The organism is Pseudoalteromonas sp. NEC-BIFX-2020_002, from assembly GCF_013002825.1.
Classification (GTDB): domain Bacteria; phylum Pseudomonadota; class Gammaproteobacteria; order Enterobacterales; family Alteromonadaceae; genus Pseudoalteromonas; species Pseudoalteromonas neustonica.
Genome location: NZ_JABEPJ010000019.1, coordinates 1 through 57,671, shown reverse-complemented (window position 1 = coordinate 57,671; position 57,671 = coordinate 1). Strand labels below are relative to the sequence as shown.

The following is a 57,671-nucleotide window of genomic DNA, read 5'->3' as shown; positions in this document are numbered from 1 at the left end:
ATGCAAACACTAAGGCAATATAATCAGCAATCACCGAAGCCCATGCAGCACCAGCAACTTCCCAATCTAAAAACACGACAAAATATATATCTAATACGATGTTGGTAATATTAGTGACAAGCAGCAAATAGAACGGCCCTTTACCATAATGAATACCCAGCATCCACGCTAATAGCACTAAGTTACACAACGCTGCTGGTGCGCTAAAAATACGAATATAAAAGTAACTATAAGCTTGTACTAACACCTCCTCACTGGAACCAGACAGGTAAGCTATTACATTTTTCATTAATGGGGATAAGGCAATTAAAATAAAGGCAACAATAAGCGCCAGTACTAAACTACGTTTTAGTAACCCAGCTAATTGAGCATAGTCCTTTTTACCATAAGCTTGTGCCACAAGGCCTGTGGTACTCATTCTTAAAAAGCCTGCTAGCCAAAAAAGCAACGAAATAATCGTGGCTCCTAGTGCTATACCAGCAAGATAATGCGCACTACCTAGATGGCCAATTACTGCTGTATCAACAATTCCTAACAATGGCACGGTTATATTTGATAATATCATCGGACCTGCTAACAACAGCAAGCTTTTATGGTGTGCCTTATGACGTTTAAGAAATTTTTTCACAGTGTACTATCGGTCCTATTTTGTCTGTCTTTGCCTGCGCAAAGTGCAGTTATTTTGCAGTATCACCATGTCAGTGAAACTCTGCCAGCGGTTACAAGTGTCAGTGCTGATACTTTTACCGAACATCTTACTTACCTGCAAGAGCATGATTTTAAAGTGCTCCCACTCAATGAACTATTAACTCGCTTGCAACAAGGCGAAAGTTTACCAGATAAAACCGTCGCAATTACGTTTGATGATGGATACAAGAATAACTATGAACAAGCAGCGCCCATATTAGAGAGGTTTAATTACCCTTATACTATTTTTGTAAACCCTAAACTTATTGATGAAGGTAAAGGCTATGTGATGGGTTGGCCCCAATTGAGAGAGCTCGCAAAAAAAGGAGCCCTTATTGCTAATCACAGTGCTCAACATGACTACTTACATCGTAAATTAGCTGAAGAAACAACAGAGCAATGGCAAGCCCGGATCAAGCAAGATATTTTGTCGTCACAACAGCGCATTAAAGAAGAAATAGGACATGACTATAAATACTTAGCCTATCCTTACGGTGAGTTTAATAATCAGCTGCAAGACTTAGTAACTGAGTTGGGCTTTATTGGTATTGGCCAACACTCAGGAGCTATACACACAGACTCTGACTTTAGCCGCTTACCTCGCTTTCCTGCATCAGGGTTTTATAGCACGCTCGATACTTTAATTACTAAAATGAATGCGCGTGCATTCCCTATTAAAAAGCTAATTTATACTGATAGTGTAACAACTGAGGATCTTCCCCAGATCAGTATCCAATTTAATATGGGGGATTTCCATAAAAGCCAACTAGCATGTTATGTATCTAGTGTTGGACAAGCAAAGCTAACATGGACATCTAAAGATACAGTGCAAGTACAAACACCAAAAGCATTAGGTAAAGGTCGCTCTCGCTTTAATTGTACTGCGCCATCTATTAAGCATGCAGGTAGTTATTACTGGTTTTCACAACCTTGGGTAATCGTTAAATAACCTATTTTTTGCAAATTATTTTTTAACAGCATGACGCAATAAATTACTCGCGATTTTATCCAAGGAAACCACATCTATAGCGGCATTTAGCTCAATTGCCGCTTTTGGCATTCCCCATACTACTGATGACAGCTCATCTTGCGCCATAGTGTAAGCCCCCAACTCCCTTAGAGACAATAAACCTTTAGCGCCATCACTTCCCATTCCCGTTAATAGTGCTGCTACTGTATGCGTTGGACATACCTTTGCCATCGAATTAAATAACACATCAACAGAGGGGCGATGACGATTTATCGGGTCACTTGCATCAAGCTGGCAATACAAACTGCCATTTTGTAACTTAATACTTAAATGCTGATCCCCTGGTGCGATATAAGCCCAGCCTGGCGCTAGTTTGTCACCATGACATGCTTCTTTTACATTTATTGCGCAGGTTTTGTCCATTCGTAGTGCAAATGACTTACTAAAAACTGGCGGTATATGCTGAGTGATCATAAGCGGCGGACAATTCACTGGCATATTTATTAATACTTCTTTAATTGCCTCAGTTCCCCCTGTTGATGCTCCGATCGCTAACACTTTGGTATTGATAAAATGTTGTTTAGCAGAAGTATCAATTGCAACATTAGCTGGGAGCTTAAAGCTGCGTATCCTAGCACTTGCAGCAGTGCGCACTTTTTGCTGTACTAGCTGCGCATACTGAGCAAATTGTTCAGATACATTAATTTTTGGCTTAGCAACAAAATCAACAGCCCCTAACTCTAATGCTTCAAGCGTAATGGGCGAGCCTTTTTGAGTTAAAGTAGAAATCATTACAACCGGCATTGGTCTTAGTCGCATTAGATTTTTTAAAAAACTAATGCCGTCCATTCTTGGCATCTCAATATCTAATGTAAGTACATCAGGATTGAGCTGTTTGATCATGTCCCGGGCTTGATAAGGGTCTTCAGCACAGCCAACCACTTTAATATCATCAGCTTGATTTAAAACTTGGGTTAAGATTTGCCTTATCAGCGGGGAGTCATCTATCACGAGTACATTAATCATTTAATCCCCTTAGAATAATTCAATATCAGTTTTTAATTCTTGTTTTTCAATATTATGAAGATAGTTCACTTCACGTTTTTCGATATTCTCATTTTGCACACTACGCAGCTTTTTCACATGAGCTTTACCCGTCTGCGGGTGAAACACCACTTTACGAGGCCATGGGCCCCCTACATCCTGAGAAACTAACCTCAATCCCTCTTCTTGAACGTATGCCTGTGCAAAACTTATATTACCAAGACCGATATCCGTCATTGTCCGAATAATCTGCCCGCCACCAAAGAGCTTTATTTTTAAATTCGCGCGCGATGCACCATTTTTAAGCACTTCATTAATTAAAAATTCCATTGCCCAATTTCCATAACGGCAATTTAGGCTGTGAGCATTTGTAAGCTCCTGTCCTTTTTCAATAGGCAGCATAAAGTGATTCATGCCCCCAACACCTACTTGCTCATCATAAACACACGCAGCAATACATGATCCGAGCACAGTCGTAATTAACTCATCATTTTTTGATACATAAAACTCACCGGGCAAAACCTTTGCAACAACATTTTTATGCCCACTATCCCAAAACCGTCTTACATGATCGAAGCCTTTTAGTACTGGTGAAAAATGCTTATCCATAATTAAACCTTCTGATACATTGTCTTCCCTAAATTCTTAAACTCTTGATGTGCCTTACTCATTGTTTCAGAGTGACCCAACATTAGATGTCCATCCATAGCTAAAACTTGGTGATAACGCTCAAAAAGCTGCTCTTTAGTTTCTTTATCAAAATAGATCACCACATTACGACAAAAAATCACATCAAATGGGCCTTTAAGCGGCCACTCTTGCAGTAAATTCAAACGTTTAAAAGAAATCATCTGTTGCAGTTCAGGTTTTACTTTAAATTGCTCACCATCTTTACTTCTTAAAAACCAGCGCTTTAACTGACTAGGCTCAAGCCCATTAACATTTGCTGCGGTATAAGTACCAGACTGCGCTTTCGCCAAAACGTTGGAGTCTAAATCGGTTGCTAGAATTTTTACATCCCAATCACGTGGGAATACACCACTCAATACCATAGCTAAAGAATAAGGTTCTTCACCCGTAGAGCAGCCCGCAGACCAAATACGTACTCGCCGCGTATCTTTATTGGCTATTAATAGCTTTGGAAAAATCTGTGTTTGTAGATAGTCAAAATGGTGCTGCTCGCGAAAAAATGCCGTCAAATTTGTGGTTATCGCATTAATGAAATCACTAAACTCTTGATTATGGTGAGCTTCTAAATACTCTAAGTACTGTTTGAAATTGGAGAGCTGCAATGATCTTACTCGCCGCGCTAAACGTGAATAAACCATTTCCCGCTTATGCTCACCCAATACAATGCCGCAAGAGTTATATACTTTTTCTGATACTTTCTTAAAATCATCGTCGGTAAACAAAAACTCTTTCATCACAATCACTCGCAATTATAACAGTCGGAAATAACGGCTATTAAGGGTTTAGTAATTAGCTGCTCAGGATTCTAAGCATTGGCGTGCGCTAATCGCGCTGTACAATAAATCAAATACTTATGTGATATAAAATGTACAGCGCACCTTTTCTAAATCCATATAGAAAATATTCTTTGTTGTTTATTAATAAACTTTAAAATTCTTCCCACTCATCAGAAGGCTCAGAGAAATCATTCCCTCTTGGTTCGCTGCGAATATAACGACTATGTGTGACGGGTGTTTCAGTACTTCTTACGTGTGGGGTCGTCGCTTTAGGCTTTTCTATGTTGGGAACTACAGCCTCTTCTTGGCCTAATGAGAAGAACCGTAATAGCTTACGCATATCATTCGCTTGCTCTGCCATCGACTCACCAGCAGCAGACGCTTGTTCAACCAAGGCCGCATTTTGCTGTGTCATTTCATCCATTTCAGAAATTGCTTTATTAACTTGCTCAATGCCTGAGCTTTGCTCTTCAGATGCTTCTGCAATATCCGAAATCATGCCTGTGACACGTTGCACACAGGTAACTATTTCTTGCAACGTTGCACCTGACTCATTGACCAATTGCGTGCCATCTTCGACCTTATCAACACTATCTCTAATTAACTCTTTAATCTCTTTTGCAGCCCCTGCAGAGCGCTGAGCTAAGTTTCGTACCTCTCCTGCGACAACTGCAAAGCCTCTACCTTGCTCTCCTGCTCTTGCGGCCTCAACAGCGGCGTTAAGCGCTAATAGGTTAGTTTGAAAAGCAATTTCGTCAATCACACTTATAATATCAGCAATTTTTTTACTGGATTCATTGATCGCTGACATGCTGGTTACAGCTCGATTAACGACCTCTCCTCCAAGTTGTGCTTTGTCTCGTGTTTCTGACGCCAGTTCATTGGCTACTTTAGCGTTATCTGCATTTTGACGAACTGTACTTGTCATTTCTTCCATACTTGATGCTGTTTCTTCTAATGCTGATGCTTGCTCCTCCGTACGCTGGCTTAAATCTGCATTGCCTTGCGATATCTCTTCCGCACCACTGGCAACCATAGTCGCGGATGAATTTATTCGGTGGATAACTTCTGTTAATTTATCTGCGGTTGCATTAGCATCACGTTTAAGCTTATCAAATGAACCTTGATAATCTTGTTCAATACGTTTTGATAAATCGCCATTAGCCATCGCTGATAGCATTTCCCCTGTACCGGACACTGCATCATCTACAATCCCAACCAAACTGTTTAATCCTTTGGCTAAGCGTAGGAAAAATCCATTTTTATCTGCTTCTTTTATCCTAATATCTAAATCACCACTTCCAGCGACACTAATTAAATCATTAATTTCTTTTTCTATGGCAACTTCTTCTGTACGGTCAACCCACTCAACGACAGTGCCTATACGCTCACTATCAGGTGTAATAATAGGGTTAGCAACTAGACCAAAAGTTCGCCCGCCAACCAGTATTTCAGCACTATACGTTTTATTTAATTTGCTTAATATATTACGCTGGTGGACTGGGTTCTTATGAAATACATCAATGTTTTGCCCTAATAACTTACTACTATCAAAAGTAGGTAGGTCTTTGCGTAAATCTTTCTCTGCCGTACGCATCATACTAACAACCGCATCATTCATATAAATGATGTTATTATCTGCATCCGCAATCATAGTATTAGTAGCAACGCGATCTAACGCTCGGCGCACACGTAAATTTTCTTGTGATTCACGTTTTTCTTGCTCAGCTTTATTTTCACTATCTGTTATATCTTGCCACTCAACAATCGTTCCTAACCTCTGCCCATCACTACCAAGCCAAGGCGTAGCGATGAGACTAAAAATAAGTTCCGCTAAACGTAAAGTGGCTTTATGTGGCTCGTTAAGTTCTGACAATACTTTGCGCTGATGCGATGGCTGCTTATGAAAATCATCTACACAGGTACCTATAAGATCCGCCACTGAAAATGATGGCAAAACGGTTTTTAGCTTAGCCTCACGCGCCTGCAGCATTTGTTTTACTTTCTCATTTACAAAAACAATCTTTAAATCGTTATCTGCAATCATCACATTTGCTTGGCATACTTTTAAGGCATTAGCTAAATCTGCAGTCGAGCGCGCTTTTTCAGATACTGCTTTTTGGGCACTAATATCACTAGCATATTTAATGACTTTATATGGTTTTCCGTTAGGGTCAAAAATAGGATTGTAAGACGCTTGTATCCAGATCTTTCTACCATCTTTTGCTATACGCAAGTACTCACCAGAGTCAAATTCTCCATCTCCTAATTTTCGCCAAAACTGGTTATATTCAGTACTTTTAGCATACTCCTGTTCAACAAATAAACGGTGATGCTTGCCTCTAATTTCATCCAGACTATAACCAAGTGTGTTTAAAAAATTATCATTGGCCGTAATAATGGTGCCATCAAGGTTAAATTCGATCACTGCTTGGGATTTATTAATTGCTTCTATTTGACTGGCCACATCAGCTGCAAGGCGTTTTTGCTGTGTGATGTCTGTGGCAAACTTAACAACTTTTAATACTTTTCCTTGCGCATCTATGACAGGGTTGTACGTCGCTTGTATCCAAATTTCTTTACCATGATTACCTGTGCGCTTGAATTCATCGCGGATAAACTCACCACTTTTAAGTCGCTGCCAAAACTCTTGATATTGCGCGCTGTCGACCTCTGTAGGATCAACAAACATGGCATGATGTTGACACTGAATTTCCTCAAGCTGGTAACCCATTACATTTAGAAAATTGTCATTGGCAGTAATAATTTGCCCCTCGGGCTCAAATTCAATGACCGCTAAAGACTTATTTAATGCAGCAACGACTAGGTCATTACTTGATTCTGACTGTTTTGAATTACTAAACCACCACATGCCAATCACCTTTTTATTTATCTGTTATGGTTTTTAATGCGTACATTTAATCTTCATTGTTTTTTTCAAATCAAGTAACGCAACCATTTTTTCACCTACATTTACCAGCCCTGCAACAAACTCTGAGTTATCAGAATCCGTAAAATTAGGCACTGTTTTCGCGTCTTCTTCTGCGATGCTATAAACATCAGATACAGCGTCCACGACTACGCCCATAATCTTGCTGCCTTGTTCAAAATTCACTTTTACGACTATCACAACAGTTAAAGGACCATACTCAATACTCGGTAATCCAAACCGCAACCTCAAATCTAAAATAGGGACTATGGTCCCACGTAGATTAATAACCCCTTTGACGTAATCTGGTGCATTAGGTAGCACTGTAATTTCTTCCCAACTACGAATTTCTTGCACAGTTAAAATATCTACACCGTACTCCTCATCCGCCATAATAAAAGTGAGAAATTGCTTCACCCCTTTTGCTTGTTCTAGCATTATCTTGTTATCTAATTCGCTTTGCCCAGAGATCATGACGCCTCCAAATTAGCTTGCGATTCAATAATCAACTCTTGGCTTCCTGGTTTTCGTAAGCCAGATAATTTGATTAAACCACTAATATCTATAATTAGAGAAACACGGCCATCACCTAAAATTGTCGCCCCAGATACACCGTCTACCTTTTGATAATTAGCTTCTAAGCTCTTAATCACAACTTGTTGCTGAGAAAGTAAATCATCTACTAGTAAACCTATTTTTTGATTATCGCTTTCAACAACGACTAACAAGGTTTTATCTAAGGTCTCAATAGCACCTTGATGATTAAAAATATTGTACAAACGTAAAATAGGGATGTATTCATCACGCAGCCTTAAAACATCAAGATCTTTACCCACTCGACTTACTTTGGTGATATCGATTTGCAATGACTCAACAATTGAAATTAAAGGAATAATGTATGTGTGTTTTGCAACTTTAACTAACTGACCATCTAAAATAGCCAGCGTCAGTGGTAAACGAATCGTAAAAGTCGAGCCAATACCCGTCGCGGACGACACTTCTACAGAACCATTAAGCGATTGAATATTACGCCTAACTACGTCCATTCCAACGCCGCGTCCTGAAATATCACTTACCGCATCTGCGGTTGAGAATCCCGGCATAAAAATTAATTCGTTGATTTCGTCATCGCTAAGCTCGTCGCCTAATGCTATCAGTCCATTTGCAATAGCTTTTTCTTTGATTTTAGTGGTATTAAGGCCTTGCCCATCATCCATAATTTCAATAACGATATTACCGCCTTGATGAAATGCATTGAGCGTGACAATACCTACGGGGTCTTTGCCTACTGCAAGACGCTGATCGACAGTTTCAAGGCCATGATCAAGCGAATTACGAACTAGATGCACCATTGGGTCGGAGATTTTTTCCATTACCGTTTTATCAAGCTCTGTCTGCTCTCCGAGTAATTTCAACTCAACTTGTTTATTTAACTTTTGTGAAATATCTCTTACTAAACGAGGGAAACGACTGAACACAAAACTTATGGGGAGCATCCGTATTCGCATTACATTTTCTTGTAAATCACGAGTGTTATGCGCTAACTGCGCTAATCCTTCTTGCAAAGAAGCAATCGTCGCTTCAGTAATTTCCTGCTCCCCAAGTTGCGTTAGCATCGCTTGGGTTATTACTAACTCACCAACCATGTTGATCAGTGAATCCACTTTATCAATACCAACGCGTATAGAAGTTGATTCAGTTGCTGGAGGTGGTGCCTTGCTTACCACCGTTTTTTTAACCTCTTGCGTATTTATAGGTGCTGATGAAGCAGGTTCTATTTTACTATCTGGGTTATTTTCTTCGGCTCCTTGCGCCGTATCATCTTCTGAGAAAAGCCCGCCACACAGCGTAATTGTTAAATCACAATCATCTTCCACCCATTCAAATATCTCTCTAATAACACGCTCTTCTTTTTCGGTATTTAAAAAGAAGCGCCAGGAAAGAAAGCAATCATCGGCCGTTAAATCTGTAATATCAGGGATTTCATTATGAGATACATGGGTTTCGAGCTCACCTAACTCAGCTAGCTCGCTGATCATGTATAAAGGCTCATTACCTGTTTTAAATAAATGATGGTAGGGCTTAAAATCTATTTGGTATGTGTTTACTTCTGCCTGCTGTTCATCTGCACATTCTGAGTTAGGATTATCGTGTTCGGATTGCCCTAGCCCTAAAATAGCCTCAAATTTAAGCCTTAAGGCATTAGCTTCTTCAAGATCTGGTTCTTGCTCTGATTGCAAAGCACTGAGCAAAGCGCGTAAACAATCCACCGATTTTAGTAACAGGTCAACGTGCTCTGTTGTTAACTCTCTTTTGCCTTCTCGTATTTGATCTAATAAAGTTTCGAGTACATGAGTGAAGTCAGATACCGAGTTAAAACCAAATGTGCCACTGCCGCCTTTAATTGAATGCGCAGCACGAAAAATTGTATTGATCGTTTCTAAGTCTTCCTCTCCGGGAACCAAGTTTAGCAACTCAGCCTCCATTGCATCCAAGCCTTCGAAACTTTCCTCAAAAAAGACTTCAAAAAATTGACTTAAATCTATACTCATGCCCGCTCCCTAAATTAGCGAATCACTTTCTTGATGACAGCCAATAATTGCTCAGGGTTAAAAGGCTTTACAATCCAACCTGTGGCTCCTGCCGCCTTCCCTTCAACTTTTTTATCCATACCGGATTCAGTTGTTAACATTAATAACGGCGTGAATTTATAGTTTGGCAGAGTCCGTAACTCACGGATCAAAGTAATACCATCCATTATTGGCATATTGACATCTGATATAACAGCATCAAAACCTTGCTGCTTAGCGATGCTTAATGCTTCACTACCATCTTTTGCTTCAGTAACATCAAACCCTGCCTTTTTTAAGGTGAATCCCACCATTTGGCGCATTGATGCGGAATCATCCACCGCTAAAATTCTTTTCATATTGACCTCTTAATCTGTACTTTCGAGTATTAGATATTCACTCAGACCCAAACTATTAATGGTACTTTTTAATGGATCACTCTGCCCTACCCAAATAATTTTATGATGTACAGAAAGTAAATGTTTTTGCAAAGCACATAACAACTGAATAGTTGCAGTATCCGCACTAGAGACATCACTAATATCCAAACATACATCATCATTGCTATTTAATTCGCGTAATATATCTTGATGTAAAACCTCAACTTGGGTGATAGTCAATTCTGCAGGAAGCTTTAACATAATTTTATTACTTTCCTTGTTTTACCAATTCATAACAAAAGCTTAGACCGAGTTAGTAAAAAAGCCACAAAAGCACTGAAAAAAGAATAAATATATTTCATGATGAAAAATTCAGATAAAAAAAGGAGCACATCGTGCTCCTTCATGAATACATGTAGTTTTTAATTAGCAATTAATTATTGATATTGATCTGCAATTACTGAAAATTCTATTATTAGTTTTTTTGCATTAATCAAAGGCGTGCTGCCTGCTTTAAATTCAGGTTTAAAAATAGCCCTAACAGCTCCAGTTGAATCAACCATTGCAACTGATGCACTGTGATCGACAGCATACTCCTGCTCATCACTATCGCTGATTGCGTATATTAGCCCCAGTTCTCGCACTAATGGGAATAAGTCTTTATGTGGGCCTGAAACAGCTAAGAAATCTGGATTAAAATAGTCAATATACGCTTTGCGCTTGTCGGGTGTATCTCGTTGTGGATCAACGGATAAAAACCAAACTTGCAGCGGATACTTGTCTTTTAATGCCTTATGAACATTATTAAGTTTAGCTAAGGTAAGCGGACAAATATCTGGACAGCTCGTATAGCCTAAAAAAACCAAGTTCCACTGATTTAAAAACGCTTGCTTAGTCACCGGTTCACTATTTTGATCTTGCAAGATAAAATCATTAAGCGGCTTACTTTGCTCGTAAACAAGTGCGTCAACCGTAGCCACTTTATTTTCACTACAAGCAACCAAAAAAAACAAACTTAAAACTAATAATACATTCGCATTAAACTTCATATAACAAGCCATTTGTCTACAAATAAGACCACAAAGAGTACCATTAAATGAACGATTGAAAAACGGAATAAATCCATCGCAGTGTCGTCATTTCCTGCCATTTTAAGTTTTACTGCTTTATAAATAAAAATCCCATTAAGTACCGTTGAGGCTATTAAATAAATAGCACCTGACATGCCTATTAAGTAAGGCAGTACACATACCAGTGCTAATAAAATTGAATAAGCGACTACACATGTTTTACAAAAATCAATACCGTGAGTAACAGGTAACATGGGTATTTTTGCTCGTTCATAATCACTTTTTCGGGCAATTGCCAAAGCCCAAAAATGTGGAGGCGTCCAGGTGAAAATAATCATTACCAGCAACCAAGGAGCAGCTGCCATTTGCCCAGTTTCAGAGACCCAGCCTAGTAATGGTGGCATTGCACCAGCGAGTCCACCAATAACTATATTTTGTGGGGTTGCTCGTTTTAAAAATGAAGTATAAATAAATGCATAACCAACCAATGCAAATAAGGTCAATATTGCAGTTAACGGATTAGCCCATAGCATCAACATAATAAAACCACTAACGCCAATCACTGTTGCAAAACTCAATGCATGAAACTTAGATAACCGCCCCTTAGCAACTGGACGATGACGTGTGCGCGCCATTTTACTATCTATTTCGCTATCAACCACGTGATTAATAACAGCTGCCGCTGCTGATAATAACCCGATCCCTAACAAGCTGATTAGCTGTACACCCATCCCTCGACCAACATCTGGTGCAAGCGCTAACCCCACCCATGCTGTTAGTACCAACATGGCGACTACTTTGAATTTACAAATTGCGAGATAATCATTAATTAACGCGCTAATTTGACTAGGTGCTAACTTTGTTATTGCTATTAGTTGTGTCATAACTGCCCCTAAGTACGTACTTTTAAGTAAAAACATAAACGAACTACCGTTAATAAGAGTATGGCAGCCATTAGGTTATGTGCCAGTGCGATACCTAAAGGAAAATGCCAATGCACAACCGCTAATCCTAAACAAATCTGACATAGCAGTGCAATTAAGACCGCCACAGTGCAATGTTTTATCTTTTTAGATAGTGCATGGCTATAAATGCGCCACATGATCAGTGCTAACACTACACACGTAACCAAAGCCCATATTCTATGCAGTAAATGAATCGACATTCTTGCTTGCTGTGAAAGCACGCCATATTCATAAGTACTTTGCTCTAACGGTAATTGAAATACACTACTAAGCGAAAATGGTTGGCCATAACTACACAGCGGTAAACCGTTACAATGTGGGGCAGCATAATTAGCAGCTAACCAGCCGCCTAGCGCAATTTGAATTACCAGTACCACTAACGCAACCAAGCTCAGCTTAAAATGACGCCTTGCAGGGGCATCGCCTCCACTAATAGGCTGTGCAGTAAGTCGTAAATACAACAGTGTAACTAAAGACAAAATACTAAAGCCGCCCAAAAGGTGGCCCATTACAATGACAGGCTGCAAGTTCATGGTAACAGTCCACATGCCTAGCGCGGCCTGAAAAACCACTAACGCAAGTAGTAACAATGGTAACTTAACAGGCGTGGTCGGATGTTGGCGCTTTGAAAAAGCCAATATAAATAGCGCTAAAATTAATAAGCTAAGGGTACCTGCAAAATAGCGGTGGATCATTTCCTTCCACGCTTTCGCGGTTTCAAACATCATATCAGGGTAACTTTGCTCTACATGAGCAAGGTCAGCTGCATGCTTGGGCACGGTTAAAAATCCATAACACCCTGGCCAATCAGGGCAACCTAAACCCGCATCACTTAAACGAGTATAAGCGCCAAGCCCAATAACTAAAATCGACAACATAAACGTAGCTAATACCAAGTTTTTATAATTTTTATACATAGTTAGCACTCCTTAAATTAGCTTGAACGCGAGTAGTTAAGTAATTTTTTTAAATCTTTTAACAATCCTTTTTGAGTTAAACGGTTTTGCTGAGGTTCTACATGATACGGGTACTGCAAAACGACCAACCCCATATGATCAATTAAATATAAACTTGCTGGCTGGAGCACATCGACTGCAGGGAGTTCACGCCAGCGCAATGTTTGCTGTTGCGCCTGCCCAAGTATTGCCATATCGACTTTGCCTTGGTTTTTACCAAGGGCAACATAAAGATTGTTTAGTGCGTGTAATTGCTCAGCGCACGCTTGCTCACATTGTGCAGGGTGATTAAGCGCTATAGTCCACTGTTTATGCTCAGATTGTTGCCAATCTTGCAGTTTAATTTCTTGAGTTAAAAACTCGCCTTTATTACTCGATGCGCTTGGGATCCAGTCAAATTTTAAGGCTAAATACGCCATTATTAAAGGCACTAAACAACAACCAATAAATATCATTAATGGATTATTTTTCATTATAATTCCTTCTTTTTACTAGCGAATATTGCAATAACTAGGCAAGCAACAGCGATTAAAAACCACTGCACAGCATATGCTTGATGTTTTTCGGGGCTCATCACCACAGCTTTATAATGAGGCACAGCGATGTTATCGCCATCACCTTGACGATACCCCATAAATTCAACTATGTTACGACCCGTCTGCTGTGTAAATAATGCTAAGTCAATAATTTGTATGCGCTTAGGCCAGTTTGAATCTATGTGTTGCGCTGCTTTTTGCAACGTAAAGCCACTGAGCGTGCCTTGCTTTAATTGCACTGTCATGGTGAAAGGGCTTGCTGGTAAATGAACCAGAGGTAACTGTTCGCGGCTAATGGGGGCCTTAACCCACCCTAAATTTACTAATAAGTTATCATCACTGTTGGTCAATTTTAATAAAGTAACAACATCGTAGCCAACTTGCCCTTGATAGACTTGATTGTCTAACAGCCAGTATTGCTCTGTATCAAGCATGCCCGTCACAGTTACATGCAACCCGGTTTTATTCCACTTAGTTGGAAGCTGATGCATTTGCTTCCAACTCAAAACTCCCTGCTCTTGTAGCTCGGCTATTTGTGTTAGCTGTAGTGCTTTGTTTTCAGCTCTTTGTAACTGCCAATACCCCAAACGTAAGCACACTAAAATCACAATCACCACCACGCAAAGTATGATAATTGAGCTAAGCTTTTGTTTACGCCATAAAATTAACTGCATAAAGGTGACCCAGTGATTATTAAAATTATTATCGTACTGTTGCTACTATTTATACTTTTTAACTTGTTCCGAGCTTTATTTATTATGGTCTCAGGTAAAGCGGATGGACGGCCTATGTCTCACTATTTAGGCCGTCGTGTATTATTTTCTGTTGTTGTATTAGTGATTGTAATTGCAGCGTTAAAGATCGGTTTTATCCACAGTAACGCATCGCCTATTCACAAAATTACAGCACGTATACAAATACAAATAAACACAGCCATACCACATCAACAAAATGCCAATACCAAGCAGCCGCTTGAAAAGCAAAATGTTTATCCGGGCTAAAATGGCCTTTAATAATTCGAATTAGAATGACCAATAATAAAACCGTACCTAAGGTCACATGCAGGCCATGAAAACCGGTCAGTAAAAAGAATGTATTGCCGTATACACCAGCATCTAAGGTCAACCCAAGATCTTGGTAGGCATGAATATACTCTTCAACTTGTAGGCCTAAAAAGCAAACTCCTAGCGCAACCGTTAATGCCAAAAATACCTTTAATGGTCCGCGCTTATTATTCTCCATTGCGACATGTGCAAAATGCAAAGTGACCGATGAGGTGAGTAATATTAATGTGTTGATCAGTGGCAACCCCTGCCAACCCATGGCTTGTGTTGTACCTCCTGCTGGTGTTGTGACTAATGGCCACATAGCCTCGAAGGTTGGCCATAGCACCTCATTGGTCATTGCATTATTACCCGCTCCACCCAACCAAGGCACAGATAGGATACGGGCATAAAACAATGCACCAAAAAACGCCATAAAAAACATCACCTCAGAGAAAATAAACCAACTCATACCTTGACGAAAAGAGCGATCCATTTGCGCTGAATATAAACCCTTATCAGACTCTTCAATGACATTTTTAAACCAACTAAATAACATAAACAACAACACGCCAATGCCTACATAGAGAATATAATGACCATTGCCACCTTCATTCTTAGCCTGCATCACAGTAAGCGCGGCACCCACTGCAATAAAAAACATTGCAAATGCACCGACTATTGGCCACGGACTTTGCGCGGGCACATAGTATTTTTCGTGATTTTTATCCATTTTACTTGCTCCTAAATAGCGATTAGTTTGGCAGCCTAATTACTGGCGACTAACTGCTTGCTAATATCAAACACGGTATAAGATAAAGTTATTTCTTCCACATCATCAGGGAGTTCCGTATCAACATAAAAAAGTAATTTAAACTCAACCTCCTCCCCTGCTTTTAAGGGCTGTTGATCAAAACAAAAACAGGCCATTTTATGTAGATACTTAGCTGCTTTACCTGGCGATACCGACGGCACAGCTTGCATTACTTTATCTTCATTACTGATATTTTTTGCTTTGAATAACACCTCACGCATAGCACCAGGTTTAACAACCACACTATATTCATGTGATTTCACCTTAAACGGCGCGCCACTTTGTGCATGCGTAGTAAAGCTCACATCTATTTCACGCTTTTCATTTATATGCGTGCTTTGCTTTGCTTGCTCTAGCGAGGGCTTACCATTAAGCCCTGTAACATCACAAAAAACGTCGTACAACGGCACCATTGCAAACGCAAAAGCAAACATGCCTAGGCATATTAAAACTAAGCGTTTAAGTAACGGTGCATGACTCATTACTTAATCTCCGGTGGGGTTTCAAATGTGTGATAAGGCGCTGGAGAAGCAACCTCCCACTCAAGACCTTCAGCACCATCCCATACTTTTGCCGGAACTTTGTCGCCACCGCGTGCGCATTTATACACCACAACAACAAACAGCAATTGTGAAAGGCCAAAAGCAAAGCCGCCAATACTAATAATCGCGTTAAAATCGGCAAATTGCAGCGCATAATCAGGGATCCGACGTGGCATACCTGCAAGACCAACAAAGTGCATTGGAAAGAACAGCACATTCACACTCACTAACGACAACCAAAAGTGCCATTTAGCCAAAGTGATATTAAACATATTACCCGTCCATTTTGGCAGCCAATAATAAGCCCCCGCCATGATTGAGAAGACCGCACCTGTCACTAATACATAGTGAAAATGTGCCACCACAAAGTAAGTGTCGTGATATTGAAAATCTGCAGGGGTGATTGCCAACATTAACCCTGAGAAACCACCAATCGTAAACAACACAATAAAGGCGATGCTAAATAACATGGGTACTTCAAAGCTAATCGAACCCCGCCACATAGTGGCTACCCAGTTAAATACCTTAACGCCCGTTGGCACCGAAATCAGCATGGTCGCATACATAAAAAATAGCTCCCCAGCGACCGGCATACCCGTCGTAAACATATGATGCGCCCAAACAATAAAGCTCAACAACGCAATTGAGGACGTCGCGTAAACCATGGAGGCATAGCCAAATAGCCGCTTACGCGAAAAGGTAGGTACTATTGTTGAGATAATACCGAAGGCCGGTAATATCATGATGTACACCTCAGGGTGCCCGAAGAACCAGAATATGTGTTGGAACATCACCGGATCACCGCCCCCAGCCGCGTCAAAAAAGCTGGTCGCAAAGTATTTATCCGTCAGGACCATAGTCACGGCACCTGCCAATACAGGCATTACAGCAATAAGTAAAAATGCCGTTATTAGCCAAGTCCATACAAATAACGGTAGCTTCATCCAAGTCATACCTGGAGCTCGCATATTAACAATGGTCACAATGACATTGATTGCTCCCATGATTGAGCTAATTCCCATGATATGCACAGCAAACACAAAAAACGCGGTGTTATCGTTACTGTATGTAGTAGAAAGTGGTGCATAAAATGTCCAACCAAATGCAGGGCCACCACCAGGCATAAATAATGAGGCTAATAGAATTAAAAACGCGAATGGTAAAATCCAAAAACTCCAATTATTCATTCGAGGTAACGCCATATCTGGCGCACCGATCATCAAGGGCACCATCCAGTTTGCCAGCCCTGTGAAAGCAGGCATAACAGCACCAAATACCATGATCAAGCCATGTACTGTAGTCATTTGATTAAAGAAGTGAGGATCAACTAATTGTAGCCCCGGCTGAAACAACTCAGCGCGTATAACCATCGCCATCGCGCCACCAATTAAAAACATGGTCAACGAGAAAATTAAATATAAGCTGCCAATGTCTTTATGGTTAGTTGTGTACAACCAACGCTTAAACCCTTTTGCAGGGTGATGATGTCCGCCGTCATGATGCCCAGCTTCATTATGTTGTTGCTCTGTTACGCTACTCATTATTTAGCCTCCGAAGTTGCATCAATCGCGGCTTGTATTTGACTCGGTTGAATCACATCCCCAGTATCATTACCCCATGCATTACGTTTATAGGTAACGACAGCTGCCAATTGCTTAATTGATAACTGCTTAACAAATGCTTGCATCGCAGTACCTGGGCGACCATTAATCACCACATCAATATGATCATTAATATCCCCCAACACCACAGGATTACCTTTGAGCGCAGGAAATACACCTGGTAAACCCATTCCTGTTGGTTGATGGCATGCGGCGCAACTAGCCATATACACTTGCTCTCCCAACACCATTAACTCCTCTTTAGGGAGGGTTTGGTCAAGCAGGGCTGCATCTGCTGCTGCTGCCGTTTTTTTGGCTTGCTTCGCTTGTTGCAACCAATCGGTAAACGCTTGCTCAGACTTAGCCTCAACAACAACAGGCATAAAACCATGATCTTTACCACATAGCTCAGCACACTGACCTCGATAAATTCCCTCTTCATTAATTTTGGTCCACGTTTCATTGATAAAGCCAGGGTTTGCATCTTTTTTTACAGCAAAATCAGGTACCCACCAAGAGTGGATAACATCGTCTGAAGTCATCAAAAAACGTACTTTTTTATTAATAGGTAATACCAATGGTTTATCAACTTCAAGTAGATAGGTGTTTGTTTTATCTGCTTGGTTGGAAATTTGATCTTGAGGGGTTGATAGAATAGAGTAAAAAGCAACGTCTTCACCCATGTATTCATAATGCCACTTCCACTGCGACCCCGTAATTTTAATGGTCAAATCTGCTTTGCTGGCATCTTCCATCGAAATTAGAGTTTTAGTAGCGGGTACCGCCATAGCGATTAAGATTACAAATGGTATTGCCGTCCAGAGGATTTCTACTTTTGTACTTTCATGGAATTGGGCAGGTTTTGCCCCTTTTGATTTTCGGTGATGGATTAGTGCCCAAAACATAACCGCGAACACAATTACACCAATCACACAACATATAATAAATATTGTCATGTGCAGTTGATAAACATCATTACTTATATCTGTTACGCCCTTTCGCATATTAAATTGGCTATTTGCCAATACTTGCTGCGGTAGAACAAACAATATAAGCCACAAGGTAGAGCTCAGTTTACCCATGTGACGACTCCTTTGAATGCTATTGCAAAAATGCAAAGCGAAAAGGCGGCACTGCTATTAAATCGCGCCAATTCGTTTATTGTTATTTTAACTGAAAGTTAACAATTTATTTATACCACAGGCATAAACACACTCATTAAAGAGCAATTGTTAATACAGTGTATTAACCAATTAGTTAAAAAATGAACAATTAGCAAGTTTTAATGGCAATTAAATTTTATTTTACTGCAAAAATAACAACTAAAAATCAGCGCGTTATTTTCCAAAGGAAGGTAATATTAAATAGCTAAAAGCAGTGGATAAGTAGGGGTAATAAGGCTTTGAATGGTACTTACAAGTGTGGGTTCTAATATATTAGGGGTTAAAAAATGTAAAGCATCAAACTTCAGCTATTTGATGCCACTCTATGAAAAAGTTATTACATCCAATCGGCGTTACGAATAACACCAACAGCCAAACCTTCTATATTGAAAGATTCATGCTCTAGATCAACTTCAATTGCGCAGAAGTCATCATTTTCAGCATGTAAGAAAACTTTTTTCCCAGCTTTTTCAATACGCTTAACGGTTACATCATCATCAACACGTGCCACCACTACTTGGCCATTTTCAGCCACTTGAGTACGATGTACAGCTAATAAGTCACCATCCATAATGCCAATATCTTTCATGCTCATGCCCTGTACACGCAGTAAAAAGTCAGCAGCTGGCTTAAATAACAGCGGATCAACTTGGCAATGGCTTTCAACATGTTGCTCAGCCAATATAGGTTCACCCGCGGCCACCCTACCAATAAGCGGTAAACCTAGTTGCTCTGGCTCATCTTCTTCAACCAGTTGAATACCTCGGCTTGCACCAGGTTTCATTTTAATCACACCTTTTTTAGCAAGTGCTTTTAAATGCTCTTCTGCCGCATTTGCACTTTTAAAACCTAGCGTCTGCGCAATTTCTGCACGCGTTGGTGGCATGCCTGTATCTTTGATAAAAGCTTTAATAAGTTCGAGAATTTGAGCTTGGCGATTCGTTAATGGGCGCATACAACTGGGTTTCCATACAGTACATTTAACTGTGAGTATATACAGTTATATGAAAATCGCAAATTTAAATTGGCTTAAATAAAACCATAAATATTGATTGAATTTATTAGTATGAAGTTACCGATATGAATGTTAAAAAGTATAAAGTAAATTTAAACCCATTGGAGAATATGGACATATGAGTATTTGGTATCAACCTATCACCCTTGAACAATGCAAAAGTCTTGATAACGGTATAAATGGACAAGGCACATTAATGAAAACCATGGGCATTGAGATTAGTGAAATTGGTGACGATTACCTCGTTGCAACTATGCCAGCCATCCCTGAGCATCATAACCCAATGGGAATAGTGCACGGTGGTGCTAATGTTGTTTTAGCTGAAACCGTCGCCAGTTATGCCGCTAATTTTGTGGTCGATTTCACAAACTTTTACTGCGTTGGACAAGAGATCAATGCGAACCATTTAAAAGCATCACGTAATGGCACGTTAACAGCAATAGCTAAGCCACTGCATTTGGGTAAGCGAACATCTGTATGGGAAGTAAAAATAACCAACAGCCGAGGTGAATTATGCTGCGTATCGAGGATGACCGCAGCAGTTGTTGAGCGTAAAATTAGCTCTGAACAGGATAAATAGTAATTTCAACACCGGCACCTATTGCAGATATGCGTAACAAGGTATCAACCTGTAATGCTTGATTAAAGCACTTTGGCGAGGTACCTGATTCAAAGCCAAGATCAAAAGTACGCTTTGAGCACGATAACCATTGTTTTAATGCTGCACGCGAACACGACTCTATTAACTCGCATAAGTGATTAATCGCCTTATCAGGAGAGGTTACTTCTCCTTTAGATTCAATGCGTGCAAGCTGTCGGTACTCATCTTTATCATAATGTAAAACCACAGCACTCTTTTTTAAGTCTGCAACTAACAGGCTAATATCTTGTTTGGATTCAAGCTCAAGATCTACATTTAAAAATTGAATTTCCGACATTATTTCTCTTTTATCTCACATTAAAAACAATGCAAACTTTAACCTATTTTTGCTTTTATACCAAATAATCTATCCCCAAGTCACCTCAAGATACATAATTCAACGTTTTATCTAAGCTAAAATCTACATGCGACAATTTGCCACATTGGCAAACCGAGTATAGCTTATAAAATACCGCGCTGAAAAATAATAACAAACAGGTAGTAATATGAATAAACGCATTTTTAAACACGCTCGTAAATTTCACAAATGGCTCGGGTATTTACTAGCAATTCAAATTTTTGCCTGGTTGTTAGGTGGTTTAGTAATGAGCGCAATCCCTCTTGAAAAAGTGCACGGTAAGCATCTTGCAGCACGCTCAATTAATAACCCATTTAATCAAGCCGATTACCCTACCTCACTTGATAATATTGTCTTGCAAGTTCCACAGCCAACTCAAATAACTTATAGTCATTTTTTAACCACCCCAATAATTACAGTGAATAACAGCGAAGGTGAGCATAGCTTTAATGGCCTTACTGGGCGCCCGCTTTTAGCACCGAGTAAAACCCAAATTATTGCAAATGCCTACGCTCATTTATTAATAGAAGCAAAAGTTAATAATGCTGTAATACTAACAACAGGCCCTCGTGAAGTGGGTTATAAACAAAATATTTGGCAAGTAACTTTTGACGACACCTTTAGCACAACGTTATATCTATCAGCAGATAATGGAAACGTTATTACTGTACGCAGTACTATTTGGCGTATTTTTGACTTTTTTTGGATGCTACATATTATGGATTACGACGAACGAGAAGACTTTAATAATCCATTACTGATCAGTTTTTCTGCCTGTAGCGTGTTATTTTGTATCACTGGATTTATTTTACTACTACAAAACTTCAGGTTGCCTCGACGTAAACGAACTCGCACATAAAATTCTCTTAATGGTGATGGCGATAACCACACGCCATCGCCGACTAAATTGCATATAAAAATATGCAATGTAAACTTTCTGATCTATAAAAATATACATTAGTTTAATTATTAAGTACTTAAGCTCGTCCGTTCAGCTGATTTACGCTATTGAATAATAACTCTAAAATACGCCCTCCTGTAGTTCACTTAAGTGATTGGATATGCCGTATTTTATTATTGCCTTATTGGCATCGCTGTTTAGTTTTAACCTTAATGCCGAGCAATTTACTCGCTTTTCTACAGCGAAAAGGCATTTAATCAAAACATTACCTACCGACGCTAAAAGCATTTATTGTGGCTGCGACATAAAACGCCAAGGTAAAAAGCTCGTTCCCGATCCAACTCAGTGCGGTTATGTACCGCGTAATGCAATAACCCGCTCAGGAAAACCAAATGCACGCGCTGTACGCATTGAGTGGGAGCACATTGTACCTGCATGGGAATTTGGTCACCAACTACAATGCTGGCAAGATGGCGGGCGAAAAAATTGCGTTAAAACCAGTGCTCAATTTCGTAAGATGGAAGCCGATATACATAACCTCGCGCCAGCCATTGGTGAAATAAATGCAGATCGCTCTAATTATCGATTTGGAATGATAGCGGGGGATGCTAGCCAATATGGCCGTTGCCAAGTAAAGGTCGACTTTAAACAACGCGTAGTTGAACCCCCTCTTTACTCGAGAAAACGTATCGCAGATGCTTATTTTTATATGCAAAAAACGTATGGATTAAAAATTTCGAGCAAACAACAAAAACTATTTAGCGCATGGCAACATCAAGAATTAGCCCAAAAAATCAGCAACACCAAGTTATAGGTAAACGGTTGATTGGGCTAACTCGCAATAAGTCAAATATTGACGCGTAAACTCGCTTTATTAAATCCGCAATATTAAGCTTTATAAAGGGTACTTTTATATTTTCTAGCCAAGTCACCTCAAGATGCAAGCGTCTTGAGGTGACTTGGATATATAAAGCACCCGACCTAATTTCAGGCCAGTTAAAGATCTTGATGTGGACCAAATACCTCATAATGAATGCGTGCAGCATCCACGCCTAGAGTAAGTAACTGCTGTTTAATTGCCGCCATGAAACCACTTGGCCCACAAATATAAAAGTCGCCTTCTGCCAGTGGTAATTGCTCAGCAACACGTGCAACATCCATTAAACCTGAAAAGTCAGACTCCTCGCCACCTTGGTTTAACCAAGTATGGTGTGTTAATCGAGCATGCGCTTCGCCCTGCTCACGAATAAATTGATCAAACGAGTGCTGTTGTTTATTTTCACAGGCATGTAAATACGTCACTGGCTGATTAGATTGCTCACTTAGTAATGTTTGCAGCATTGCTAACATAGGTGTTTGCCCAACGCCCGCAGAGATTAATACCGCAGGCTTATCTTCTGAACGTAGAAAGAAATCTCCCGCTGGCGGATAAAGATCAACAAAGCTGCCTTCTTCCAATGAATGTAAATAGTTAGACACAATCCCCGGTGCTGGAAGCAATTCTTTTTTCACGCTAATACGGTAACTTTTACCATTACTTTGCTGTGAAATAGAATATTGGCGGATCTCACTGTACTGTGCATTATCGGGTTGTACTTTAATCCCTAAATATTGCCCGGGTTTATGAGTGATCACTGCTTTTGAATCTAATGGTCTTAATATAAAGCTGGTCACTAACTGCGATTCAACCTGCTTATGTGCAATGATAAAACGACGCGTCCCAGACCAACCACCATGGTTATTTTTGCTATGGGCATACAAAGCCGCTTCTTCGGTAATACAGATATCTGCAAGTAATGCGTACGCTTCACGCCAAGCATATTCAACTTCTGGGGTAAACTGCTCTGGGATCAGCTCTTTTAATGTGCCAATTAAGTGACCGCCAACTATCGGGTAATGCTCCGGTAAAATATGCATACTGGCATGCTTATGATTAATACGCGCAAGCGACTCTTTCAAAACACCTAAATTATCAATATTTTGGGCATATGCAGCCAGCGCATTAAAAAGCGCAAATTGCTGACGACCACTGCGTTGATTAGCCATATTAAAAATATCTTGCAGTTCAGGGTTATGGCTAAACATACGCTTATAAAAATGATCAGTAACCACAGTACCGGCCTCAGCTAACAAAGGGACTGTGCTTTTAACTATTTCAATGGTTTTATCAGATAACATACTACTTCCTAAAGCTAAATTACTAACCATTACGCCCATCAACACGACGCCGCGTTAAAATAGGAATGCAATGGATCAAGAACAACAAAAAGGCCACTAACCACAAAACAGCACTTAGCTGCCACGTAATATGCGGCCCAATAACAAAGGGTAATAACGAACGAACAATCGCTGCAACAAGCACCAAAGCAAACGCCACGGCCATTGTGTGTGGAATAATTAAAGGCCGGCCTGTATGGCCATGAGATACGCGTGTCATCATCGCAAGAATCATCATGCCAATCGTACCGATGGTGATCATATGTAGTGCGTCTTTAAACAAAATAACAGGGCTATAGAAACTTAGTGCAACCAATGCTAAACCAAACCCAAGAGCTAGATACGAGAAGTGCAACGACCATAGCAGTGGCACTTTGAGCATTTTATTATTCCACCACAACAATGAGCGGCTTAAATGCAATACAGCAACAACGGCCAATACCCAACCGGGATTAACACTTGATATGAATAGTTGGCTGATAAAATAAAACGCGACAGCAAATAACGAGCTGTAAAGCAGCACTTTATCCAAACGTGGAATACGTACTTGTTCAGCTAAATCTAAGCCGCGAGCGGTAAAAAAGGGCAGTACTCGCCCTGCCACCACGCCTACCAATAAGGTCATGACCAAAACGGCGGTATCGACAGTAGCCAAAGCCAACAGCATTTTTTGCTCAATGGCGAGCCATAAATAAACACTATTGAGCACGCACAATGCACCTAGTATTGGCAAAAACTGGTAGTTATTTTTACTTTTGGCTTTTAGTAGCATATTTGCCAGCGCTGCAATTGCGCCTAGCCACCAGATTAATTGGAAAAATAATACCGCATATAAATTGGCGTTCTCGAGCCCCAATCCAGTAATAAAAAATGAACCTCGAGCAAGGAGCCAAATCACCGTGAGTAGCATTAATTTGTAACCACTTAAACTCGGCACACCGGTCCACGTTTGAGCCGCTGTTAATAAAAAACCAACAGCAACCGCACCGGCAAAGCCAAACATCATCTCGTGCGCATGCCAAAGTGTCGCGGGCATACTTAAGCCCCAGCTAACATGGCCCGTTAAAATAAGTAACCAATAACCGATCGACAAAAAAGCCAGTAGACCACCGGCTAAAAAAGAAGGCCTAAATGCCAACATCCATAATGGCCATTGGCTTACTTGATAAAACTTAATGCGTGCAGGCACTGGTTCCGTCAGATTTATTGGTTGCATTAGCGTACTTCCTTTCCTAATCCATTAAGCGCCACACAGCGCAGCACATAACTAATTTTCAAAACAGTCGCAGCAAGAATTGTTGATATATGCGCCACTATTTGTAACGTCATCGGCAAGTAATGAGCATACGGATAACTCAATAAAACCGTCACCAGCATAAACACTGTACTTACACCTAAAGCAACATTTGCCCCCGTTAGTAAGCGAGTATAAAAATCACCAACAGTGGAAGCAGGATAATAATCATTCGATATTGGTATCAACATAAAAAACCCTCACTACGTTACATATAACAAGCTATTGCACAGAGCGAGCCAATATTAAATTCCTATTAAATACATAAACTTAAAATTAAACACATTGACAACCATGTCATTATGACTCATCCTTGAAAGTGCAAATAAACACATATGAGTCAAATTGACATGCTCAATAACAATACCTTGATTAGTAGCGCGCTTAAATTAGCCACGCTCAGCACCCAAAACCCACATTTTGAGTTACTGATCCAATGCATTAATGAGGTCGTGCCTAGCGATGCAATTGCACTGCTTACACGCCAAGGTGATGTATTAAAGCCAGTGGCTATTCAAGGTCTCATGCCTGACACGCTCGGCAGGCGCTTTATTATTGATGAACACCCGCGTTTACAAGCCATTTGTAGCGCCAGTCAACCACTTCAATTTGCCCATGATTGCCCACTCCCTGACCCATACGATGGTTTGTTGTATGCTAAAACGGGCGATATTCCTGTGCATGCTTGTTTAGGTGTGCCTTTGCTTGATAGTGAAGGTAAATTACTAGGCGTGATCACACTCGACAGCCTTGATGCGCACGCATTTGATACACTAAACCTTGATTACTTAGCTCAGCTTGGCACATTGTGCGCCGCGCATTTGCATACCGCGCTGCAACTACAGCAGTATCAGCACCACGCACAACATAGCAGCGCTTTAGTACAAGCGCTTAATCACGAAGCTATCACCCGCGATGGCATCGAGATCATCGGCGAAAGCCCAGCAATACAAAGCCTAAAAAACGATATTAAGCTCGTCGCAGGCTCTGAGTTTAGCGTGCTGATCCAAGGTAACACTGGCGTAGGTAAAGAGCTTGTTGCTCGCAACATACATTTGCATTCAAAACGTAGTGAACAGCCGCTAATACACTTAAATTGTGCTTCATTACCAGAGAACCTCGCCGAAAGTGAATTTTTTGGGCATGCTAAAGGCGCATTTACTGGCGCTCATAATGCGCGCCAAGGTAAGTTTCAACTGGCCGATGGCGGTACGTTATTTTTAGATGAAATTGGTGAGCTCCCGCTTGCCATGCAAAGCAAGCTATTGCGCGTATTGCAAAGCGGCGAGATCCAAACTGTTGGCGAAGATGAGATAAAATATGTAGATGTACGCGTTATTGCAGCCACTAACCGAGACTTAAAAGACGAAGTCGCCCAAGGACGCTTTAGAGCCGACTTATATCATCGTTTAAGTGTTTACCCCCTCAATGTTGCACCACTAAAACAACGCGAAAACGATGTTATTTTACTCGCGGGCTACTTTGTTGAAAAAACTGCTCGTAAGCTCGCCATCAAACAATTAAAACTCAGCGTTGAATCTCAATTGTTACTCACTCAATATGAGTGGCCAGGCAACGTCCGCGAACTTGAGCACGTGATCAGCCGTGCAGCCTTAAAAGCAAAACAAAGTCAGTGGCAACAAGCAATAATCACTATCGAACCTATCCATTGTGAGCTTAATCTTAATGCAACTCCCGCTCCACCGACGACACTCATAGTAGAGAGTAGCGATAAAATTAATAATCACAACCTCTCGCTCAAACAAGCAACAGATACATTTACGCATCACTTAATAAGCCAACAACTTGAACAACATAACTATAATTGGGCCAGTGTGGCACGAACACTAAAAGTTGATCGCGCTAACTTAGTACGGCTCGCTAAGCGCCTTGGTATTGAAGTAAAAAAATCCATTTAATTTACACATTACTTTTTAAAATAGGCTTTTAAAAGCTGGCTGAATGCCTGCACCTTCGCTGTTCTATGTACCAAATGATGCGTCACAAGCCATAGATCTGTTGGCCAACTAAGTTCATTAGGTAGAATTTGCACTAAATCTGGATACTGCGCCGCCACATTATGCTGCAAACCACCAATACCTAATCCTTTTACAATAGCACGGGTTGCCTCTGATGTTTCTGACACTCGTAGCTTAACTTGCCCAGCTGGAATATTCTCATCAACCCATGCAAAATAAGGCACTCTTGCGTTGTAACCGACTACACCTGACACAAAGTTATGTAACGGCAGTTGTTTCACCGTTTTAGGTATCCCATATTTATCAATATAACGTTGTGATGCATAAAGCCCCGATGATAAATGCGCTAAATGCTGCGCAATATAATCACCTTCATCAGGTCTTGGACCAGCGCGCACAGCAATATGAGCTTGGCCATGATCAAGTCGCAAGCGCTTTTGATCTAAAATCACTTCAAGTTGTACCTGCGGGTGCAAACTTTGAAACTGCTCGCAAACATCACTCAGTACATCTATAAAACCACTGACCGTAGTAAGCAGCAAACTGCCGCGTAATGTACTGTCGGCTGCAATTATATCGTTATGTAAACGCTCCAGTTCACCATTAATAGATTGTGCTGTGGTAAATAATTTAGCGCCTATTTCCGTCACTTTATAACCACGGGCATGGCGATGAAACAGCCTTGCGTTTAAGTTTTTTTCTAAATTGTTTATACGTCTTAATACCGTACTATGGTGCACATTAAGTACTTCTGCTGCCGCGGTTAAAGTTCCTAATCGGGCTACTTCAAAGGCCACTTTTACATCTTGCCAATCATCAAATTGAATCGCCACTTTCAAACTCATCATTTAGTTGTGCGTATATGCACATAAGTTTTGCGTTTATTTGGCTTTTCTGCAAGTAAATATTTGTTAAAGTAGCTAACAGACAAACCCAATCACTACATTTAAGGCGACCACCATGACTGCACCAAAAATTATTGCCCTTGCAGGCAGCTTACGTAAAGACAGCTTTAACCAAAAATTAATTAATGAAGCAGCACGTTTTGCATTAGAAAGTGGTGCAGAGGTTGAAGTTATTAAACTTGCCGATTTAGATTTACCCATGTTTGATGAAGACATTGAAGCACAAGGCACACCCGTTGGCGCACAGTTATTAAAAGACAAGTTACGCGCAGCTGATGGTATTTTACTCGCTAGCCCAGAATACAATGGCTCAATTACTGCCGTACTTAAAAATGCGATTGATTGGGCGTCGCGAACAGAGCAAGGTGCGGTTCCTGCTTTTCGTAATAAAGTAACTGCTTTATATGCATCATCGCCGGGGGGTTTGGGTGGATTACGTGGCTTAAATCATGTGCGTGATATTTTATCAGGCATTGGTAGCTTGGTATTAGCTGACCAACTAGCAGTACCTGCTATACACACTGTGCTTGATGAAAGTGGACAAATCAGTGACCCCGTTACAGCCGATAAAGTGGCTAGCCTTGCACAACAACTTGTGAGCGTAGCGAGCAAACTTAATAAATAACTTCGTTTTCGAGGTTAAATAATTAGCGGTCTATCTATTTTTAAAATACTGGCCCGGCGTTGCCACCGCCGGCATACGCCAGCTGACCCCGCGCATGCTGATGCCTTTTCACGTACTGCCAAGGTGGCATGAGGCTGACTTTGGAAAAATAGGCGAGCAGAAAACTTTAACTGTTGAGTACAGCGGTTTAATTTTAGTATTTATATTGGCTACGCACTGGTTGAATCACCGCTATTCGCAGCTGGCCTTTATGTGATTGATCATCTACAACGTATAAACAGCCTAGCTTAATCTGAATTTTAAGATATAGATTATCACGAACTCAGGTTACTTACTGCTTTGTCGCTGCCAGTTTGGCGGCGATAAAGTCGGTATGATTTACATATAGTAAGTTTGCAACACGGCGTATAACGTACTCTTCTTGTGGATCTAATTGCCCATCAGCGTACGCTAAACGCCATAGTAACTCGATAATGTCAATTCGCTGCCCGGCACTACATTGACTATTTATTTGTTTAGAAAACTGAAAATAATCAATCGCTTCATCTAAGCTCTTACCAGCACTTTGCATGAGCTCACTAACTTCTGCATCATTCAAATTAAAATACCTTTTTAAAGTTGCACTTAAAGTTTGCAACTCATCATCTTGCTGCTCGCTATCTGCGCGCATTACCTCAATCAATAATGCCGCTACCGCAGTTTTAAGATCGTGCTCTTGTATCTGAGCGGGCTGATCGTTAAATGTCGAAAAAAGCTGCTTAATTTGCTTGAACATCACATTTTCCTATTATGGGTGTTAGACTTAAATCATAGGTGCAATACAATAATGGAGTAAAGCTTTATGAGAGGAAAAACAGTCACTGCTTTAGCAATAACAGCCACGCTTACACTTTTGTTGGGGAGCAATCCCGCAAACGCAAAAAAGAACAATACCGAAAAACTCTACGACTTTGATGAAAAAGTCCATTATCACCAGACTAAGTTAGACGACAATAACTACCAACTCACTATTCAGTCAGACGATTACCCGCATTTTAAAAACCAAAGCGTATTTTTACTGCGCCACGCAAACCGTTTATGCCGTGGTAACACCTTTATGCTAAAAGTGACTGGCGGCGTGCAAGAGTATGAACAAATGCCCACAAAGCCACGCGCCTATCAGCCACCTTTAACGGTATTACTACAGTGTGAAACTGAGCCAAATAAAGATTAATCTTTAGTCTTTATAACCCCAAGGCGCAGCCGGTGGTGTGATTGGTTTGGTTAAATCAAAATCAACACGGAACTCGCGGCCTTGGCGAATTAAACGGTAAGTAAACTTTTCAGGGTAAATATACATCTGCCACGTATTACCAATCGACTGTGGAATGCCTTGATTTACAAACAGCTCTTTTGAGTATTGATCAGCTGGGAAAGACTGCACGCTCTCAAAACCCGCATCAACCGTATGACCACCATACATAGTTGATATATCATCAGTGCCATCTTTATGGCGGTGATCATGTTTTAAGCTCAAGCCACTACCTGTTTTTGTAATGATCCACGTACGTGACGCATCATCACCTACATGAAACGGAACTTGCAGCTCACGCTCGTCACAACGACGCACATGCATTACTAACTTCTTACCCGCAAACGAACTAGGGCCCGCGGCATTATCAACCGTTACCGTTCCTTCATACGCTTTGCCACAATGGGCAGCAATATTATCAAAAAAGCCATCATGACTTGGAATAGACACCAACGGCGCAGGGCGTGCAAAAGCTGCCGTAGAGGCCAGTAATAAAGTAGCCACAGTTAATAATTTCATAGCAAGTTCCTAAAAGTATAAAAGAGCAGCTTAGCGTTTTTATAAAAGCAAAGGAAGTAATCGCGGTGAATGGCCATTAAGATATAAGTTAGCCTATCAGCGATAGTTAAAAGAAGGCTTCAGCACTTGCGCTTGGATGTAAAAACTTATGTTTTATAAGAAATAAATTGAGAGTGATGAGATGGAAAACTACCCTTTGTTGGCGTTCATTTTAATTTGTGCGCTATTCATTATACAAAACCGAAAATATAACGCATTACTGACTTACTTAGAGCAGACATACCCAACTCAATGGGAACAATTAGCGAAAAATACACTAGGCGATACTTCGCGCTCCGCTATTGCTGCTAACTTAAATGAATCACTAAAAAGTGGTATGTTCTCAACCCTAGATGACCCAAAAATTAGCCAATTTAAAAAGCTTAAAACTATTAGTATGACTATTTGCTTTGCACTTGCAGTACTAGGTTTGACGATTGCTTATATGTATTAACCACAAAAACGCGGCCTGAGCCGCGTTTCATTATTTATAATTATGGATTCAAAGGCACTGCTGAATTAAATCGGATATAGCCCTTTAATTCTGGAGATTCACTGCTCTCACAACTCTGCTTAATATTTACAGCCAATTTTTGGATTTCATTTTTAGCATTTTCTTCTAACTCAAAAATCTCAAATTGCCCATAAAGCCTACCACACCCTCGATGCTCCCCAGAGAGATCTAAACCTGCCGACGATTCACCTTGAAAAGGGTAACGGGTAGCATTTAAATACTCTCCAACAGACAAGCTTGCATCACCAGGGGCTTTTAGATTTAAACTCCAACTGCTTTCATCACTTTCAAAAGTAAATTCTAAATGAGATTGATTATTTGAATCACGCGACACAGAGAAATTACCTTTTTCCTGCGTCTTTATGATCTTCTTCCCTAAGCTAACATAATCATCTTTTATGCCATCTATAAAAAGATACGTTCCTGAGTAAGGCAAATACTGTAAAGTTATTCTTTCCTTTGCAAGATCGCCTAAGTCATTAGTAAGTATCACTTCAACGGTGATATCTGATTTAATTCCTTCTGGTAAACTAAAACTTGTAGAAACTGCATTTTCGTCATCAAATTCAATGCCTACACCATTTAAATCAACCCATTGATAAGATAGAGCCTGCCCTTTATTTAAAATACTGTCCTCAATACTCAACGTAGGATATTGATTGTCTTGATAGAAATAATTGGAGCTTGTTAAATTAGGAATAATACTATCTGTTGTTTTTATATCTAAAAATATCCAATCATGCTCTTGCCCTGTGACACTTGTAATACCCGAAACCTGTAAATCATAGTCTGTATCAGCCTTTAATGGCTGTTCTGGGTAAATATTTATTAACGCGCCAGCAACCTCAACTCTACCAGGAATATTGATATAGTCGTACCCTGATTGAGTTTGGAAATGTACAGAAGCAGAAGTGTCAGCTGCTACAGCTCTTGAAAAAATTAGAGGTACGGGGCCATCCAACTGAACTGAATTATTATTAACACTTCCAGGATCAAGTACTCGATCAAAATTATCTGCACGAAATGCTCTGATATTGTTATACATATTAAACGTAGACATAGCTTCGGGAAGGAAGGTGGACCAATGAAGCTGGAGCTGTTCTTCACCATAGCTAATGTTTAACTTATCAGAATCTGAAACAAAATTACTGGCTAGTAGTATCGACTCTTTTTCTGAGCTAACTTTAATAGAGCCCTTATGTGGATATTCCATAAAATACCCATACCAAGCATCTTCTTGAGAAAAGCTGAATTCACCATTCAAATTTGTATCATCAACAGTACCATTTGTTTTTATGCTGTATGTTGCTGTATCAAAGTCAATTACCTTCTCAATCGTTAATTCTTTAATGTTGACATAATAAAAAGTTTCATCATAACTAAATGGCTTTAAAGCTTTTCCTTTAAGTTTTTCATTTACAGCTATAGCAATGGTTCGAGTGCTCGGCGAATATGCAAAGCGAGTTGAGTAACTTCCCTTAAACGTCATTAGCTCATTATATGAGTAAGTACTTTCCAAGGTTTTAATATCATCATTATTGACACTAAACTCAATGATGCCATTTTGTAAATCAGCGTCTAAAATCGTGACTACTCTGAGGCCACTTAATGCATTCCGATAATTATCCGAGCAATCCTGAAAAGATTGCTGCAATATATCCCCTCCTGTAATAGTGCTGGAATCATCATTATCCAGATATGAAAGTGTATATAAGCCCCCGTTTTCACACACTTTGTCGAGCTCTATATCTTCTCCATCAAGCTTCGCTAATAGCTGATTACTAAAAGTTTGCGCTTCTTCTAGTAACAAATTTTGTATTAACAAAACTGTTTTTGCTGCATCTTTTGGTTTCTTTTCAACATTAATACGGTGTTTTACCTCAATTGTATGTTCAATCTCAACTTCTTGCCCATTATGAGCAACGTACAATTTATACACCGCAGAGGTATCCTCTGTTACATCGAATGGCTCTATGTTCAATGTAGCCTCTTCACTGATGAGGCTTCTTCCAGAGTCATACCAATGCACCACAACATCAGTACCACTTTTATTTATATTGGCTTGTAAGGTAAACCCGTCATCCTCCGATACACTATCTGGACCATCTATTGAAACCGTTAATGGCTGCTCAACGGGAGTTTCTGCGCCACCTCCACTACCACCACACCCAGCAATCATTAAAGCAGCGACTAAAAGCGCCCAAAAATTTCTTTGCAACTTACAATTCACGTAATTCACCTGATTTTTATCATTAGTATATTGTGGATTGTACCCATAAAATAAAAAAATGTAATGCTGTAAATTAATTCCTTGACTCACAAAAAACGCGACTTTCGCCGCGTTCATTGTTTAATAACTTTTAAACCACTACTGCCAAGGGCGCTCGGCGTTAAGCTTAGCTTCAAAGGCGTCGATTTGTGGGTTTAGGGTTTCGGTCACGCCGATAAAATCTAAGCCACTTAATAAGCGTTCTTTTACGTCTTTGCGAATATCAAAGCTAATTGGTGCAAACTTGTTACTGGTAAGCGTTTGATTTTCAAGATCGATGTCGATATGAATATCGTCGTGCTTTTCACTCAGTACAAATAAGTCTTCCAATGTTTGCGCTGGTAATGCAATCGCAAGCATTTGGTTATTACCACAGTTATTAAAGAAAATATCAGCAAAGCTTTCTGCCAAAATCACTTCAAAACCGTATTGTTTAAGTGCCCAAGGTGCATGCTCACGTGATGAGCCACAACCAAAGTTATCGCGCGTTAACAAAATTTGCGCGCCTTGGTAGCAGGGGCGGTTTAAAATAAACTCCGGGTTTGGCTCGCCGTTATCTAAATAGCGCCAATCGTAAAACAGTGCAGCATCAAAGCCATCACGACTGGTTGACGTTAAAAACTGCTTTGGAATGATTTGGTCGGTATCCACATTGTTTTTATCAAGCGGGGCCATTAAGCCACTAAAATAAATGCTCATTATGCTTCTCCTCTAATATCAACAAAGCGACCATGTATTGCAGCGGCTGCGGCCATTGCAGGACTCACTAAGTGCGTACGCCCACCACGGCCTTGACGGCCTTCGAAGTTACGGTTAGACGTAGATGCACAGCGTTTGCCTGCACCTAAACGGTCATCGTTCATCGCTAAACACATTGAACAACCTGGCTCGCGCCACTCAAAACCCGCGGCTTTAAAAATATCAGCTAGGCCTTCATCTTCAGCTTGCTTTTTAACAAGGCCAGAGCCCGGTACAATTAACGCTTCAACACCGGCTGCAACTTGCTTACCTTCAACAATGTGTGCTGCGGCGCGTAAATCTTCAATGCGGCTATTGGTACATGAACCAATAAATACAGTGTCTACCGAGGCTGATGACAATTTATCACCTGCTTTTAAATCCATGTATTTAAGGGCACTGCGGATAGCATCGGCTTTAATTAAATCTGGTTCTTTATCTGGATCAGGAATGCACTCATCAACACCAATTACTTGCTCTGGGCTGGTGCCCCAGGTAATTTGCGGCTGAATAGTACTTGCCTCTAGCTCAACGTCTAAATCAAACTGTGCGCCTTCATCTGTTTTTAAGGTTTCCCAGTACGCAACGGCTGCATCAAACTCAGCTTCTTTTGGTGCAAATGGGCGACCTTTTAAGTAATCATATGTAATTTGGTCTGACGCGATTAAACCCGCTTTAGCACCCATTTCAATGCTCATATTACACAACGTCATACGCGCTTCCATTGACAGTGCTTCAATGCCTTCGCCACAAAACTCTGCTACATAACCCGTACCACCGGCTGTGCCTAATTTACCAATAACCGCCATGATCAAGTCTTTTGCCGTCACAGTTGGGCGCAACACGCCGTTAATTTGGATTTTCAGCGATTTGGCTTTTTTCTGTTGCAAGGTTTGCGTTGCTAAGACGTGCTCAACCTCAGAAGTACCAATGCCGTGAGCAAGAGCACCAAATGCACCGTGCGTTGAAGTATGGCTATCGCCACAGACTATGGTTGTGCCTGGTAAAGTGATCCCTTGCTCAGGCCCCATGACATGTACTATGCCTTGGTTAATTGAGTTTAAATCATAAAGCGTAATGCCAAATTCTTTACAGTTGGCATCGAGCGCCATTAATTGATTTTTTGATACTTCGCTTGCGGCATCTAATGAGCGACTTTTGGTCGATACATTATGATCCATCGTCGCGATGGTTTTTTCAGGGCAACGTACTTTACGGTTTTTTTCACGTAGGCCTGCAAATGCTTGCGGCGACGTGACTTCGTGCACTAAATGGCGGTCAATATAAAGTAAGTCGGTTTGCTCATTAATACTAGCAACAACATGTGCTTGCCAGATTTTATCGTATAACGTTTGGGCCACTTGCTCATTCCCTAATTCGGTTTAGCTCGCGACGTGACGGTTGCCACGAGCATAATTAATTTAAATTCGAGCCACAATCGCAGCGGCAACGTCTTGCGTTGTATAACCTGCGTTCGGGTAGATATCGGGTGTGCCTACACCGGCTTCTACAGCTTCGGCAACTGCTTTTTCAATACTGCGCGCAGCTTCATCTTGGCCTAGCGAGTAACGTAGCATTAAAGCGGCACTTAAAATTTGCGCTATTGGATTAGCAATCCCTTTACCTGCAATATCTGGTGCTGAGCCACCAGCCGGTTCATACATACCAAAACCAGACTGATTTAAACTTGCTGACGGTAATAAGCCCATAGAGCCAGTGATCATTGCGCATTCGTCTGACAAAATATCACCAAATAAATTGTCGCATAGCAATACGTCAAACTGACTTGGCTGCTTAACTAACTGCATAGCAGCATTATCAACGTAAATGTAATCAAGGTTCACTTCTGGATAGTCTTTACTGACTTCGGTGACAACTTCACGCCATAACACGCTTGATGCAAGTACGTTGGCTTTATCTACCGACGTGACATGATTGTTACGCAATTTTGCTGCTTCAAACGCAAAACGCGCAATTCGTTCAATTTCTTTGCGTGAATAGGTTTGCGTATCAAATGCGGCTTCATTTTCGCCTTCGCCACTGCGGCCTTTTTCGCCAAAATAAATACCCCCTGTAAGCTCACGCACACATAAAATATCAAAACCTTGCTCGCTAATATCGGCTCGTAGTGGTGACGCTGCACTCAACGCAGGTAATAACTGCGCGGGGCGTAAATTACAAAACAAGCCAAAATGTTTACGCAGTGGTAAAAGCGATGCGCGCTCTGGCTGCTCATCCGCCGGTAAATGCTCCCATTTAGGGCCACCGACTGAACCAAATAAAATAGCGTCTGCATTTTCGCAGGCAGCGAGCGTTGTCTCTGGTAATGCTTTACCAAATTCATCAATAGCAGCACCGCCAATAGCATGAGGATGACGAGTTAAGGTAAAGCCAAACTTACTGCTTACGGCATCAAGCACTTGCTCTGCTGCTGCCATCACTTCTGGGCCGATACCGTCGCCAGCTAATACTGCGATGCTATAATTCGTTTGACTCATCCTGCTTTCCTTTGTTGTTTTAAATCAGACACTTTTTGTGCACGATAAATTAAGTTATAAACGCGGATCATAGCGCGTACAGACGCTTCAACTACATCCGCTGCAATACCGGCGCCGTGGTAAGGGCGACCATCGTATTTTGCGATAATATTTACTTGCCCTAGTGAGCTTGCACCTTCGCCGGTTGCTTCTAAATTGTATTCAATCATTTCCACTGCCATGCCCGTTAAGCGCTCAATCGCTAAAAATGAGGCCTCAACAGGGCCATTACCCGTAGCTGCTTCTTGCTTAGATTCGCCTGCGATTGTCATGCCAATAGTTGAGCTCGCCACTGATTGTGAGTTAGAGGTAGAGTTAACAAATTCCAATTGGTACTTTTCGTCTTTATCGCTGATTTGATTAAAGTAAATCATCGCTTCAAGATCATAGTCGTACACGGTGCCTTTTTGATCGGCAAGTGCCACAAAGCTGTCATATAGACTGTTCATGTCGTAATCGGTTTTTTGATAACCCAACTCTTCTAAGCGATGTTCTATAACGTGGCGACCTGAGCGTGAAGTCATATTTAATTGGTTGTTTGGTACACCTACGCTTTCTGGCGACATAATCTCATAGGTATTTTGCGCTTTTAATACACCGTCTTGGTGGATGCCAGAGCTATGCGCAAAAGCATTTTCGCCCACAATCGCTTTATTAGGCTGTACTGGCATATTACAAATTTTTGCCACCTGACGTGATGCGCGGTAAATTTCTTCACTGCGAATATCTGTATGCACTTTTAGGTGATCTTTACGCATCTGCATAATCATCGCCACTTCTTCAAGCGAGCAGTTACCCGCACGTTCACCAATGCCATTAATCGTACATTCGATTTGGCGCGCACCGGCTTGCACTGCGGCAATTGAGTTAGCAACCGCTAAACCTAGGTCATTATGACAGTGCACACTTAAACGGGCTTTATCAATATTAGGCACGTTATTTAACAAGTAGCGGATCATGGCAGCATATTCATCTGGCGTTACATACCCTACGGTATCAGGCAAGTTGATGGTTGATGCACCGGCATTAATTGCTTGCTCTACAATGCGGCATAAATCCCAATGCGGTGTACGGCCTGCGTCTTCACAGGAAAATTCCACATCATCCGTATAATTACGGGCAAGCTTGATTGATTTAACCGCCATAGCCGTCGCATCATCTAAACTCATGCGTAATTTGTGCTCTAAATGCAAAGGGCTGGTAGCAATAAAAGTATGAATGCGACTTTGTTGTGCTGTGCGAAGTGCTTCGCCACAGGCTTCAATGTCTTTGGCAACAGAGCGGGCTAAACCACAAATAATAGGGCCTTTTACTTCTGTTGCAATGCGTTGCACTGAACGAAAGTCCGCAGGGCTTGAAACCGGAAAACCCACTTCCATTACATCTACATTTAAGCGGCTAATGGTGTGCGCCAGTTGAATTTTGTCTTCTTCAGTAAGACTTGCCTTAAGCGCCTGCTCACCATCGCGTAAGGTGGTGTCGAAAATCCATACTTTATCTTGATCTTGCATAATCTGCCCTCAGTGTTCAACGACCCACGTTGCGAGATAAAAAAACCCCGCTTGATGCGGGGTTTTTTTATGTATTATTCAATGCAAATACACTAATCCCCGCTCACATACGTTAGCAGTAAGAGGTTTAGTTTTAGTGTAATTAAGTGTGTATTTTGCATCTACTTTTACTAAATGTGTGTTTAATTAGCTGTATTTTTAACACTCCACAGAGGTGCATGCAAGCATAATTTTTTCTTTAAAAGGAATTAAAAACGACATTAAAAGGTTTATTTATGCTAAAAAATGACATTAAAACATAAATAAATAAAAATTAGTCGATAATAGTGTTTAAATTACTTACCGACCCTCAAGGTTGGTGCTTATATTAGCTCTTCGGGTTTTTTCTCACAAAAACTAGATTGTTGGTTCAATCGCTTTATGAGTTTCGCGCACATAGTTACTCGCGCCTCGGGTAATATAGCGTAACTGCCAGATGACTCGCTCTACAAGCTCTTCGCGCTGCTGTGCGTCTATGTCTAGTGCTTCAGCGCCGGCATTAAATACCAGTGTTACCATGGCCTCTGCTTGAATATAAGCTTGAGTTGCATCGCAGGGGGTTTCGCTTTCAAGATAATGCGCAAGCTCTAGAATAAAATGCTTAATTTCACGAGCAACTGCGGCCCTAAATGCTTTGGATGTTCCTGAGCGTTCTCGCAATAGTAGTCTAAACTGGTTACTGGAGTTGTCGATAAACTCCATAAAGGTAATGACTGAGGTGCTGATAATACTATTATTGCCGCTGGCAATACGTCGGCGTGCTTGACGCATAAGTTGGCGCAATGTTAAACCGGCTTCGTCAACCATGGTTAAGCCAAGTTCATTCATATCTTTAAAATGGCGATAAAATGAGGTGGGGGCTATACCAGCTTCGCGGGCAACTTCGCGTAAACTTAAATTCGAAAAGCTATGTTCGGCACTTAATTGGTTAAATGCCGCCTGAATTAAAGCTTGTCGTGTTTTTTGCTTCTGTTGCGCACGAACACCCGACATAAACTACTCCTGATTTATTTTAAATCAAATTATGGTGATTTTTATCTCAATTCCCCAGTCTAATACTTGACGGCGAGAGAATGAAATATTATTTTAGCTTACAAGTGTACGCTCAGATTTATAAAGATGAATAAACCACCGATTATTTGGACTAACGTCCTGTTCTTTAGCCTTACTTTTTTGGCTGCCGCAACGCTTGTTCCTTGGTATGGTATAAGCTATGGATTTACCAGTGCGCACTGGATCGCATTTGTGGCGTGTATGTTTTACGCCGGGATGTCGATCACCGCGGGCTATCACCGCCTTTGGGCACATAAAACCTACGATGCTCACCCTGCTGTTGAGATGATTTTTGCTATCGGTGGTGCATTTGCATTGCAAAATAGCGCCCTGCACTGGAGTAGCGACCATCGTGTACATCATGGTCAAGTTGATGACCCAGTTAAAGATCCTTACGCTGCAACCAACGGTTTTTGGTATAGCCATATTGGTTGGATGCTGCGCGATTACCAAGGCGATAGTTATGGTGATTACAGTAACTGTCGAGACTTGCAGCGCAACAAAATTGTAATGTGGCAACACCGTCATTATTTAAAACTCGTATTAGCCACTAATATTGGTATTCCACTGGTGCTGGGTTTATTGGTTGGCGATGTAATAGGTATGCTGTTATTGGCTGGCTTGCTGCGCTTGGTATTAAGCCAACATTTTACTTTTTTTATCAACTCAGTCGCGCACATTTGGGGCTCTCGCCCTTATACTGAAAAAAACACCGCACGCGATAATGGCTTTTTAGCATTATTTACGTATGGTGAAGGCTACCATAACTTCCATCATATTTTTGCGAGCGATTACCGCAACGGTATTAGATGGTTTCATTATGATCCAACAAAATGGATGATCCGCTCATTTGCAGCTATTGGCTTGGCTAAAAAGCTAAAACGAACACCAATTGAGCGTATTGAAAAAGCAAAAGCCGAAACATTGATGAATAAAACTCAAAATCGCTTGGCAAAATTGCCTTTAGCGCAAGATAAGCTTACATTATTGCAGCAAGAATATGATTTATTGCTGAAAAAGCTACAACACTTTTGTGCCCTGAAAAAACAGGTATTAGAAGTTAAAAAGAATAACATGCTGCAACAATGCGAAAAATCAGCTTTAATTACACAATACCATGAGCTTGAAGCCGCTTGGGAAACCCAAAAGCAGGCTTGGCTAGCACTGAATGCGAGGTTATTAAAAGCCTCTTTTAGTTAATGTAGGAGTGGCTGTGGCCAAACAACAAGTAAAGCAAGAACAACCATCATTTCAATATGATGCGATCATTATAGGCACAGGTCCTGGCGGTGAAGGTACCGCCATGAACCTGTCTAAAAGTAACAAAAAAGTGGCCGTTATTGAACGCCAAGAAGCCGTTGGTGGCGGTTGTGTGCATTGGGGGACCATTCCATCAAAAGCCCTGCGCCACTCTGTGAGCCGCTATATTGAGTACAAAGCAAACCCGTTATTTAATGTAGGAGAGCGCCCTACTCGTTTAACATTCCCCGATATTTTGCGCCATGCCAGTTCGGTTATTTCTAAGCAGTCTAATTTACGCAGTAGCTTTTACGATCGTAACCGTATTCATATGTTTCAAGGTGATGCGAGCTTTGTTGACAAGCACACCATTGAGATTAAACGCCTTGATGGTTCCACTGAGCGACTAACAGCCAAAACAATTGTTATTGCGACCGGTTCACGCCCTTATCGCCCACCAGAAGTCGACTTTACCCATTCTCGTATTTACGAAAGTGATACGATTTTAGGGCTTGAGCATGACCCTCATCGTGTTCTTATTTATGGCGCCGGTGTGATTGGCTGTGAGTATGCCTCTATCTTTAAAGGCCTCGGCGCAAAGGTTGATTTAGTAAATACCCGTGATCGCTTGCTTGCTTTTATGGATGCTGAAATTTCAGATGCACTAAGTTACCACTTTTGGAACAGCGGTATTGTTATTCGCCATAACGAAGAATTTGATCGTATTGAAACCCGTGATGATTGCGTGATCATGCATTTAAAATCAGGTAAGCGTGTTAAAGCTGACTGTATTTTATTTGCCAATGGTCGTACTGGTAACACTGATACATTAAACCTCGAAGCGGTTGGCTTAAAAGCTGATAGCCGCGGTCAATTAAAAGTAAACGAGACCTATCAAACTGACATTGACAATATTTATGCAGTTGGCGATGTTATTGGTTACCCAAGCCTTGCCAGTGCTGCGTTTGATCAAGGCCGCATTGCTGCTGATGCAATTGCCTGTGGTAACTGTGATGAAAAACTGATTATTGATATTCCAGCGGGTATTTATACCATTCCTGAAATGAGCTCTGTAGGTAAAACAGAGCAAGAGCTAACCGCAGCTAAAATTCCGTATGAAGTAGGCCGTGCGCAATTCAAACATTTGGCACGGGCGCAAATTGCGGGTACTGAAGTGGGTAGTTTAAAGATTTTATTCCATACCGAAACGAAAGAAGTACTCGGTGTGCATTGCTTTGGTGAGCGTGCCTCTGAGATTGTTCACATTGGCCAAGCAATTATGGAACAAAAAAATGGTGGCAACACTATAGACTACTTCGTAAATACCACGTTTAATTACCCAACGATGGCTGAAGCCTACCGTGTTGCGGCATTAAATGGCTTAAATCGCTTGTTTAAGTAAACAGCTAAGCAACAAAAAGCCCGCTTATTACTAAGCGGGCTTTTTTGATTATCAATAACAGCTGCTGTTACGTTTGCTATTACTTATGATATTGCGCACTTAGCTCATGTACTGCATTAATAAATACACCTGCGTTCTCAGGATCTACATCCGGTGTAATACCGTGGCCTAAGTTAAATACGTGGCCATTACCTGTACCAAAATCTTCTAATATGGTGCCCACTTCTTGGCGGATACGCTCTGGTGTACCATGCAGCATAGATGGGTCCATGTTGCCCTGTAGTGCCACTTTATCGCCAACACGACGCTTTGCATCACTGATATTAATCGTCCAATCAAGGCCGATAGCGTCACAGCCTGTTGCAGCGATTGCTTCAATCCATTGACCACCGTTTTTAGTAAACAGCGTTACAGGCACTTTACGGCCATCGTATTCACGAATTAAACCATCAACAATTTTGTGCATATATTGCAATGAGAACTCGTTGTAATCACGCGGGCTTAATACACCACCCCATGAATCAAATACCATTAATGATTGTGCACCCGCTTTAACTTGCGCGTTTAGGTAATCAATTACAGAATCAGCAAGCTTATCAAGCAATAAGTGCAATGTTTGTGGCTCAGCAAACGCCATTTTTTTAATTTTACCAAATACTTTACTGCTACCGCCTTCAACCATGTAAGTTGCAAGTGTCCATGGCGAGCCAGAGAAACCAATAAGTGGAACTTCACCCTTTAATTCACGACGAATAGTGCTAACGGCATTCATTACGTAGCCTAGCTCGTCGGTCGGGTCTAGCTTTGGAATTTTTTTAACGTCTGCTAATGATGAAATTGGGCGTTCAAATTTAGGACCTTCGCCAGTTTCAAAGTACAAACCTAGACCCATAGCATCAGGGATCGTTAAGATATCGCTGAATAATATAGCCGCATCTAACGGATAACGACGCAGTGGCTGTAACGTTACTTCGCAAGCAAGTTCTGCATTTCTACACAGGCTCATAAAATCGCCCGCTTGTGCACGTGTAGCGCGGTATTCTGGTAAATAACGCCCTGCTTGGCGCATCATCCATACCGGAGTTACATCAACTGGTTGCTTTTGTAGTGCACGTAAATAACGGTCGTTTTTTAATTCGCTCATAGCGTTAAGGATCCTAAAGCTTGTAGATATTGCGCAGATTGTATCACCATATTGAGCGGCTCTCTATCGCAATGATAGTAAAACACACTCAGATAGATACAGATCAACACTTTTATTCGGCGCGCAAAAAACACGCAACAAACAATAACATTTAATTATTTTTATTAATAAGTTTGCAACATCAATAAAAGCTTGGTATAACTTGTTCCGCGTTAACAATAACAACAATAAAAATTACATAAAAACAATAATAAAAATCTTCCCATAATAAAAAGAAAGCTTGTTTAAACAAGTCATGGAAAAAAGAATTAAACCACCATTTATGGTGGTTTTTTCTTGCCTGAAATAAGCCAAATAGCTTGCAATCTAGTATGAAAAACTGCTTATATACAATTCTGTTTAGATTCAGTTACTGAATAAATAAAAAATGTGTTGATTTTTGCTTCATATTTCATTGTTATGTAAAGAATAAAGAAAACCAACCCAGCTAAGGAGAATGATAATGCTGACGCGTTTAGAGAAAGCTCAAAAAAAATGGGGTGGTAGTCACACTGTTATCGATAAATGGCTAGCTGAACGCCAAGAGCTACTGGTTCTGTATTGTCGAATTGCTGGCTTTTCACCTTACGATAAAAAAGATCAGGCTTTGCCAGATCAATTACAAATTCAAAGCTTTTGCCAAATTCTGATGGACTACTTGTCTGCTGGTCATTTTGAAATTTACGATAACATCGCCAAAGCATGTGAACAAAAAGGCCCAAAAAGCCAACAGCTAGCGAGTGAACTTTACCCGCGTATTTCAGAAACAACAGATACGGCGCTAGACTTTAACGATAAATATGCTGAAGTGAATAAAAATGATCTACTAAATGATTTTGATAAAGACTTGTCAAAATTAGGCGAAGCGTTAGAGCTACGCTTTGAGTTAGAAGATGAACTAATCGACAACTTGTATTCTAATCATACTGATTAACATCCCCCAGGGCGTGTTGACCTTTGTGGATTGAAATTTGTTCAATCTAGGGGCGATTTAATCGCGGCGCGAGGTTTGTAACCTAGCAGGCTAAGTAAAAATCGAGTAAAGCTTCCGCGTCCTGCTCACGCTCCTTACCTACCTCCATGTAGGCAACAAAGAGTTAATCGCCCCTAGGAAGAACCCTTTGGGCAGCCCATGTTTGCCATTTATACTGCGTTATCGCCTAATTATGGGGAGAAAATAAAAAAGGGACCAATTGGTCCCTTTTTTATTGCGTGCTAAGTATTGCGTGCTAAAAATTACTCAGCAGCGGCAGCTTGCTCTTCATCTTGAATTTCAAGTAGTTCTACTTCAAAAACAAGTGTTGAGTTAGCTGGGATTTTACCTAGGTCACGATCGCCATATGCAAGGTCAGCTGGGATAGTAAATTTGTACTTAGCGCCTACTGGCATAAGTTGCAAACCTTCAGTCCAACCTGGAATTACGCGATTTAGAGGGAACGTAGTTGGTTCGTTACGTGAATAAGAACTATCAAACTCAGTTCCGTCTAATAAAGTACCTTTGTAATGCACTTTAACAACATCTGTTGCAACTGGCTTTTCGCCTTCGCCGGCTGTTAGTACTTCGTACTGTAAACCAGACTCAGTAACTGTCACACCAGCTTTCGCTGCATTGTCAGCTAAGAATTTAATGCCTGCCGCTTGGCTTTTTTCAGCTTCTACTTTTGCATGTGCTTCTTGCTTAGTGCGCACAGATGTATCTAGCGCAGTTAATACTTCACGAATTTTTTCTTCGTCAATTTTTGCTTCACCAGCAAGCGCGTCTTTAAAGCCGCGAATTAATAGTGCTTGATCAAGCTCAATGCCTAACTCAGTTTTATCAGCAAGATCTTTATTTAAAAAGTTACCAACTGACGCACCAATACCGTATGCTTGTTGTTGTGCTTCTGTATCAAGCGTTACTGGTGCTTGTTCTTGTTTTGCTTCTTGATTACAAGCAGTAAGCGCTAAAACTGACGCTGCAATCAATGACAATTTAATCGTCTTTTTCATTTTAAATCTCCGACAAACTTTGCAGATGTCATTTATTGTATTATTACTAGTTAAAGATTAACGGCCTACATGATAGGCTGCTTATCTAATTACCATACGCAGACCACCTGTCATCATATTGGTGATTAGATAAACTGCCTAGGCTTTTAACGTACCTAGTCTAACCTCTCAATCACTAAGAGTTAAGGGGAAATACCTGTAATATGTCGATATTTCGTACTTTTTTGTATCTTCTGAGTTGTATTTTATTAATCGCTTGCTCAGAGCAAAAAAACCAAGCAACGGCCAGCTACGAGCATGCCGCTAAAGGTGCGTTTGCCTCTGCCATTTCTCACGATGGTACATATAGCCTGATTTCATCTATACACCATGGGGTCGCCCTATGGGATAATCAACAGCAGGTACTCAAATACCAGTGGTTTCAACAGCAAGACCAAGATAGCCTAGTGCATACAGTGGCTATTTCATACGATAATAGCCACGCTGTTACCGCAGAAAAAACCACCTTCGCAGTGTGGGATATCGCCACTGGCGCCAATACCGGTTATTACAAAATCAAAACGGCCACCATTCGCGATATTGCTATCAGCAACCAAGGGCGCAGTGTTTTATATGGCCGCAGCGACAATGTTGTTGTTTACCTCAACTTAGAGACCGGCAGGCGCATTGAGTTCCTTGGTCACCAAGAAAAAATTAATGTGGTTGATCTTGCTCCTAATGGCCGTTTTGCGTTGAGTGGCTCGAATGATTACGTTGCCTATTTTTGGGATACCCGTACCGGGCAAGTTATTCACCGTTTTAATCACCCCAACCGTGTTACCCATGTCACACTCGATCCGCAAGGGCGCTATGCATTTACCGCCGACAGTATGGCACAAGCACGTGTATGGCAGCTGACAACAGGTGATCTTGTTAGTAAACTGGCGTATATTGCTCGACAGAAAATTTTCACTACAGCTCGCTTTAATGAACAAGGCACACTGCTGGTAACAGGCTCGCCAAATCGCTTGGTTGATTTATGGCAATTATCAGACGGTGAAAAAATTCAGAGTTGGCATGTAACCCCACGCGAAGGCAGTAAACCTAAGTCGGCGGTGGTTTTGGATGTTGCTTTTACTGACAACGGCACGGCGTTGTTAACCGAGAGTTCAAGCGGAATCGCTGAGCGTTTTACTATACGAGAACAAAATGAACACAATTGAACATCGCTTAATGGAACTTGAGGCTAAAGTCGCCTTTCAAGATGAAACGATTGAAATTTTAAATGATGAAATAAAAGTTCACCAGCAGCTATTGGCAAAAATGAAACGCCAAACAGAGCTACTGGCTGAAAAAATCAAAGAATCACAATCATCGTCAATGATGATGTCTGATACTCCAGAGCCACCACCACCGCACTATTAAAAGCGCTGAGGTGATCAATCACCTGGCTTAAACACGCCAATAACTTGTTCAAATTGGCGTGTTGATGCCTGAACTGCCTGCTCTGGCTGAGTCATCTTGTGACCACACTGCACACACTCAACTTTTTCTACATCATGCTCTTTATAAAGCATCATCATATCCATGGTTTTACATTCAGGACATGTTGCACCAGCAATAAATCGTTTTTTCTGTTTCACAGCACTTCCCCACAGTTTTAACTGTCATCATTTTATCCTAATATCTACCAAGGTGATACGATTGATAACCATAAGTCGATCCGTGCTATGATGTAGGCAATTCAATCAGGGCACAGTAAAGTAACGTATTCATGATCCAAATTTCAGAAATAGAACTATTACGTGGCGGTAAAGCACTGCTCAAAGACGCATCAGCGACGTTATTTCCAGAACATAAAGTTGGCCTAGTTGGCGCAAATGGTTGCGGTAAATCAACGCTATTTAGTTTATTAAAATCTGAGCTGCAGCTGGACGCCGGTAATTGCAGTATTCCAAAAGATTGGTCTATCGCATCAGTAAAACAAGAAACACCTGCGCTTGATATCAGCGCAATTGACTATGTATTACAAGGCCACCCAGAGTATTACACCTTGCGCATTGCCCTGCGTGAAGCAGAACAAAATGATGATGGTGATACCCAAGCCAAAGTTCATATCCAACTTGAACATATTAAAGGCTATAGCATCGAAGCCAAAGCAGGCGAACTACTGCATGGCTTGGGCTTTGCCAATAACCAGATTGAAAACCCTGTTAGTGACTTCTCTGGTGGTTGGCGTATGCGCTTAAACCTTGCACAGGCGCTTATTCGTGATGCCGATTTATTACTACTAGATGAACCAACAAACCACTTAGATTTAGATGCAGTGTATTGGCTGGAGCGCTTTTTGCGCGCGTATACCGGCACTTTAGTATTGATATCCCATGACCGCGAATTTTTAGATGCTGTCGTTGATCAGATTTGGCATATCGACAAACAAAAAATCAATGTATACAAAGGCAACTACTCGCAATTTGAGCGTCAAAAAGCTGAACGCCTATTACAACAGCAAGCAATGTTCGAAAAGCAACAAGATCAAATAGCTCACCTTGAACAATTTATTACCCGCTTTAAAGCAAAGGCCAGTAAAGCCAAGCAAGCGCAGAGCCGTGTTAAAGCCCTTGAGCGTATGGAAAAGCTCGCCCCAGCACATGCTGACTCGCCTTTTGATTTTGAGTTTGCTGAACCAACCGCGCTACCAAACCCATTAATGACGCTTGATAAAGCCCAAGCAGGTTATGGCGATGTCACCATTTTAAATAGTATTAAGCTTAATTTAGTGCCGGGCAGTCGCATTGCCCTACTTGGCCGTAATGGTGCGGGTAAATCTACACTGATCAAATTACTCTCTGGCGATTTGCAACCACAAGCAGGTGAAGTGTTTCAGCATCAGGGTTTAAATATTGGCTACTTTGCCCAGCATCAGTTGGAATCATTAGATTTAAAAGCCAGCGCAATTACCCATTTACAGCGCTTAAACCCTAAAGCCACCGAGCAATCACTGCGTGACTTTTTAGGCGGCTTTGCTTTTATTGGTGATAAAGCGCTTGAGCCTGTAGCACCGTTTTCTGGTGGCGAAAAAGCCCGTTTAGTACTCGCTATGTTGGTGTATCAAAAACCTAATCTATTATTACTGGATGAGCCAACCAACCACCTTGATTTAGAAATGCGTCATGCATTGGTCATGGCATTGCAAGGATTTGAAGGCGCTATGGTGACGGTATCGCATGACCGTCATATGCTTAAAAATACCGCTGACGAGTTTTACCTAGTAGATAACGGCGAAGTAACGCAATTTGGTTACGAACTCGATGACTATTACCAATGGTTACTCAATGCCAATAAAGAAGCAGCTAAAGCAACACAACCTGACGATGAGCCAAAAGCCAACTCAGGTGTTAACCGTAAAGAGCAAAAGCGCTTAGAAGCGGAGTTTAGAAAAGCCACGCAGCCACTTAAAAAGCAAATCGAAAAGCTCGAAAAGCAACTCGACAAATACACCGCAGAGCTAGCTGAAGTTGAAGAAGCACTCGGCGATAACGAACTTTACAGCGATGACAATAAGGCGAAGTTAAAAGAGCTACTAACTAAACAAGCCACTCTTACGCCTAAATTAAACGACGTTGAAGAAACGCTATTAATGGCGCTCGAAGAAATGGAAGAAAAAGAACAAGCGTTTGCCGATGAACTTGCTCAATAGCGATAATTTTTGGCAATTCTCCTGCGCTTTTTATGAGCAATGCGACAACCAACAAACCTTGCTGGCACTACAAAACCAGCAAGGTAAAAACGTCAACCTGTGTTTATTGCTGCATTATTTAGATTCGCTAGGATTAAAAATTAATAGCAACCAACTCGATATTTTAGTGGCCACCATTAGCGATTTTGATCAAAACGTAATGTGCCCGCTACGCACCGCCCGCGCCCACCTAAAAGCGAATCAAGCCACCATCAGCGGCTACGCTTGTATTCGCAAAGAACTACTCAGCGCCGAACTAAAGCTTGAAAAACAACAGCAGCAAATATTGATTGATGCGGTTAATTGCATGGATTTAGCAAAACAGGCAGCGCCGCATAATATTGAGATGTATTTGGCAAACACTTGAGCTTTAAACGTTAATTCCACAGCCAAGTAGAATCATCACCTTGCTTGGTTGTATTCAGGAAACTTTAAAAATTGATAAGCAACAGGCTAAACACGACCCAGCTCATGACTACTCTTAATTGCGGTAGGCTTTGCCTTTTGCAGCCTAAAACCCAAAACGGTAATTAATACCAACCTGCATAAATATTGAACAATTCAACGAATTAAATAGACCCCATATCTATCCAGATTGGTATAAAACGTTCTATGATTTTTTTATCACTCTCTCATGAGTTAATTAACTGTACGATGAATGTTTTTAGTGTGTATATTGAACAGCTTAAAAACCGTATATTAAAAACTAAAAGGATTACTTATGAAGTATAAAAAAACAATTCCCTTCATACTGCTAGCACTTATCATCAACTTTAATGCTTTTTGCAACGAGATCACTAAAACTCCTTTTATACTTGGTGACACACTATCATTTCAATCTTCCATTTTAGGCCAAAAAAGAGAGATAAATGTTTATCTACCAGAAGGCTATAAACATAATGGCGAACAAACTTACCCTGTCATTTACTTGTTAGATGGCTCAAAAGAAGAAGACTTTATACATATTGCTGGTTTGGTTCAATTTGGCTCATTTTCTTCGCTAAAAATGTTGCCAAAAAGTATTGTTGTAGGCATAGCCAATATTGATAGAAAGCATGATTACACTCCACAAAGCACACACCCTTTAGACATACGCGATCTACCAACTCATGGTGGCTCTGCAAAATTTATTCAATTCATAGGAAAAGAATTACAGCCATTAGTGAATAAAACCTATCGTAGCAACCAAGAAAACACGTTAATTGGCCAATCTTTAGGCGGGCTACTCGCGACTGAAATACTACTAAAGCACCCTCAACTTTTTTCGCGCTATATAATTATCAGTCCAAGCATGTGGTTTAACGACGCAAAATTATTAAATAACCCCGTAAGCCCTACTCATTCACCCAAAGCTGTTTATGTGGCGGTAGGTAAAGAAGGTAAGGTTATGGAAGAAGGTGCCAAACAAGTTTACAACAAATTAAAAAAAGAGCTTCCTACGTCTTCGCAAGTTAACTTCACCTACTTTGAACAACTTGATTATAACGAGACTTTACACCTTGCTGTTTACGATGCATTTAAGCAGTTTTATATGGAGCAGTAAAAGTATCATAAGAAATAAGATAATAACTTTAACTTAGGCTAAATTAGCAAGCAGAGCGCTTACCAAAATCCGAGTGAGCAGTGGTTGTTGTAGTGCCCGTATCGTCACAGCTCAATGGCAAGTAAATGTCTCTGCATTAATTTTTGATTTAGCGACGTGCCGCCTTAATTAATTTATACACTTAACCTTTGCGCAAATAATGTTTGAATAAACTCTAAAAATGCGCGTACTTTAGGGATATCTAAACGATGCTTTGGGTAGAGGGCAAATATATCAACAGTCTCCATCCCCCAATTAGGGAGTACTGAAACCAACTCAGACTTTATTAACGCTTCTTGACACATATAATCAGGAAGTACAGCCACACCTAAACCATCAATAACGAGTTGCTTTAATAATGTGAAATCATCAACGATAGCTTTAGGCTCTAATTTATATTCATAATGCTGCTTACCAGCAGACAACGTCAACTTAGTACTCTTTTGCGCGCTGCTCATCAATAGTAAATCACATTCACTTAACTGCTGTACTGACTTAATATCACCCTGCGATTGTAAATACTGCGGGCTTGAATATAGTTTACGACTGATTTTACCCAAACGTTTTGCAACCAAGCGGGAGTCATCTAAATCCCCGATTCTGATCACGAGATCAAACCCTTCTTCAATTAAATCTACGCGACGGTTTATTAATTCCAGCTGTAAATTTACGTTAGGATACAGTCGTATAAACTGCGCTAAGCTCTCTTTTAGTACTTCATGCCCTATTCCTACAGATGCCCCCACTTTTAACTTACCACTGACTGTATCAAGTGATTTTGCCACTGACACTTTAGCAAGCTCAAGCTCCTGCTGAATACGTCGGCAATGTTCTAAATAACGCATACCCACTTCTGTAATGTGCTGTGTGCGTGTTGTACGCTCTAATAAGGTAACCCCTAAATTACTTTCTAGCCTTGCTATTTTACGGCTAAGTTGGCTTTAGGAATATTGACTCGCTCGGCGGCTAACGTGAAGCTACCAGCATCGATTACAGCTATAAATAGCATCATGTCGTTTAAATCAATGTCAGACACTTAAACACCTATTGTTGTTGAATTTGAAAAAGAAATTTGCATTTTTGCGCATTTATCAAACAATCATATCTCTCTAAAATGATTACATCAACTCAACGCACCAGTAAGGTATTAAGTATGAAAGTATTATCTAGAGATTCATTAAAGTTAGGCGGCTTTGCAGGCATTACAGAGCATCGCTTAGTGACCGATAGCAGGGTTTTTGGGGCGCGTAAAAAACCAGAAACTTTCGAAGGCTTTGGTAACATGGTGTACCTTGCTGATGCTCGATACAATCCATTAGGCAGCTCTGGTATGCACCCACATAGTGAAATCGATGTTATTTCAATTATTATTGAAGGCAGAGTGAGCCATGAAGGATCGATGGAACACGGTAAAGATTTAATAGCAGGTGATGTGCAAGTACAAAGAGCCGGTGGTGAAGGCTTTAACCACAACGAAATCAACCCTGACAACAAGCAAAACCGCATGCTACAGGTATGGGCCTTACCGGAGAAAAACGGCCAACCAGCCGACTACAAAGCATACACCCCCAGCAAATCAGGCGTCACCCGTATTTATGGCGGTGATAACAACCAACATACTACTTTTAACAGTCATACGGTTATGGAAATAGTGCATTTACAAGCAAGTGAATCAATGCAAATCGCACAAGAAAACCTTGCTTATATTATTTCAGGCGCTGCTGTTGCTGATAACTTAACAATCGGTACGGATGCAGAAACTACATCTCTAAACGAGGGTGACTTAATCTCAAACCAAGGTATTCACTTCTTAGCTAAAACAGATTTACACATGCTGGTTGTTAAAAAGCTTACAGACTAAGTTAAACATAAATGACGACCCACACAATGAATACCTGAGCTTAAAAGTTAATGTAGGTCGCTGATTTATCCCGACAATTTTTATAAGCACACTTAGATTGATCTAACTTTTTGTTATTTTAAAAACCAGCAGTGTAAAGGCCCTTAGCTACTTTTTTAATGCGTTAACAGCCTTCAAAACATGATCCATATCAACTTATTTACCGCTGTTTTTATAATCAGGAAAATAGCTTGATCTGGATCATATCACCCCCCGCTAAGTCGGCCTATGATTAACCCATAGACATCAGGAGGCAGGTTATGGACGTATTCTTTAGAGATTTTTTTAGCGACCCAGTACTATTTTTATCATTTGGTTTTTTAGGAATAGTTATTAGCTTATGCCTTTTCTTTGTGTATTTCTTTATGAAAAAAATACACGATGCAGATATTCCAGAACAGCATTAAGCACGACGCACAAAGCCCCTATCAAGTTATTTGATTAGGGGCTTTTTATTGCTAAAAATTTGTTACACTAGCGATTCAATTAGCTAAACAGTTTTAAATTATGTCTACAGAATTCAAGCCTGCTTGGTGGATGACCAACCGCCATGTGCAAACAATTATGCCGCGGTTTTTTCGCCCATTTCATACCACGCGCTACCAATTAGAGCAGCTTGATACTCCCGACGGTGATTTTTTAGAACTTGCTTGGTCACTTCCTAAAGACGATAACGCACCACTTGCTATTGTGCTGCACGGCCTCGAAGGCAATATCAATAGCTTTTATGCTAAAGGCATGATGAAAGCACTAAAAAAGCAGGGTTTTAGTGTTGTCTTAATGCATTTTCGTAACTGCTCTACGCAAGTTAACCGTTTGCCACGTGCTTATCACAGTGGTGAAACAGGTGATCTCGACTTTTTTATCAAACAACTTAAACAACAGTTTCCTCAGCGTTTAATGGTTGCAGTGGGTTTTTCGCTCGGTGGCAATGTACTGGCTAAATATTTAGGCGAACAAGGTGAGCAATGCTTACTCGATGGAGCGGCGGTTATTTCGGCCCCTTATGATTTATCGCCTTCATGCCAAGTAATTCGTAAAAGCTTGGCTAAAATTTATCAAAAGTACTTACTTGATCGCATGAAAAAATCAATGAAGCGAAAGCTCCCTCAAATCAAGCAACAAATTAACTTAACGCCTGAACAACTTATGGGTATTAACGATTTATGGCAATTTGACGATAAGCTTACCGCACCATTACACGGCTTTGTGGGTGCTGAAGATTACTACCAGCAAGCTAGCGCCATGCCTTTTTTAAAACATATAACAACGCCTACCTTACTTGTACACGCCAAAGACGACCCAATGTTGTCAATAAAAGCCGTGCCCAGTAGGCAAGATGTGAGTGAGCATGTTACGCTGCACATCTCAGAAAAAGGCGGCCATGTTGGCTTTATAAGTGGTAAAAACCCATTCAGGCCCATTTATTGGTTAGAACAGGTCGTGCCACACTACTTTACCCAGATCGTTAAAAAAGAGCCGTTATGATCATCCCCCATGAGCAGTTAGATAAAGACACCCTATACAATTTAATCGAGAGCTATGTGCTGCGCGAAGGCACCGATTACGGTGATGTTGAATACAGTATTGAGGCAAAAGTTAGTCAGGTAAAAAAACAGCTACACAATGGCGAGGCCATGGTGTTTTTTTCAGAGTTACATGAGTCGGTGACCATTATTTCTAAAAGCGAATTTAAAGCCCTTCAAAGTGAAGTGCAATTTAGCGAGTAAACTTGTAACCCGAGTTACAAAAATAGACAATGGCTTTTTCACTCAAAGAGCCATTAAAAATGATAAAACTAAGCTCAGTAGTTATTGCCGTTTCACTTGCTTTGTCCTGCCATACCCTACAAGCTACAAGTATTACCGCATCCGACAAGGCAATTAAACTCGCTAAAGATACAATATTGATCGATACCCATATTGACGTACCGTATCGTATACACCGAAATTGGGCCGATGTAACACAAGCGACTGACGGCGGTGATTTTGATTACCCACGTGCAGTTAAAGGCGGTTTAAATGCCCCTTTTATGTCGATATATATTCCTGCTCATTTAGAGTTTGAAGGCAAAGGTAAAAGCTACCAACTGGCAAACCAGTTAATTGATGGTATGGAAGCAATTGCACAGCGTGCACCTGATAGATTTGCAATTGCAGATTCGACCACAGATATTAAAGAACACTTTAAGCAAGGTAAAATATCGCTGGCGATGGGCATGGAAAATGGCTCTCCGATTGAAGGTGAGCTAAAAAACCTACAACACTTTTTTGACCGCGGCGTGCGCTATATAACGCTAGCTCATTCACAAAGCAATCATATTTCTGACTCGTCGTATGATATTCGCCGTAAATGGAAAGGCTTAAGCCCATTTGGTAAAGAGCTAGTAAAAGAGATGAATAACATTGGCATGCTAATCGATGTATCACACATTTCAGATGATGCGTTTTATCAAGTAATGGCATTATCTAAAACACCGGTTATTGCTTCACATTCATCATTGCGTAAATATACACCAGGTTTTGAGCGTAATATGGATGATAAAATGCTATTAGCGCTTAAAAAGAATGGTGGTGTTATTCAAATCAACTTTGGCTCAAGTTTTGTCACTTCAAGCTCACGTAATTGGTACGATCAACTCAATAACACCAAAGATTCAGCGAAAAAACAAGGCACTAAATTAAGCAAAGATTTTGATGCCGCTTATCGTGCTAAAAACCCATTCCCATTTGCAAGCTTAGAGCAAGTACTTGATCATATTGATCACGTTGTTGAGCTAATTGGTATCGATTATGTTGGTATTGGCTCTGATTATGACGGTGTGGGTGACTCATTACCTATTGGTTTAAAGGATGTATCAACCTATCCAAACCTTGTGCAAGGTTTAATGAATAGAGGTTACAGCGATACTGATATTAAAAAAATACTTAGTGGCAACACGCTACGAGTTTGGCAACAAGCCGAAGCCTATGCAGCAAAACATTAAGCGTTAATTTAATAAAGGTACGCCCATAGTTTATGGGCGTACCTTTACGCTAATCATCTATTTAAAACTATTTGCAACTCTCTTTCAGGGCTTTTTCTCTACATCTTTTAACAGACTTTAATACCCAAAAGCGGTAGATTATTGCTTTTTAATATGGAGTCTCCTACATGCCAATTAGTAAAGGATCTTTTGCTATTGCCCTTGCTTCAATTGCTGTTGCAATCTCATGCTATGGTGCATTTTTCAAATCTGCCCCCCTTGTTGCTCACCAGCTTGATACCGAAATTTTACAACAATCAGTAAAAGACTTACCAAAAAATAGCCACGATAGTCCGCCTTCTATTACAGAACTTCACAACAAGATAAGCGCTTTACAGCGACAAGTAGCAAACTTGAATTTACAAAACCCTACAGCTAACAAAGTACAAAATACGGATGAATTTAAAGAGTTAGTATTAGCCGTGTTAGTAGAGAAAGAGCAAGAAGAAGTAGCAAAAATGCGTGAAGAAAACCCGTTATACGGTTTTTATGTAGACTTGCCACAAGATTATGAGCTGCGTATCAAATCAGAGCCTGAATATGCCAAAAAGGTTACTGCGCAATTGCGGGAACAAATTCTTAACCCTAATCTTGCCGATATTGATAGGCTGGCAGCATTAAGCCAACTACAAATGAATATGTATATTTTGAATAAATCAAAAATGCCTGAATATGATTTTGAAGTAGTCGATAACATTTTAGATTTGGCTGAAAATAGTACTGATGATAAGTTTAAAATTCAAGCGATAGAAGTGACCACTCAATCACCTGTACTTGACTATCGCCTCGCAGAGCGTTTTACCTCGTTATTAAAACAAGACTCTAATGACTATATACGCCGCTTAGCTGGTCAGGGGCTGCTGGCACAGTATTACCAAGCCCAAGATTCGCAAAATGAATATAGTAAACAGATTGCCCAACACATCCTATCACTCTATCAAAATACATCTGATAGTACTGTGAAGTCAGTATTAAACGATATGATGGGCAATGAGAGCTTACTAGAAGAAATGCGAAAACACACTGAGGGCTAATTATTTAAAGGCTTGAGCTGTTAGATATAAAAAATTCATACTTGTATTTATCAAGGATCACTGGGCTTTGCCTATACTTGTCTATATAACCCCATAAATAAGCTATCAACATAACGTAATATGCGCACGATTAAAATTAAAAGTGGTATTACTATTAGCTACCAAGACCAAGGAGATAAATCAGCCCCCGCGATTATACTTATTATGGGCTTAGGGGCGCAGCTCATCGTGTGGCCTGAAGAACTCTATTTTGGCTTGGTTAATAGTGGCTTTAGAGTGATCAGGTTTGATAATCGCGATACTGGCCTTTCGAGCCAATTAGAACAGTATGGCGATCCGAGCTTACTAAAAATTTGGTTAAGTAAACGTCTGCCACTGACATCCAGCAATATGTATACTCTTGATGATATGGCAACTGATGTGATTGAGTTAATGGATGCACTGAACATAAAAAAAGCCCATCTAGTTGGCGCATCTATGGGGGGCATGATTGCACAAATTATTGCCGCAAAATATAAAAAAAAGGTCCTGAGCCTAACCTCAATCATGTCTAGCTCTGGCAAACTGAAACTATCATTATCTGGGCTAAAATTATTTCTACAACTAGTAAAACATCGCCCTAGGTCCCCTAACCGCAATAGCGCCATTCAGTATAATATTAAACTTAATCAACGAATCGGCAGTCCCGCTTATCCCCAAGATGAGCAAGTATTACGCAAACAAGCCATTTCAGGGGTAGATCGTGCGTATAACCCTCGGGGTTTCAATCGCCAATTAGCAGCCATTGCCGCAAGTGATTGCAGGCAACATTTAATGCCGAAAATAAAAGCGCCTACTTTAGTCATTCACGGCAATGTAGACCCAGTTATGCCCGTTGCCGCGGGTAAATTAACCGCGATGCAAATACGTAAAGCGAAACTAAAAATAGTCACAGGCATGGGTCATAATTTCCCACCTGCATTAATGGCAAAAATGACCAAGTGGATCAGTAAACACGTTAAAAAAGCAGAGAAAAAACGCGCCCAGAAAAAGTTAAAGAACAAGCCATAAGCTATCAGCTATCAGCTATCAGCTATCAGCTATCAGCTATCAGCTATCAGCTATCAGCTATCAGCTATCAGCTATCAGCTATCAGCTATCAGCTGCAAAATTTTGCTCATTTTAACTTAGGTGTCAAGAGAAGCTTGTCTTTCACTGACGGCTGACGGCTGACGGCTGACGGCTGACGGCTTAGAGCTTACAGCTCAAATCGCAGCCATTAAAAAAGGCCACCGAAGTGACCTTTTTCTAACAATTAACTTAAACGTTAATTATTACTCTACGATAGTTGCTACAACACCAGCACCTACAGTACGGCCACCTTCACGGATAGCAAAACGAAGACCTTCATCCATCGCGATTGGCGAGATTAGAGTTACA

60 protein-coding genes and 2 pseudogenes (1 of these 62 running past the window's edge) are annotated in these 57,671 nt (G+C 40.7%); 24 read left to right on the top strand and 38 right to left on the bottom strand.

What is annotated here, in order from left to right; all coding sequences use genetic code 11:
- Positions 1 to 565 carry the 5' portion of an MATE family efflux transporter gene (locus HJP15_RS17875; protein WP_054206139.1) on the bottom strand. The gene continues 707 nt to the left of window position 1, outside the view, so 565 of the gene's 1,272 nt are visible here — the first part of the coding sequence; it begins with the start codon at positions 563 to 565; the stop codon falls past the left edge of the window.
- 39 nt (positions 566 to 604) lie between these two features.
- On the opposite strand from HJP15_RS17875, the gene HJP15_RS17870 reads away from it, so the two are divergent.
- Positions 605 to 1,636, top strand: coding sequence for a polysaccharide deacetylase family protein (locus HJP15_RS17870; RefSeq protein WP_170174276.1), 1,032 nt, complete (start codon positions 605 to 607; stop codon positions 1,634 to 1,636).
- A gap of 15 nt (positions 1,637 to 1,651) precedes the next feature.
- On the opposite strand, the gene HJP15_RS17865 is transcribed toward HJP15_RS17870, so the two are convergent.
- The 13 genes from HJP15_RS17865 to HJP15_RS17805 all read right to left on the bottom strand — a co-directional run bounded on the left by HJP15_RS17865 (position 1,652) and on the right by HJP15_RS17805 (position 14,247).
- Positions 1,652 to 2,683, bottom strand: coding sequence for a protein-glutamate methylesterase/protein-glutamine glutaminase (locus tag HJP15_RS17865; RefSeq protein ID WP_170174275.1), 1,032 nt, complete (start codon positions 2,681 to 2,683; stop codon positions 1,652 to 1,654).
- A gap of 9 nt (positions 2,684 to 2,692) precedes the next feature.
- Entirely contained in the window at positions 2,693 to 3,310 is a 618-nt protein-coding gene (gene cheD, locus HJP15_RS17860) for a chemoreceptor glutamine deamidase CheD (protein WP_054206105.1), read from the bottom strand.
- 2 nt (positions 3,311 to 3,312) lie between these two features.
- Positions 3,313 to 4,125 (bottom strand): CheR family methyltransferase, encoded by an 813-nt coding sequence (locus HJP15_RS17855; protein ID WP_054206104.1) that lies wholly within the window; start codon positions 4,123 to 4,125, stop codon positions 3,313 to 3,315.
- A gap of 193 nt (positions 4,126 to 4,318) precedes the next feature.
- Positions 4,319 to 7,039, bottom strand: a complete 2,721-nt coding sequence (locus HJP15_RS17850) for a methyl-accepting chemotaxis protein (protein WP_170174274.1) — start codon at positions 7,037 to 7,039, stop codon at positions 4,319 to 4,321.
- A gap of 33 nt (positions 7,040 to 7,072) precedes the next feature.
- Positions 7,073 to 7,570 (bottom strand): chemotaxis protein CheW, encoded by a 498-nt coding sequence (locus tag HJP15_RS17845; protein WP_054206102.1) that lies wholly within the window; start codon positions 7,568 to 7,570, stop codon positions 7,073 to 7,075.
- Entirely contained in the window at positions 7,567 to 9,648 is a 2,082-nt protein-coding gene (locus tag HJP15_RS17840) for a chemotaxis protein CheA (RefSeq protein ID WP_170174273.1), read from the bottom strand. The genes HJP15_RS17845 and HJP15_RS17840 overlap by 4 nt, the downstream gene beginning before the upstream one ends.
- 14 nt (positions 9,649 to 9,662) lie before the next feature.
- Positions 9,663 to 10,025: a response regulator gene (locus tag HJP15_RS17835; RefSeq protein WP_054206100.1), complete on the bottom strand. Its 363-nt coding sequence runs from the start codon at positions 10,023 to 10,025 to the stop codon at positions 9,663 to 9,665.
- 9 nt (positions 10,026 to 10,034) lie between these two features.
- Positions 10,035 to 10,310, bottom strand: a complete 276-nt coding sequence (locus tag HJP15_RS17830) for an STAS domain-containing protein (protein ID WP_501193729.1) — start codon at positions 10,308 to 10,310, stop codon at positions 10,035 to 10,037.
- A gap of 173 nt (positions 10,311 to 10,483) precedes the next feature.
- Positions 10,484 to 11,095, bottom strand: coding sequence for an SCO family protein (locus HJP15_RS17825; RefSeq protein ID WP_054455411.1), 612 nt, complete (start codon positions 11,093 to 11,095; stop codon positions 10,484 to 10,486).
- Positions 11,092 to 12,000 carry a heme o synthase gene (gene cyoE / locus HJP15_RS17820; protein WP_170174272.1) on the bottom strand — a complete coding sequence of 303 codons (909 nt, stop codon included), beginning with the start codon at positions 11,998 to 12,000 and terminating at the stop codon, positions 11,092 to 11,094. Before cyoE ends, HJP15_RS17825 begins: the two co-directional genes overlap by 4 nt.
- A gap of 8 nt (positions 12,001 to 12,008) precedes the next feature.
- Entirely contained in the window at positions 12,009 to 12,998 is a 990-nt protein-coding gene (locus tag HJP15_RS17815; protein WP_170174271.1) for a COX15/CtaA family protein, read from the bottom strand.
- A 17-nt stretch (positions 12,999 to 13,015) separates the two neighbouring features.
- Positions 13,016 to 13,510 carry a transmembrane cytochrome oxidase associated protein gene (locus HJP15_RS17810; protein ID WP_170174270.1) on the bottom strand — a complete coding sequence of 165 codons (495 nt, stop codon included), beginning with the start codon at positions 13,508 to 13,510 and terminating at the stop codon, positions 13,016 to 13,018.
- Positions 13,510 to 14,247, bottom strand: coding sequence for an SURF1 family protein (locus HJP15_RS17805; protein ID WP_170174269.1), 738 nt, complete (start codon positions 14,245 to 14,247; stop codon positions 13,510 to 13,512). The genes HJP15_RS17810 and HJP15_RS17805 overlap by 1 nt, the downstream gene beginning before the upstream one ends.
- A gap of 12 nt (positions 14,248 to 14,259) precedes the next feature.
- On the opposite strand from HJP15_RS17805, the gene HJP15_RS22335 reads away from it, so the two are divergent.
- A complete protein-coding gene (locus HJP15_RS22335) occupies positions 14,260 to 14,574 on the top strand; it encodes a DUF2909 family protein (protein ID WP_082379065.1) in 315 nt (104 codons plus the stop codon).
- Here the strand turns inward: HJP15_RS22335 and HJP15_RS17795 are convergent.
- The 5 genes from HJP15_RS17795 to lexA all read right to left on the bottom strand — a co-directional run bounded on the left by HJP15_RS17795 (position 14,474) and on the right by lexA (position 19,691).
- The gene (locus tag HJP15_RS17795; RefSeq protein WP_054206094.1) at positions 14,474 to 15,349 is read right to left on the bottom strand and encodes a cytochrome c oxidase subunit 3; all 876 of its coding nucleotides are present in this window, start codon (positions 15,347 to 15,349) and stop codon (positions 14,474 to 14,476) included. The genes HJP15_RS22335 and HJP15_RS17795 overlap by 101 nt on opposite strands.
- A 35-nt stretch (positions 15,350 to 15,384) precedes the next feature.
- Positions 15,385 to 15,912, bottom strand: a complete 528-nt coding sequence (locus HJP15_RS17790) for a cytochrome c oxidase assembly protein (RefSeq protein ID WP_054206093.1) — start codon at positions 15,910 to 15,912, stop codon at positions 15,385 to 15,387.
- Positions 15,912 to 17,513, bottom strand: a complete 1,602-nt coding sequence (ctaD, locus tag HJP15_RS17785) for a cytochrome c oxidase subunit I (protein ID WP_054206092.1) — start codon at positions 17,511 to 17,513, stop codon at positions 15,912 to 15,914. Before ctaD ends, HJP15_RS17790 begins: the two co-directional genes overlap by 1 nt.
- Positions 17,513 to 18,655, bottom strand: a complete 1,143-nt coding sequence (gene coxB, locus HJP15_RS17780) for a cytochrome c oxidase subunit II (RefSeq protein ID WP_054206091.1) — start codon at positions 18,653 to 18,655, stop codon at positions 17,513 to 17,515. The genes ctaD and coxB overlap by 1 nt, the downstream gene beginning before the upstream one ends.
- Positions 18,656 to 19,073: 418 nt before the next feature.
- Positions 19,074 to 19,691 (bottom strand): transcriptional repressor LexA, encoded by a 618-nt coding sequence (gene lexA / locus HJP15_RS17775; RefSeq protein WP_054206090.1) that lies wholly within the window; start codon positions 19,689 to 19,691, stop codon positions 19,074 to 19,076.
- A 178-nt stretch (positions 19,692 to 19,869) separates the two neighbouring features.
- Between lexA and HJP15_RS17770 the strand changes: the two genes are divergently transcribed.
- The gene (locus HJP15_RS17770; RefSeq protein WP_170174268.1) at positions 19,870 to 20,331 is read left to right on the top strand and encodes a PaaI family thioesterase; all 462 of its coding nucleotides are present in this window, start codon (positions 19,870 to 19,872) and stop codon (positions 20,329 to 20,331) included.
- Here HJP15_RS17770 and HJP15_RS17765 read toward each other — a convergent pair.
- On the bottom strand, positions 20,309 to 20,689 hold the full coding sequence (locus tag HJP15_RS17765) for a hypothetical protein (RefSeq protein ID WP_054455401.1): 381 nt from the start codon (positions 20,687 to 20,689) through the stop codon (positions 20,309 to 20,311). The two genes, HJP15_RS17770 and HJP15_RS17765, sit on opposite strands and share 23 nt — an antisense overlap.
- A 208-nt stretch (positions 20,690 to 20,897) precedes the next feature.
- Between HJP15_RS17765 and HJP15_RS17760 the strand changes: the two genes are divergently transcribed.
- Together HJP15_RS17760 and HJP15_RS17755 are read left to right on the top strand one after the other, a co-directional pair.
- Positions 20,898 to 21,608, top strand: coding sequence for a hypothetical protein (locus HJP15_RS17760; protein WP_170174267.1), 711 nt, complete (start codon positions 20,898 to 20,900; stop codon positions 21,606 to 21,608).
- Between the two features lie 202 nt (positions 21,609 to 21,810).
- Complete coding sequence (locus tag HJP15_RS17755) at positions 21,811 to 22,464, top strand: endonuclease (protein ID WP_054206086.1); 654 nt, start codon at positions 21,811 to 21,813, stop codon at positions 22,462 to 22,464.
- A 182-nt stretch (positions 22,465 to 22,646) separates the two neighbouring features.
- On the opposite strand, the gene hmpA is transcribed toward HJP15_RS17755, so the two are convergent.
- Genes hmpA through HJP15_RS17740 form a run of 3 tightly spaced genes read right to left on the bottom strand, consistent with a single transcriptional unit; the run spans position 22,647 to position 25,352 of the window.
- Positions 22,647 to 23,828: an NO-inducible flavohemoprotein gene (hmpA, locus tag HJP15_RS17750; protein ID WP_054455398.1), complete on the bottom strand. Its 1,182-nt coding sequence runs from the start codon at positions 23,826 to 23,828 to the stop codon at positions 22,647 to 22,649.
- 22 nt (positions 23,829 to 23,850) lie between these two features.
- The gene (locus tag HJP15_RS17745; RefSeq protein WP_170174266.1) at positions 23,851 to 25,083 is read right to left on the bottom strand and encodes an NnrS family protein; all 1,233 of its coding nucleotides are present in this window, start codon (positions 25,081 to 25,083) and stop codon (positions 23,851 to 23,853) included.
- Positions 25,083 to 25,352, bottom strand: coding sequence for a hypothetical protein (locus tag HJP15_RS17740; RefSeq protein ID WP_054206083.1), 270 nt, complete (start codon positions 25,350 to 25,352; stop codon positions 25,083 to 25,085). Before HJP15_RS17740 ends, HJP15_RS17745 begins: the two co-directional genes overlap by 1 nt.
- Before the next feature lie 144 nt (positions 25,353 to 25,496).
- On the opposite strand from HJP15_RS17740, the gene norR reads away from it, so the two are divergent.
- Positions 25,497 to 27,080, top strand: a complete 1,584-nt coding sequence (norR, locus tag HJP15_RS17735; RefSeq protein ID WP_235575803.1) for a nitric oxide reductase transcriptional regulator NorR — start codon at positions 25,497 to 25,499, stop codon at positions 27,078 to 27,080.
- Between the two features lie 8 nt (positions 27,081 to 27,088).
- Here the strand turns inward: norR and HJP15_RS17730 are convergent, their stop codons facing one another.
- Positions 27,089 to 27,973, bottom strand: coding sequence for a LysR family transcriptional regulator (locus HJP15_RS17730; RefSeq protein ID WP_054206136.1), 885 nt, complete (start codon positions 27,971 to 27,973; stop codon positions 27,089 to 27,091).
- Positions 27,974 to 28,100: 127 nt separating this feature from the next.
- Between HJP15_RS17730 and HJP15_RS17725 the strand changes: the two genes are divergently transcribed.
- Both HJP15_RS17725 and HJP15_RS22035 read left to right on the top strand, forming a co-directional pair.
- Positions 28,101 to 28,670 carry an NADPH-dependent FMN reductase gene (locus tag HJP15_RS17725; protein ID WP_054455391.1) on the top strand — a complete coding sequence of 190 codons (570 nt, stop codon included), beginning with the start codon at positions 28,101 to 28,103 and terminating at the stop codon, positions 28,668 to 28,670.
- Between the two features lie 142 nt (positions 28,671 to 28,812).
- Positions 28,813 to 28,937, top strand: a pseudogene (locus HJP15_RS22035) (MFS transporter); the annotation flags it as partial.
- 64 nt (positions 28,938 to 29,001) lie between these two features.
- On the opposite strand, the gene HJP15_RS17720 reads toward HJP15_RS22035, so the two are convergent.
- Positions 29,002 to 29,445 (bottom strand): tellurite resistance TerB family protein, encoded by a 444-nt coding sequence (locus HJP15_RS17720; protein ID WP_170174265.1) that lies wholly within the window; start codon positions 29,443 to 29,445, stop codon positions 29,002 to 29,004.
- A 66-nt stretch (positions 29,446 to 29,511) separates the two neighbouring features.
- Here HJP15_RS17720 and HJP15_RS17715 point away from each other — a divergent pair, with 66 nt between their 5' ends.
- Positions 29,512 to 29,883 carry a hypothetical protein gene (locus HJP15_RS17715; RefSeq protein WP_064435848.1) on the top strand — a complete coding sequence of 124 codons (372 nt, stop codon included), beginning with the start codon at positions 29,512 to 29,514 and terminating at the stop codon, positions 29,881 to 29,883.
- A gap of 3 nt (positions 29,884 to 29,886) precedes the next feature.
- Here the strand turns inward: HJP15_RS17715 and HJP15_RS17710 are convergent, their stop codons facing one another.
- Positions 29,887 to 30,480 carry a hypothetical protein gene (locus tag HJP15_RS17710; protein ID WP_169328243.1) on the bottom strand — a complete coding sequence of 198 codons (594 nt, stop codon included), beginning with the start codon at positions 30,478 to 30,480 and terminating at the stop codon, positions 29,887 to 29,889.
- Positions 30,481 to 30,661: 181 nt separating this feature from the next.
- On the opposite strand from HJP15_RS17710, the gene HJP15_RS17705 reads away from it, so the two are divergent.
- Positions 30,662 to 30,973, top strand: coding sequence for a hypothetical protein (locus HJP15_RS17705; protein WP_054206078.1), 312 nt, complete (start codon positions 30,662 to 30,664; stop codon positions 30,971 to 30,973).
- Between the two features lie 40 nt (positions 30,974 to 31,013).
- Here the strand turns inward: HJP15_RS17705 and HJP15_RS17700 are convergent, their stop codons facing one another.
- The 6 genes from HJP15_RS17700 to fabR all read right to left on the bottom strand — a co-directional run bounded on the left by HJP15_RS17700 (position 31,014) and on the right by fabR (position 39,120).
- Positions 31,014 to 33,353: an Ig-like domain-containing domain gene (locus tag HJP15_RS17700; RefSeq protein WP_152960636.1), complete on the bottom strand. Its 2,340-nt coding sequence runs from the start codon at positions 33,351 to 33,353 to the stop codon at positions 31,014 to 31,016.
- Positions 33,354 to 33,401: 48 nt separating this feature from the next.
- Positions 33,402 to 34,001 (bottom strand): 3-isopropylmalate dehydratase small subunit, encoded by a 600-nt coding sequence (leuD, locus tag HJP15_RS17695; RefSeq protein ID WP_054206076.1) that lies wholly within the window; start codon positions 33,999 to 34,001, stop codon positions 33,402 to 33,404.
- The gene (leuC, locus tag HJP15_RS17690) at positions 34,001 to 35,401 is read right to left on the bottom strand and encodes a 3-isopropylmalate dehydratase large subunit (protein ID WP_054206075.1); all 1,401 of its coding nucleotides are present in this window, start codon (positions 35,399 to 35,401) and stop codon (positions 34,001 to 34,003) included. Before leuC ends, leuD begins: the two co-directional genes overlap by 1 nt.
- A 60-nt stretch (positions 35,402 to 35,461) precedes the next feature.
- Entirely contained in the window at positions 35,462 to 36,538 is a 1,077-nt protein-coding gene (gene leuB, locus HJP15_RS17685) for a 3-isopropylmalate dehydrogenase (protein ID WP_054206074.1), read from the bottom strand.
- On the bottom strand, positions 36,535 to 38,088 hold the full coding sequence (gene leuA / locus HJP15_RS17680; RefSeq protein WP_170174264.1) for a 2-isopropylmalate synthase: 1,554 nt from the start codon (positions 38,086 to 38,088) through the stop codon (positions 36,535 to 36,537). The genes leuB and leuA overlap by 4 nt, the downstream gene beginning before the upstream one ends.
- Positions 38,089 to 38,484: 396 nt before the next feature.
- On the bottom strand, positions 38,485 to 39,120 hold the full coding sequence (gene fabR, locus HJP15_RS17675; protein ID WP_054206072.1) for an HTH-type transcriptional repressor FabR: 636 nt from the start codon (positions 39,118 to 39,120) through the stop codon (positions 38,485 to 38,487).
- 126 nt (positions 39,121 to 39,246) lie between these two features.
- Here fabR and HJP15_RS17670 point away from each other — a divergent pair, with 126 nt between their 5' ends.
- Together HJP15_RS17670 and sthA are read left to right on the top strand one after the other, a co-directional pair.
- On the top strand, positions 39,247 to 40,380 hold the full coding sequence (locus tag HJP15_RS17670; protein ID WP_054206071.1) for an acyl-CoA desaturase: 1,134 nt from the start codon (positions 39,247 to 39,249) through the stop codon (positions 40,378 to 40,380).
- Positions 40,381 to 40,393: 13 nt separating this feature from the next.
- Positions 40,394 to 41,821, top strand: a complete 1,428-nt coding sequence (gene sthA, locus HJP15_RS17665) for a Si-specific NAD(P)(+) transhydrogenase (RefSeq protein WP_054206070.1) — start codon at positions 40,394 to 40,396, stop codon at positions 41,819 to 41,821.
- 79 nt (positions 41,822 to 41,900) lie between these two features.
- On the opposite strand, the gene hemE is transcribed toward sthA, so the two are convergent.
- On the bottom strand, positions 41,901 to 42,965 hold the full coding sequence (gene hemE, locus HJP15_RS17660) for a uroporphyrinogen decarboxylase (protein WP_054206069.1): 1,065 nt from the start codon (positions 42,963 to 42,965) through the stop codon (positions 41,901 to 41,903).
- A gap of 502 nt (positions 42,966 to 43,467) precedes the next feature.
- Between hemE and HJP15_RS17655 the strand changes: the two genes are divergently transcribed.
- Positions 43,468 to 43,938, top strand: a complete 471-nt coding sequence (locus HJP15_RS17655; RefSeq protein WP_054206068.1) for an Rsd/AlgQ family anti-sigma factor — start codon at positions 43,468 to 43,470, stop codon at positions 43,936 to 43,938.
- 302 nt (positions 43,939 to 44,240) lie between these two features.
- Here HJP15_RS17655 and fkpA read toward each other — a convergent pair whose 3' ends face one another.
- The gene (gene fkpA, locus HJP15_RS17650) at positions 44,241 to 44,993 is read right to left on the bottom strand and encodes an FKBP-type peptidyl-prolyl cis-trans isomerase (RefSeq protein WP_054206067.1); all 753 of its coding nucleotides are present in this window, start codon (positions 44,991 to 44,993) and stop codon (positions 44,241 to 44,243) included.
- 203 nt (positions 44,994 to 45,196) lie between these two features.
- Here fkpA and HJP15_RS17645 point away from each other — a divergent pair, with 203 nt between their 5' ends.
- Positions 45,197 to 46,195, top strand: coding sequence for a WD40 repeat domain-containing protein (locus HJP15_RS17645; protein ID WP_054206066.1), 999 nt, complete (start codon positions 45,197 to 45,199; stop codon positions 46,193 to 46,195).
- The gene (locus HJP15_RS17640) at positions 46,182 to 46,397 is read left to right on the top strand and encodes a SlyX family protein (protein WP_054206065.1); all 216 of its coding nucleotides are present in this window, start codon (positions 46,182 to 46,184) and stop codon (positions 46,395 to 46,397) included. The genes HJP15_RS17645 and HJP15_RS17640 overlap by 14 nt, the downstream gene beginning before the upstream one ends.
- Before the next feature lie 14 nt (positions 46,398 to 46,411).
- On the opposite strand, the gene HJP15_RS17635 is transcribed toward HJP15_RS17640, so the two are convergent.
- Positions 46,412 to 46,615, bottom strand: coding sequence for a YheV family putative zinc ribbon protein (locus HJP15_RS17635; protein WP_054206064.1), 204 nt, complete (start codon positions 46,613 to 46,615; stop codon positions 46,412 to 46,414).
- Positions 46,616 to 46,746: 131 nt separating this feature from the next.
- Here HJP15_RS17635 and HJP15_RS17630 point away from each other — a divergent pair, with 131 nt between their 5' ends.
- The 3 genes from HJP15_RS17630 (at position 46,747) to HJP15_RS17620 (ending at position 50,254) form a co-directional block, all read left to right on the top strand.
- Positions 46,747 to 48,672, top strand: a complete 1,926-nt coding sequence (locus tag HJP15_RS17630; protein WP_054206063.1) for an ATP-binding cassette domain-containing protein — start codon at positions 46,747 to 46,749, stop codon at positions 48,670 to 48,672.
- The gene (locus HJP15_RS17625) at positions 48,656 to 49,078 is read left to right on the top strand and encodes a TIGR02444 family protein (RefSeq protein WP_170174263.1); all 423 of its coding nucleotides are present in this window, start codon (positions 48,656 to 48,658) and stop codon (positions 49,076 to 49,078) included. Before HJP15_RS17630 ends, HJP15_RS17625 begins: the two co-directional genes overlap by 17 nt.
- Positions 49,079 to 49,432: 354 nt before the next feature.
- On the top strand, positions 49,433 to 50,254 hold the full coding sequence (locus HJP15_RS17620) for an alpha/beta hydrolase (protein WP_064435853.1): 822 nt from the start codon (positions 49,433 to 49,435) through the stop codon (positions 50,252 to 50,254).
- A 173-nt stretch (positions 50,255 to 50,427) separates the two neighbouring features.
- Here HJP15_RS17620 and HJP15_RS17615 read toward each other — a convergent pair whose 3' ends face one another.
- Positions 50,428 to 51,138, bottom strand: a complete 711-nt coding sequence (locus HJP15_RS17615) for a substrate binding domain-containing protein (RefSeq protein WP_249365891.1) — start codon at positions 51,136 to 51,138, stop codon at positions 50,428 to 50,430.
- Positions 51,139 to 51,198: 60 nt separating this feature from the next.
- Positions 51,199 to 51,302, bottom strand: a pseudogene (locus HJP15_RS22030) (helix-turn-helix domain-containing protein); the annotation flags it as partial.
- A gap of 144 nt (positions 51,303 to 51,446) precedes the next feature.
- On the opposite strand from HJP15_RS22030, the gene HJP15_RS17610 reads away from it, so the two are divergent.
- The 6 genes from HJP15_RS17610 (at position 51,447) to HJP15_RS17585 (ending at position 57,302) form a co-directional block, all read left to right on the top strand.
- Positions 51,447 to 52,154 carry a pirin family protein gene (locus HJP15_RS17610; protein WP_170174262.1) on the top strand — a complete coding sequence of 236 codons (708 nt, stop codon included), beginning with the start codon at positions 51,447 to 51,449 and terminating at the stop codon, positions 52,152 to 52,154.
- A 546-nt stretch (positions 52,155 to 52,700) separates the two neighbouring features.
- A complete protein-coding gene (locus HJP15_RS17605) occupies positions 52,701 to 53,681 on the top strand; it encodes a hydrolase (RefSeq protein WP_170174261.1) in 981 nt (326 codons plus the stop codon).
- Positions 53,678 to 53,923, top strand: coding sequence for a YheU family protein (locus HJP15_RS17600; protein ID WP_054206058.1), 246 nt, complete (start codon positions 53,678 to 53,680; stop codon positions 53,921 to 53,923). The genes HJP15_RS17605 and HJP15_RS17600 overlap by 4 nt, the downstream gene beginning before the upstream one ends.
- Positions 53,924 to 53,982: 59 nt before the next feature.
- The gene (locus HJP15_RS17595; RefSeq protein ID WP_054206134.1) at positions 53,983 to 55,179 is read left to right on the top strand and encodes a dipeptidase; all 1,197 of its coding nucleotides are present in this window, start codon (positions 53,983 to 53,985) and stop codon (positions 55,177 to 55,179) included.
- A 167-nt stretch (positions 55,180 to 55,346) separates the two neighbouring features.
- A complete protein-coding gene (locus HJP15_RS17590) occupies positions 55,347 to 56,252 on the top strand; it encodes a hypothetical protein (RefSeq protein ID WP_170174260.1) in 906 nt (301 codons plus the stop codon).
- A gap of 120 nt (positions 56,253 to 56,372) precedes the next feature.
- Positions 56,373 to 57,302: an alpha/beta fold hydrolase gene (locus tag HJP15_RS17585; protein WP_170174259.1), complete on the top strand. Its 930-nt coding sequence runs from the start codon at positions 56,373 to 56,375 to the stop codon at positions 57,300 to 57,302.
- Between the two features lie 263 nt (positions 57,303 to 57,565).
- Here the strand turns inward: HJP15_RS17585 and HJP15_RS17580 are convergent.
- A partial coding sequence (locus HJP15_RS17580; protein ID WP_502706993.1) for an EF-Tu C-terminal domain-related protein occupies positions 57,566 to 57,671 on the bottom strand: 106 nt, incomplete at its 5' end.

Coding starts and splice junctions, on each gene's coding strand:
- HJP15_RS17870 (WP_170174276.1), top strand. CDS start 605: ATGACGTTTAAGAAATTTTTTCACAGTGTACTATCGGTCCTATTTTGT.
- HJP15_RS17865 (WP_170174275.1), bottom strand. CDS start 2,683: ATGATTAATGTACTCGTGATAGATGACTCCCCGCTGATAAGGCAAATC.
- cheD (WP_054206105.1), bottom strand. CDS start 3,310: ATGGATAAGCATTTTTCACCAGTACTAAAAGGCTTCGATCATGTAAGA.
- HJP15_RS17855 (WP_054206104.1), bottom strand. CDS start 4,125: ATGAAAGAGTTTTTGTTTACCGACGATGATTTTAAGAAAGTATCAGAA.
- HJP15_RS17850 (WP_170174274.1), bottom strand. CDS start 7,039: ATGTGGTGGTTTAGTAATTCAAAACAGTCAGAATCAAGTAATGACCTA.
- HJP15_RS17845 (WP_054206102.1), bottom strand. CDS start 7,570: ATGATCTCTGGGCAAAGCGAATTAGATAACAAGATAATGCTAGAACAA.
- HJP15_RS17840 (WP_170174273.1), bottom strand. CDS start 9,648: ATGAGTATAGATTTAAGTCAATTTTTTGAAGTCTTTTTTGAGGAAAGT.
- HJP15_RS17835 (WP_054206100.1), bottom strand. CDS start 10,025: ATGAAAAGAATTTTAGCGGTGGATGATTCCGCATCAATGCGCCAAATG.
- HJP15_RS17825 (WP_054455411.1), bottom strand. CDS start 11,095: ATGAAGTTTAATGCGAATGTATTATTAGTTTTAAGTTTGTTTTTTTTG.
- cyoE (WP_170174272.1), bottom strand. CDS start 12,000: ATGACACAACTAATAGCAATAACAAAGTTAGCACCTAGTCAAATTAGC.
- HJP15_RS17815 (WP_170174271.1), bottom strand. CDS start 12,998: ATGTATAAAAATTATAAAAACTTGGTATTAGCTACGTTTATGTTGTCG.
- HJP15_RS17810 (WP_170174270.1), bottom strand. CDS start 13,510: ATGAAAAATAATCCATTAATGATATTTATTGGTTGTTGTTTAGTGCCT.
- HJP15_RS17805 (WP_170174269.1), bottom strand. CDS start 14,247: ATGCAGTTAATTTTATGGCGTAAACAAAAGCTTAGCTCAATTATCATA.
- HJP15_RS17795 (WP_054206094.1), bottom strand. CDS start 15,349: ATGGATAAAAATCACGAAAAATACTATGTGCCCGCGCAAAGTCCGTGG.
- HJP15_RS17790 (WP_054206093.1), bottom strand. CDS start 15,912: ATGAGTCATGCACCGTTACTTAAACGCTTAGTTTTAATATGCCTAGGC.
- ctaD (WP_054206092.1), bottom strand. CDS start 17,513: ATGAGTAGCGTAACAGAGCAACAACATAATGAAGCTGGGCATCATGAC.
- coxB (WP_054206091.1), bottom strand. CDS start 18,655: ATGGGTAAACTGAGCTCTACCTTGTGGCTTATATTGTTTGTTCTACCG.
- lexA (WP_054206090.1), bottom strand. CDS start 19,691: ATGCGCCCATTAACGAATCGCCAAGCTCAAATTCTCGAACTTATTAAA.
- HJP15_RS17770 (WP_170174268.1), top strand. CDS start 19,870: ATGAGTATTTGGTATCAACCTATCACCCTTGAACAATGCAAAAGTCTT.
- HJP15_RS17765 (WP_054455401.1), bottom strand. CDS start 20,689: ATGTCGGAAATTCAATTTTTAAATGTAGATCTTGAGCTTGAATCCAAA.
- HJP15_RS17760 (WP_170174267.1), top strand. CDS start 20,898: ATGAATAAACGCATTTTTAAACACGCTCGTAAATTTCACAAATGGCTC.
- HJP15_RS17755 (WP_054206086.1), top strand. CDS start 21,811: ATGCCGTATTTTATTATTGCCTTATTGGCATCGCTGTTTAGTTTTAAC.
- hmpA (WP_054455398.1), bottom strand. CDS start 23,828: ATGTTATCTGATAAAACCATTGAAATAGTTAAAAGCACAGTCCCTTTG.
- HJP15_RS17745 (WP_170174266.1), bottom strand. CDS start 25,083: ATGCAACCAATAAATCTGACGGAACCAGTGCCTGCACGCATTAAGTTT.
- HJP15_RS17740 (WP_054206083.1), bottom strand. CDS start 25,352: ATGTTGATACCAATATCGAATGATTATTATCCTGCTTCCACTGTTGGT.
- norR (WP_235575803.1), top strand. CDS start 25,497: ATGAGTCAAATTGACATGCTCAATAACAATACCTTGATTAGTAGCGCG.
- HJP15_RS17725 (WP_054455391.1), top strand. CDS start 28,101: ATGACTGCACCAAAAATTATTGCCCTTGCAGGCAGCTTACGTAAAGAC.
- HJP15_RS17720 (WP_170174265.1), bottom strand. CDS start 29,445: ATGTTCAAGCAAATTAAGCAGCTTTTTTCGACATTTAACGATCAGCCC.
- HJP15_RS17715 (WP_064435848.1), top strand. CDS start 29,512: ATGAGAGGAAAAACAGTCACTGCTTTAGCAATAACAGCCACGCTTACA.
- HJP15_RS17710 (WP_169328243.1), bottom strand. CDS start 30,480: ATGAAATTATTAACTGTGGCTACTTTATTACTGGCCTCTACGGCAGCT.
- HJP15_RS17705 (WP_054206078.1), top strand. CDS start 30,662: ATGGAAAACTACCCTTTGTTGGCGTTCATTTTAATTTGTGCGCTATTC.
- leuD (WP_054206076.1), bottom strand. CDS start 34,001: ATGAGCATTTATTTTAGTGGCTTAATGGCCCCGCTTGATAAAAACAAT.
- leuB (WP_054206074.1), bottom strand. CDS start 36,538: ATGAGTCAAACGAATTATAGCATCGCAGTATTAGCTGGCGACGGTATC.
- leuA (WP_170174264.1), bottom strand. CDS start 38,088: ATGCAAGATCAAGATAAAGTATGGATTTTCGACACCACCTTACGCGAT.
- fabR (WP_054206072.1), bottom strand. CDS start 39,120: ATGTCGGGTGTTCGTGCGCAACAGAAGCAAAAAACACGACAAGCTTTA.
- HJP15_RS17670 (WP_054206071.1), top strand. CDS start 39,247: ATGAATAAACCACCGATTATTTGGACTAACGTCCTGTTCTTTAGCCTT.
- hemE (WP_054206069.1), bottom strand. CDS start 42,965: ATGAGCGAATTAAAAAACGACCGTTATTTACGTGCACTACAAAAGCAA.
- HJP15_RS17655 (WP_054206068.1), top strand. CDS start 43,468: ATGCTGACGCGTTTAGAGAAAGCTCAAAAAAAATGGGGTGGTAGTCAC.
- fkpA (WP_054206067.1), bottom strand. CDS start 44,993: ATGAAAAAGACGATTAAATTGTCATTGATTGCAGCGTCAGTTTTAGCG.
- HJP15_RS17645 (WP_054206066.1), top strand. CDS start 45,197: ATGTCGATATTTCGTACTTTTTTGTATCTTCTGAGTTGTATTTTATTA.
- HJP15_RS17640 (WP_054206065.1), top strand. CDS start 46,182: ATGAACACAATTGAACATCGCTTAATGGAACTTGAGGCTAAAGTCGCC.
- HJP15_RS17630 (WP_054206063.1), top strand. CDS start 46,747: ATGATCCAAATTTCAGAAATAGAACTATTACGTGGCGGTAAAGCACTG.
- HJP15_RS17625 (WP_170174263.1), top strand. CDS start 48,656: ATGAACTTGCTCAATAGCGATAATTTTTGGCAATTCTCCTGCGCTTTT.
- HJP15_RS17620 (WP_064435853.1), top strand. CDS start 49,433: ATGAAGTATAAAAAAACAATTCCCTTCATACTGCTAGCACTTATCATC.
- HJP15_RS17615 (WP_249365891.1), bottom strand. CDS start 51,138: ATGCGTTATTTAGAACATTGCCGACGTATTCAGCAGGAGCTTGAGCTT.
- HJP15_RS17610 (WP_170174262.1), top strand. CDS start 51,447: ATGAAAGTATTATCTAGAGATTCATTAAAGTTAGGCGGCTTTGCAGGC.
- HJP15_RS17605 (WP_170174261.1), top strand. CDS start 52,701: ATGTCTACAGAATTCAAGCCTGCTTGGTGGATGACCAACCGCCATGTG.
- HJP15_RS17600 (WP_054206058.1), top strand. CDS start 53,678: ATGATCATCCCCCATGAGCAGTTAGATAAAGACACCCTATACAATTTA.
- HJP15_RS17595 (WP_054206134.1), top strand. CDS start 53,983: ATGATAAAACTAAGCTCAGTAGTTATTGCCGTTTCACTTGCTTTGTCC.
- HJP15_RS17590 (WP_170174260.1), top strand. CDS start 55,347: ATGCCAATTAGTAAAGGATCTTTTGCTATTGCCCTTGCTTCAATTGCT.
- HJP15_RS17585 (WP_170174259.1), top strand. CDS start 56,373: ATGCGCACGATTAAAATTAAAAGTGGTATTACTATTAGCTACCAAGAC.